The organism is Methanosarcina sp. KYL-1 (assembly GCF_024372725.1).
Classification (GTDB): domain Archaea; phylum Halobacteriota; class Methanosarcinia; order Methanosarcinales; family Methanosarcinaceae; genus Methanosarcina.
Map to the genome: position 1 here is coordinate 1 of NZ_VOUA01000021.1, position 57,671 is coordinate 57,671.

The 57,671-nt window shown below is 47.7% G+C and carries 50 protein-coding genes and 1 pseudogene (1 of these 51 running past the window's edge); 36 read left to right on the plus strand and 15 right to left on the minus strand.

The window, feature by feature from the left end:
* The first annotated feature begins 20 nt into the window (after positions 1-20).
* The 5 genes from FTO70_RS13055 (at position 21) to FTO70_RS13075 (ending at position 5,249) form a co-directional block, all read left to right on the plus strand.
* The gene (locus tag FTO70_RS13055; protein WP_255336246.1) at positions 21-140 is read left to right on the plus strand and encodes a transposase; all 120 of its coding nucleotides are present in this window, start codon (positions 21-23) and stop codon (positions 138-140) included.
* Positions 141-406: 266 nt separating this feature from the next.
* On the plus strand, positions 407-1,927 hold the full coding sequence (locus tag FTO70_RS13060; RefSeq protein WP_255336195.1) for an AMP phosphorylase: 1,521 nt from the start codon (positions 407-409) through the stop codon (positions 1,925-1,927).
* 100 nt (positions 1,928-2,027) lie between these two features.
* Positions 2,028-2,561 (plus strand): tRNA (cytidine(56)-2'-O)-methyltransferase, encoded by a 534-nt coding sequence (locus tag FTO70_RS13065; protein WP_255336196.1) that lies wholly within the window; start codon positions 2,028-2,030, stop codon positions 2,559-2,561.
* A gap of 775 nt (positions 2,562-3,336) precedes the next feature.
* Positions 3,337-4,716 carry an acetate--CoA ligase family protein gene (locus FTO70_RS13070; protein WP_255336197.1) on the plus strand — a complete coding sequence of 460 codons (1,380 nt, stop codon included), beginning with the start codon at positions 3,337-3,339 and terminating at the stop codon, positions 4,714-4,716.
* Positions 4,717-4,826: 110 nt separating this feature from the next.
* Positions 4,827-5,249, plus strand: coding sequence for a hypothetical protein (locus tag FTO70_RS13075; protein WP_255336198.1), 423 nt, complete (start codon positions 4,827-4,829; stop codon positions 5,247-5,249).
* A 138-nt stretch (positions 5,250-5,387) separates the two neighbouring features.
* On the opposite strand, the gene FTO70_RS13080 is transcribed toward FTO70_RS13075, so the two are convergent.
* Positions 5,388-5,648: a DUF2769 domain-containing protein gene (locus FTO70_RS13080; RefSeq protein ID WP_255336199.1), complete on the minus strand. Its 261-nt coding sequence runs from the start codon at positions 5,646-5,648 to the stop codon at positions 5,388-5,390.
* A gap of 273 nt (positions 5,649-5,921) precedes the next feature.
* Between FTO70_RS13080 and FTO70_RS13085 the strand changes: the two genes are divergently transcribed.
* The 4 genes from FTO70_RS13085 to FTO70_RS13100 all read left to right on the plus strand — a co-directional run bounded on the left by FTO70_RS13085 (position 5,922) and on the right by FTO70_RS13100 (position 9,873).
* On the plus strand, positions 5,922-6,431 hold the full coding sequence (locus tag FTO70_RS13085) for a shikimate kinase (protein ID WP_255336200.1): 510 nt from the start codon (positions 5,922-5,924) through the stop codon (positions 6,429-6,431).
* Positions 6,432-6,707: 276 nt separating this feature from the next.
* Complete coding sequence (locus tag FTO70_RS13090) at positions 6,708-6,986, plus strand: ACT domain-containing protein (protein ID WP_255336201.1); 279 nt, start codon at positions 6,708-6,710, stop codon at positions 6,984-6,986.
* A 23-nt stretch (positions 6,987-7,009) separates the two neighbouring features.
* On the plus strand, positions 7,010-8,371 hold the full coding sequence (locus FTO70_RS13095) for a PFL family protein (RefSeq protein WP_255336202.1): 1,362 nt from the start codon (positions 7,010-7,012) through the stop codon (positions 8,369-8,371).
* Positions 8,372-8,727: 356 nt separating this feature from the next.
* Positions 8,728-9,873 (plus strand): hypothetical protein, encoded by a 1,146-nt coding sequence (locus FTO70_RS13100; protein WP_255336203.1) that lies wholly within the window; start codon positions 8,728-8,730, stop codon positions 9,871-9,873.
* A 140-nt stretch (positions 9,874-10,013) separates the two neighbouring features.
* Here FTO70_RS13100 and FTO70_RS13105 read toward each other — a convergent pair whose 3' ends face one another.
* Complete coding sequence (locus FTO70_RS13105) at positions 10,014-10,937, minus strand: hypothetical protein (RefSeq protein ID WP_255336204.1); 924 nt, start codon at positions 10,935-10,937, stop codon at positions 10,014-10,016.
* 1,337 nt (positions 10,938-12,274) lie between these two features.
* Between FTO70_RS13105 and FTO70_RS13110 the strand changes: the two genes are divergently transcribed.
* The 5 genes from FTO70_RS13110 (at position 12,275) to FTO70_RS13130 (ending at position 15,873) form a co-directional block, all read left to right on the plus strand.
* Positions 12,275-12,820 carry a TlpA disulfide reductase family protein gene (locus FTO70_RS13110; protein ID WP_255336205.1) on the plus strand — a complete coding sequence of 182 codons (546 nt, stop codon included), beginning with the start codon at positions 12,275-12,277 and terminating at the stop codon, positions 12,818-12,820.
* A 263-nt stretch (positions 12,821-13,083) separates the two neighbouring features.
* Positions 13,084-13,671, plus strand: coding sequence for a hypothetical protein (locus tag FTO70_RS13115; RefSeq protein WP_255336206.1), 588 nt, complete (start codon positions 13,084-13,086; stop codon positions 13,669-13,671).
* 116 nt (positions 13,672-13,787) lie between these two features.
* Positions 13,788-14,321, plus strand: a complete 534-nt coding sequence (locus tag FTO70_RS13120) for a DUF3179 domain-containing (seleno)protein (RefSeq protein WP_255336207.1) — start codon at positions 13,788-13,790, stop codon at positions 14,319-14,321.
* 90 nt (positions 14,322-14,411) lie between these two features.
* Positions 14,412-14,975 carry a hypothetical protein gene (locus FTO70_RS13125; protein WP_255336208.1) on the plus strand — a complete coding sequence of 188 codons (564 nt, stop codon included), beginning with the start codon at positions 14,412-14,414 and terminating at the stop codon, positions 14,973-14,975.
* 163 nt (positions 14,976-15,138) lie between these two features.
* Complete coding sequence (locus FTO70_RS13130) at positions 15,139-15,873, plus strand: phosphoribosyltransferase (protein WP_255336209.1); 735 nt, start codon at positions 15,139-15,141, stop codon at positions 15,871-15,873.
* Positions 15,874-16,450: 577 nt separating this feature from the next.
* On the opposite strand, the gene FTO70_RS13135 is transcribed toward FTO70_RS13130, so the two are convergent.
* The gene (locus FTO70_RS13135) at positions 16,451-17,221 is read right to left on the minus strand and encodes a metallophosphoesterase (RefSeq protein WP_255336247.1); all 771 of its coding nucleotides are present in this window, start codon (positions 17,219-17,221) and stop codon (positions 16,451-16,453) included.
* 923 nt (positions 17,222-18,144) lie between these two features.
* Positions 18,145-18,771, minus strand: a complete 627-nt coding sequence (locus FTO70_RS13140) for a LysE family translocator (protein ID WP_255336210.1) — start codon at positions 18,769-18,771, stop codon at positions 18,145-18,147.
* Positions 18,772-19,162: 391 nt separating this feature from the next.
* Between FTO70_RS13140 and aspS the strand changes: the two genes are divergently transcribed.
* The 5 genes and pseudogenes from aspS (at position 19,163) to FTO70_RS13160 (ending at position 25,405) form a co-directional block, all read left to right on the plus strand.
* Positions 19,163-20,497 (plus strand): aspartate--tRNA(Asn) ligase, encoded by a 1,335-nt coding sequence (gene aspS, locus FTO70_RS13145; RefSeq protein WP_255336211.1) that lies wholly within the window; start codon positions 19,163-19,165, stop codon positions 20,495-20,497.
* 207 nt (positions 20,498-20,704) lie between these two features.
* Entirely contained in the window at positions 20,705-21,409 is a 705-nt protein-coding gene (gene rpiA / locus FTO70_RS13150; protein WP_255336212.1) for a ribose 5-phosphate isomerase A, read from the plus strand.
* Between the two features lie 639 nt (positions 21,410-22,048).
* On the plus strand, positions 22,049-23,692 hold the full coding sequence (thsA, locus tag FTO70_RS13155; RefSeq protein ID WP_255336213.1) for a thermosome subunit alpha: 1,644 nt from the start codon (positions 22,049-22,051) through the stop codon (positions 23,690-23,692).
* 729 nt (positions 23,693-24,421) lie between these two features.
* A pseudogene (locus FTO70_RS18065) lies at positions 24,422-24,484 on the plus strand (zinc-ribbon domain-containing protein); the annotation flags it as partial.
* Between the two features lie 129 nt (positions 24,485-24,613).
* Entirely contained in the window at positions 24,614-25,405 is a 792-nt protein-coding gene (locus FTO70_RS13160; RefSeq protein WP_255336214.1) for a hypothetical protein, read from the plus strand.
* 130 nt (positions 25,406-25,535) lie between these two features.
* On the opposite strand, the gene FTO70_RS13165 is transcribed toward FTO70_RS13160, so the two are convergent.
* Both FTO70_RS13165 and FTO70_RS13170 read right to left on the minus strand, forming a co-directional pair.
* On the minus strand, positions 25,536-26,336 hold the full coding sequence (locus FTO70_RS13165; RefSeq protein WP_369694371.1) for a DUF2119 domain-containing protein: 801 nt from the start codon (positions 26,334-26,336) through the stop codon (positions 25,536-25,538).
* The gene (locus FTO70_RS13170) at positions 26,275-26,976 is read right to left on the minus strand and encodes an SAM-dependent methyltransferase (RefSeq protein WP_255336215.1); all 702 of its coding nucleotides are present in this window, start codon (positions 26,974-26,976) and stop codon (positions 26,275-26,277) included. The genes FTO70_RS13165 and FTO70_RS13170 overlap by 62 nt, the downstream gene beginning before the upstream one ends.
* A gap of 528 nt (positions 26,977-27,504) precedes the next feature.
* Between FTO70_RS13170 and FTO70_RS13175 the strand changes: the two genes are divergently transcribed.
* From FTO70_RS13175 to FTO70_RS13195, 5 genes are all read left to right on the plus strand, one after another.
* Positions 27,505-28,461 (plus strand): bile acid:sodium symporter family protein, encoded by a 957-nt coding sequence (locus tag FTO70_RS13175; protein WP_255336216.1) that lies wholly within the window; start codon positions 27,505-27,507, stop codon positions 28,459-28,461.
* Positions 28,462-29,528: 1,067 nt separating this feature from the next.
* The gene (gene uvrA / locus FTO70_RS13180) at positions 29,529-32,537 is read left to right on the plus strand and encodes an excinuclease ABC subunit UvrA (protein ID WP_255336217.1); all 3,009 of its coding nucleotides are present in this window, start codon (positions 29,529-29,531) and stop codon (positions 32,535-32,537) included.
* Between the two features lie 134 nt (positions 32,538-32,671).
* Positions 32,672-34,222 carry an excinuclease ABC subunit UvrC gene (gene uvrC, locus FTO70_RS13185; protein ID WP_255336218.1) on the plus strand — a complete coding sequence of 517 codons (1,551 nt, stop codon included), beginning with the start codon at positions 32,672-32,674 and terminating at the stop codon, positions 34,220-34,222.
* Positions 34,223-34,489: 267 nt separating this feature from the next.
* Positions 34,490-36,409, plus strand: coding sequence for an excinuclease ABC subunit UvrB (gene uvrB, locus FTO70_RS13190; protein WP_255336249.1), 1,920 nt, complete (start codon positions 34,490-34,492; stop codon positions 36,407-36,409).
* Positions 36,410-36,834: 425 nt separating this feature from the next.
* Positions 36,835-37,479 (plus strand): PEF-CTERM sorting domain-containing protein, encoded by a 645-nt coding sequence (locus FTO70_RS13195; protein ID WP_255336219.1) that lies wholly within the window; start codon positions 36,835-36,837, stop codon positions 37,477-37,479.
* A gap of 135 nt (positions 37,480-37,614) precedes the next feature.
* On the opposite strand, the gene FTO70_RS13200 is transcribed toward FTO70_RS13195, so the two are convergent.
* Positions 37,615-38,193: a flavin reductase family protein gene (locus tag FTO70_RS13200; protein WP_255336220.1), complete on the minus strand. Its 579-nt coding sequence runs from the start codon at positions 38,191-38,193 to the stop codon at positions 37,615-37,617.
* Positions 38,194-38,237: 44 nt separating this feature from the next.
* Here FTO70_RS13200 and FTO70_RS13205 point away from each other — a divergent pair, with 44 nt between their 5' ends.
* Entirely contained in the window at positions 38,238-38,402 is a 165-nt protein-coding gene (locus FTO70_RS13205) for a UvrB/UvrC motif-containing protein (RefSeq protein ID WP_255336221.1), read from the plus strand.
* Positions 38,403-38,824: 422 nt separating this feature from the next.
* Positions 38,825-39,397 carry a PEF-CTERM sorting domain-containing protein gene (locus tag FTO70_RS13210; RefSeq protein WP_255336222.1) on the plus strand — a complete coding sequence of 191 codons (573 nt, stop codon included), beginning with the start codon at positions 38,825-38,827 and terminating at the stop codon, positions 39,395-39,397.
* A 339-nt stretch (positions 39,398-39,736) separates the two neighbouring features.
* On the opposite strand, the gene FTO70_RS13215 is transcribed toward FTO70_RS13210, so the two are convergent.
* Positions 39,737-40,057 carry a hypothetical protein gene (locus FTO70_RS13215; RefSeq protein ID WP_369694372.1) on the minus strand — a complete coding sequence of 107 codons (321 nt, stop codon included), beginning with the start codon at positions 40,055-40,057 and terminating at the stop codon, positions 39,737-39,739.
* A gap of 693 nt (positions 40,058-40,750) precedes the next feature.
* On the opposite strand from FTO70_RS13215, the gene FTO70_RS13220 reads away from it, so the two are divergent.
* Entirely contained in the window at positions 40,751-41,413 is a 663-nt protein-coding gene (locus FTO70_RS13220) for a PEF-CTERM sorting domain-containing protein (RefSeq protein ID WP_255336223.1), read from the plus strand.
* Positions 41,414-41,508: 95 nt separating this feature from the next.
* Here the strand turns inward: FTO70_RS13220 and FTO70_RS13225 are convergent, their stop codons facing one another.
* The 3 genes from FTO70_RS13225 to FTO70_RS13235 all read right to left on the minus strand — a co-directional run bounded on the left by FTO70_RS13225 (position 41,509) and on the right by FTO70_RS13235 (position 42,827).
* Complete coding sequence (locus tag FTO70_RS13225) at positions 41,509-41,667, minus strand: hypothetical protein (RefSeq protein WP_255336224.1); 159 nt, start codon at positions 41,665-41,667, stop codon at positions 41,509-41,511.
* 391 nt (positions 41,668-42,058) lie between these two features.
* Positions 42,059-42,301 carry a DUF5683 domain-containing protein gene (locus tag FTO70_RS13230; RefSeq protein WP_255336225.1) on the minus strand — a complete coding sequence of 81 codons (243 nt, stop codon included), beginning with the start codon at positions 42,299-42,301 and terminating at the stop codon, positions 42,059-42,061.
* 154 nt (positions 42,302-42,455) lie between these two features.
* Complete coding sequence (locus FTO70_RS13235; protein ID WP_255336226.1) at positions 42,456-42,827, minus strand: hypothetical protein; 372 nt, start codon at positions 42,825-42,827, stop codon at positions 42,456-42,458.
* A 248-nt stretch (positions 42,828-43,075) separates the two neighbouring features.
* Between FTO70_RS13235 and FTO70_RS13240 the strand changes: the two genes are divergently transcribed.
* On the plus strand, positions 43,076-43,285 hold the full coding sequence (locus tag FTO70_RS13240) for a YegP family protein (RefSeq protein ID WP_255336227.1): 210 nt from the start codon (positions 43,076-43,078) through the stop codon (positions 43,283-43,285).
* A gap of 171 nt (positions 43,286-43,456) precedes the next feature.
* Here FTO70_RS13240 and FTO70_RS13245 read toward each other — a convergent pair whose 3' ends face one another.
* Together FTO70_RS13245 and FTO70_RS13250 are read right to left on the minus strand one after the other, a co-directional pair.
* On the minus strand, positions 43,457-43,882 hold the full coding sequence (locus FTO70_RS13245; RefSeq protein ID WP_255336228.1) for an inorganic diphosphatase: 426 nt from the start codon (positions 43,880-43,882) through the stop codon (positions 43,457-43,459).
* 130 nt (positions 43,883-44,012) lie between these two features.
* The gene (locus FTO70_RS13250) at positions 44,013-45,590 is read right to left on the minus strand and encodes a Na+/H+ antiporter NhaC family protein (RefSeq protein WP_255336229.1); all 1,578 of its coding nucleotides are present in this window, start codon (positions 45,588-45,590) and stop codon (positions 44,013-44,015) included.
* A gap of 490 nt (positions 45,591-46,080) precedes the next feature.
* Here FTO70_RS13250 and FTO70_RS13255 point away from each other — a divergent pair, with 490 nt between their 5' ends.
* Positions 46,081-46,992 carry a class I SAM-dependent methyltransferase family protein gene (locus tag FTO70_RS13255; protein ID WP_255336230.1) on the plus strand — a complete coding sequence of 304 codons (912 nt, stop codon included), beginning with the start codon at positions 46,081-46,083 and terminating at the stop codon, positions 46,990-46,992.
* A gap of 130 nt (positions 46,993-47,122) precedes the next feature.
* Here the strand turns inward: FTO70_RS13255 and FTO70_RS13260 are convergent, their stop codons facing one another.
* Entirely contained in the window at positions 47,123-48,553 is a 1,431-nt protein-coding gene (locus FTO70_RS13260) for a dihydrolipoyl dehydrogenase (protein WP_255336231.1), read from the minus strand.
* A 509-nt stretch (positions 48,554-49,062) separates the two neighbouring features.
* On the opposite strand from FTO70_RS13260, the gene FTO70_RS13265 reads away from it, so the two are divergent.
* The 3 genes from FTO70_RS13265 (at position 49,063) to FTO70_RS13275 (ending at position 53,254) form a co-directional block, all read left to right on the plus strand.
* Positions 49,063-50,424, plus strand: coding sequence for a TIGR00297 family protein (locus FTO70_RS13265; protein ID WP_255336232.1), 1,362 nt, complete (start codon positions 49,063-49,065; stop codon positions 50,422-50,424).
* A gap of 436 nt (positions 50,425-50,860) precedes the next feature.
* Positions 50,861-51,397 (plus strand): DJ-1/PfpI family protein, encoded by a 537-nt coding sequence (locus FTO70_RS13270; protein ID WP_255336233.1) that lies wholly within the window; start codon positions 50,861-50,863, stop codon positions 51,395-51,397.
* Positions 51,398-51,529: 132 nt separating this feature from the next.
* The gene (locus tag FTO70_RS13275; protein ID WP_255336234.1) at positions 51,530-53,254 is read left to right on the plus strand and encodes a nitroreductase family protein; all 1,725 of its coding nucleotides are present in this window, start codon (positions 51,530-51,532) and stop codon (positions 53,252-53,254) included.
* Between the two features lie 62 nt (positions 53,255-53,316).
* Here FTO70_RS13275 and FTO70_RS13280 read toward each other — a convergent pair whose 3' ends face one another.
* Positions 53,317-54,384 (minus strand): DUF21 domain-containing protein, encoded by a 1,068-nt coding sequence (locus FTO70_RS13280; protein ID WP_255336235.1) that lies wholly within the window; start codon positions 54,382-54,384, stop codon positions 53,317-53,319.
* Between the two features lie 358 nt (positions 54,385-54,742).
* On the opposite strand from FTO70_RS13280, the gene FTO70_RS13285 reads away from it, so the two are divergent.
* The 4 genes from FTO70_RS13285 to FTO70_RS13300 all read left to right on the plus strand — a co-directional run.
* Positions 54,743-55,048: a glutaredoxin family protein gene (locus FTO70_RS13285; RefSeq protein WP_255336236.1), complete on the plus strand. Its 306-nt coding sequence runs from the start codon at positions 54,743-54,745 to the stop codon at positions 55,046-55,048.
* A gap of 11 nt (positions 55,049-55,059) precedes the next feature.
* Positions 55,060-55,614 carry a ferredoxin-thioredoxin reductase catalytic domain-containing protein gene (locus FTO70_RS13290; RefSeq protein WP_255336237.1) on the plus strand — a complete coding sequence of 185 codons (555 nt, stop codon included), beginning with the start codon at positions 55,060-55,062 and terminating at the stop codon, positions 55,612-55,614.
* 161 nt (positions 55,615-55,775) lie between these two features.
* Positions 55,776-56,285: a nitroreductase family protein gene (locus FTO70_RS13295; RefSeq protein WP_255336238.1), complete on the plus strand. Its 510-nt coding sequence runs from the start codon at positions 55,776-55,778 to the stop codon at positions 56,283-56,285.
* Between the two features lie 409 nt (positions 56,286-56,694).
* Positions 56,695-57,671, plus strand: the 5' portion of a protein-coding gene (locus FTO70_RS13300) for a FapA family protein (RefSeq protein WP_255336239.1). The gene runs 121 nt beyond the window's last position; 977 of the gene's 1,098 nt are visible here — the first part of the coding sequence; its start codon is at positions 56,695-56,697; its stop codon lies off the right edge, out of view.

The window sequence follows — 57,671 nt, forward strand, 5'->3', positions numbered from 1 at the left end:
AAAAAGAACTATCAGAGAGAATACACAGTTGTCCTTACTGTGGACTGGTTCTCGATAGAGATCATAACGCTGCTATGAATATTCTGAGATTGGGATTACAATCTCTCCAGAATTCTGGTAGATGCCCATCACTTCAGTGACGGGAGTAGTCACCTTGTTAAAACTTGATTTATCGGGGATTTCTTGCTGAGGTTTTATGAAGTTGAAGCCCCATAATTATCATCGGGAAAGAAAGTTGTAAAATGTTGATTCGGAAAAGTATAGGTCGATAAAAAAATCTAGCCTATAATTGATTGATTGATTGATTGATGCGTCGATAATTACTGGTCGATAATCAAGTGACGCAGAAAAATTAAGTGATATATATAAAAATCCATGCTGAACATGGACTGAAAAGTGGTTACTCATGCAGCTGAAACTGGAGCATTTCGATATAAAAATCGGGCAGCACAAAGTGATGTTCAACATTGCCGATGCAAAGGAACTGGGGGTAAACCCGGGAGACAGGGTCCGCATAAGGGGTCATGAAAGCCTTTCTGCGATTGTGGACACGACAGTAGATCTGGTGCCTCCCGGGACTCTCGGGGTTTTTACCGAGGTATATGAGCACTTTAAACACTGGGAAAAACCGGTTGAGGTCTTCCCGGCACTCCGCTCGAAATCTTCCTTCGTGATCAAGAAGATGATGGACAAGCAGAGCCTGACAAGGGAAGAGATCAAAATGGTCGTCTCCGATGTTGTGGACGAAAACCTCAGCGACATCGAGCTTTCGGCTTTCATGACGGCTTCTTATATCCACGGCATGAGTGACGACGAAATCGAATGGCTGACCAGGGCCATGATCGATACCGGGGAAAGGATCGAATTCGACACCCATCCCATTATGGACAAGCACTCCATAGGGGGCGTGCCCGGAAACAAGATCTCTCTCCTGGTAGTCCCCATCATTGCGGCCAACGGGCTCCTCATCCCCAAGACCAGCTCCAGGGCAATTACAGGGGCCGGAGGGACTGCGGACCTCATGGAAGTGCTCTGCCCCGTAGAGTTCACCTCCCAGGAAGTCAAAGAAATTACCGAGAATGTCGGAGGCGCACTTGTCTGGGGCGGGGCTACAAATATCGCCCCTGCGGACGACAAACTCATCAGGGTCGAGTACCCCCTCTCCATTGACCCCTACTGCCAGATGCTTGCTTCCATCATGGCCAAGAAAGGGGCAATAGGGGCTGACAACGTGGTTATCGACATCCCCACGGGTGCCGGGACAAAGGTCCCCAATGTCCAGGAAGGGCAGAAACTGGCCAGGGACCTGATCAACCTGGGACACAGGCTCGGGATGAACGTTGAATGTGCAATCACCTACGGCTCTTCCCCCATAGGCCGGAAGGTCGGGCCGTCGCTGGAGGTCAGGGAGGCTTTGAAGGTGCTCGAAAGCTTTGAAGGCCCGAACAGCCTGATCGAAAAGAGTGCAGCCCTTGCCGGCATCCTGCTCGAGATGGGAGGAGCAGCCCCGAGGGACCACGGGAAAGAGCTTGCCTTAGAAACCCTGAGGAGCGGAAAGGCTCTGGAAAAAATGAAGCAGATCATTGAAGCCCAGGGCGGGGACCCGAATGTGACCTCTGCTGACATCCCGGTGGGGGAGTACACCGCTGACATCTGTGCTTCTGCAGACGGTTATGTCATCGAGTTTGACAACAAATGGATCGTTGAGATAGCCAGGCTTGCCGGGGCCCCGAACGACAAGGGGGCAGGGGTTGCTCTCCACAAGAAGATGGGTGAGTCCGTAAAGAAAGGGGACCCGATCCTCACCATCTATGCGGAAAAGGAGTTCAAGCTCGACACTGCCCTTACAACGGCCCAGCGGACTAACCCAATCCTGGTTGAAGGCATGCTGCTCAGGAGAATTCCCGGAACCTTCGGGTTCCAGTAACTCTCTTTTTCCTTTTCCTTTTCCTTTTTTGAGCACAGCTTTAAGTTGAGCCCTCCTGAAGTGAAACCCTTTAATATTTTGTCCGGGTTTTAGCACAAGCATGAAGAGGATAGTACTGCTGCGCCTGGGGCACCGCCCTGAGCGGGACAAACGGATCACCACCCACGTGGGCTTAACAGCCCGGATGCTCGGAGCCGAAGGCATGCTTTTGGCCTCGGATGACCCCGGGATCGTCAAGAGCCTTGAGGACGTTGTCAAGCGCTGGGGCGGGGATTTTTACGTAATAAATAACGTGAACTTCAAGCAGGAGGTCCGGAAATGGAAAGATGAAGGAGGAAAAGTCTGCCACCTTTCCATGTACGGGGTAAACCTGCCCGAGGTCACCGAAGAACTCAAAAAATGTGAGAAACTGATGATAGTCGTCGGGGCGGAGAAAGTCCCTCCAGAAATCTACCAGCTTGCCGACTGGAACGTGGCCGTGGGTAGCCAGCCTCATTCCGAAGTTGCGGCCGTGGCCCTGACCATGGACCGGATTGCCGAGGGAGAGCCCCTCGAAAAAGAATTCCCCAACGCCGAACTGACAATAGTTCCAATGGAAAGAGGCAAAAAAGTAATCGAAAACGCCGATGAATGAAATAACTTTTTTCTTCTACTTTTTTCTTCTATTTTTTCACAGCTTCTTTTTTCTTCTATTTCTTTTTATTTCCCGGTTCTTTTCCTTTTCCTGCTTCCTTTCCTTTTTTCTCTTCCTTTTTCTTTCCGGCTTATTTTTTCACTCCTCTTAAGTTCCCTATTTCAGTTATGGTAGCCCTCTTTTTTGTAAGATTATCGTTTATTTGGGTTTCATTAGTTGTTACAAATATAAAGAAAAGTGTTAAATATAAGTTTGACGTAGATTGAAGTGTCTACAGCCCAGGCAGTTTCCTCCTGCCAACGGCGGAATCCGTTTTTCCCGTCCTCATTTCTACCTTCCGGGGGTGAGCAGTCGGGAGTGCACACTGGTTCCGGAATAGGGAATTAGGTTCTGTACAGGGGTGTAAAGGACATTTAAACCGTCTTTCTTCCGGGTCTATGCCTTCCCGGGCATCCTGTACAGCTCCTCGTATTCTTTTTTCCTTTTAGGTTCATCAATCCATCATTCGTTTATTTTCGATGCTTTTTTGCTGAATGCCCTCCAGCTTTACCCTTTTCCTTTATGGATTATCAACCGGCCCATTTTTCTATTACTTCTTCTTTTAAGGATTTTCCATTTTTCTCTTCTTACGCCTGAAAGGGATCGTTTTTCTGCCGGTGCAAAAAGAAATACTTATTAGAGTTGGGGAAAATTCCTGATTCGAAAAATTCCCTTCCCGGCATCCTCCCGTCCATAAACGGCAAAATAAAAAAACAAAAACCTCAGGAGAGAACGGATGAATTCAACTGATATCAGTTTCTTTTTTAACCCCAGGTCCATTGCCCTTGTGGGCGCTTCCCCGAAACCCAGCAGCCTTTCTTATACAATCCTTGAAAGCCTTGAGAAAATCGGGTTTGAAGGCAAAATATACCCCATAAACCCGCGGTATGAGGAAATAGGAGGGCTCAAATGCTACGCCTCCCTTGCTGACATCAACGATACAATTGACATTGCCGTTCTTTCGGTCCCTGCACCCGGCGTGATCGAGGTCATGAAGGAGGAATTCGAAAATGTAAGAGGGGCCGTTGTTGTGAGTTCCGGGTTCAAGGAAATAAAAGGAGAAGGGGAAAAGCTTGAAGCCGAACTGAAAAGGCTTGCTGAGGCGAAAGGTATCAGGGTAATAGGCCCTAACTGCCTGGGGATCTATGATACTGTCTCAAAGGTAGACACTTTCTTTATCAGCCGGGAACGGGCGAGGAGGCCGGGAAGAGGCGGGCTTTCCATCCTGACCCAGAGCGGCTCGTTTGCTTCCATGATCGTGGACGAGATTGCCTCGGAAGGGATCGGGGTTGCGCGGATCGTGAGCTACGGGAACAAGGTGGACGTGGACGAGGCCGACTGCCTGGAATTCCTTGCCGAAGACGAAGCCACGAAGTATGTGGTACTTTATGTAGAGTCCGTAGAAGATGGAAAACGTTTCCTCGAAGTTGCTTCCCGCTGTGCGCAGAAAAAGCCCGTTGTTGCAGTCAAAGTCGGGAAAAAGGATACCGGGGTAAGGGCAACGGCTTCCCATACAGGGGCTGCTGCAAGCAGGTATGAAGCTTATGAAGCCGCCTTCAGGAAAGCAGGGATCATAGAGGTAGACGGCTACGAAGAGCTCAAAGACGCCTGCAGGGTGCTGAATTCTTATACCCCGGGCAGGGGGGACAGGATTCTCGTTATTACTAACGGGGGCGGGATAGGAATCGGGATTGTCGATGCCTGTGAGAGCAGGGGTTTGTCCGTCCCGCAGCTTTCTGAAGAGCAAAAAGCCCAACTTAGCTCAAAACTTCCCTCATTTGCGTCCGTGGGAAACCCAATTGACATAACCGGGAACGGCTGGGATGAACACTATGCAGTTGCCCTTCGAGAGGGTTTCGGGGAAGAGTATGATATCGCCATTGTGGCTGTGCTCTGGGGGCCACCCCTGCTGAATGAGGGGATCATTGATAAGCTTAAGGCTGTAGCCGATGAATGCGGCAAGCCTGTTCTTATCTGCTCACCGGGCGGGAACTTCACCCGGAAGATGTCCGAAGAGTTCGAAAAAAAAGGCCTCCCTGTCTTTGCCACGCCGGAAAGCGCGGCAAGGGCTGCTGCGATCCTGTCAGGCGGGAAAAAGCAAAATGCAAGGGAATGAGGGACTACGCCAGGCAGGTAAGGGCTTAACAAAGCAACGCTTCAAAAAATTCAGGCAACCAAAATCCGTAGGGATGCATAAATTAAAATAATAGTTGAAAGTATGGACTTATGACCCCTATGGACTTAACAGCGCAGGATACTTATCTGATTGCAGGATGTGCATTTCTTCTTCCTGTCCTGCTCCTGCTTTTTCACTTCTACAAGATCAGGCTGCTTTCCCATTCCCTGAAACTCTGCAACTGGATTTGCGGGATGGCGATAAGCTCAGACAGCCCGTGGGTCAAGATGATGGTGCTTCATCTCGTGTTTTTAGTGCGCCTTCTCATGTACCTTGCAATCGTTTCCCTGGAACAGGTGGATAAGCTGACCACCAGGGGCCTTCTAAAGTATTACGTCTCAGGCACCAGGGTCGTATTTTCGGAGTGCATGTCCGCATTTATCGATTCTTCCGAAGAGATCGAAAAGTGCATAGGTGAACTTAACCCGCTAACCCCTCACACAAAGAAAAAAGAGCGCCATATCCGGAAGTAAAGCTTCCGGCAAACAACTTGAATATATTCCAAAGCTTCGATCTCAAATCCTTATTCTATTTTAGGGAAGCACTGGCAGGAAAGCTGGCAGAGGCAATGTCGTCTGGATTGAAAAGCGGTTTTTTAAAATCTGAATTCTTTACAGGTCCCATCTCTCTTTCTGAGGTCCCACGATACAGTAGTACTCCTGGTTGAACCCGAACTTCTCCGAAGCCGGGCACTGCCCGCATATGCACCCCAGGTCTTTTCGGATGCACCGGTTTTTTCCTACTCCAGGGAAACAGAAGCCGATTTCTTTTGCACACTCGTCCCAGGTCGGGCAGGTTTTGCAGATGCAGAGTCCCTGAATCAGTTTCCGGGTTTCCTCGATTTCTTCCGGGCTCATGTCTTTGTACTTCAAATCTTACTCCCCTATGGCTTTTGAGTTGCCTTAAGGATGCTGTTGAAACTAGCTGCTGCTAATTATGCTATTTTCACGTATCTTTTTTATGCAGCCTTTCATCCTGCAAAAACTGATCTTTTCCATTAAAAAGGTACAGTTGAAGGGCTTATATATTAAAAGTTTATATATTTATGTAGCAAGATTAAAAAGATTGCAGGAACATCTGATAATAGGGAGATTCTCAGGGCAGGGGTTTACTGGTGCCTGCCGGAAGTTCCGGGAATGAGTCATATGAACATAACACTGATCGGCATGGCAGGAGCGGGGAAGAGTACCATCGGCAAGGCGCTTGCAAAGAGGCTGGGCTATTCTTTTATTGACGTTGATTCCCTTATCAAGAAAAAGACCGGGATGTCCCTGCAGACCCTGATAGATACGCAGGGGGATTCTGCTCTTATCAGGCTTGAAGAAGAAGTTGTCCTTGAACTGGGGAAAGCGGATGGGTGCATCATTTCTCCGGGGGGCAGCGTGGTCTATTCCGAAAAGAGCATGGAGCACCTGAAAAAGGTGTCTAGAATTGTCTTCCTGGATGCTCCTTTCAGGAGTATCGTGAGAAGGATTCCAAACGCGAAAAAGCGGGGAATAGTGGGGTTCCGGGACAGGAGCCTGAAAGAACTCTTTGACGAGCGGCTCGTGCTGTACAGGAAATATGCCGACTTAACCATAAAGCTCGAAGGCCGGGACAATATCCGGAGCGTCGTGGACCGGATCATCCAGGCCTGCCCTGAAAAAGCTGCCTGATGCTTGCAGTGGTCCAGGCCGTATATGTACATCTTTTCCTTTTTGATCTTCTCTCATTTTGGTCTTCTTTCATTTTGGTCTTCTTTCATTTTGGTCTTCTTTCCTTTTTGATCTTCTTTCCTTTTTGATCTCCCGGACCCTGATCAGTTCACTTTTACCAGTTTACTTTATTATCAATCAGGTATTTTTTCTGACCAGAAGTCTCAGTTTACTTCCAGTTTATATTCTTTAAGTTCCCGGCCTTGAAGAAGCAGGCCGGGCAGAAGGAGACATATCATGACATCCACTCGTTTCATTATCACGGTTATAGGCAGCGACCGGGTAGGGATCGTTGCCAGGGTCACCACGGTGATGGCAAGTTTCAGTGTTAACATTGTCGATATCAGCCAGACCATCATGCAGGGCATTTTCACCATGATCATGCTGGCGGAGGCTCCGGAGGAAAACTTCGACCTTGCGGCTTTCCAGAAAGCCATGGACGCAGAAGGAAAGAGCCTTGGAGTTGAGGTCAAGGTGCAGCATGAAGACGTATTCCGCTTCATGCACAGGATCTGAACTCCTTGAAAAGGTGGGTTTACATGCTAATCAACCCTAACGAGATCCTGGAAACCATCCAGATGGTAAGGATGGAGCACCTGGACATCCGGACAGTGACCATGGGCATCAGCCTCAGGGACTGCAGCCACCCGGATATCGAGGTATTCAACGAAAACATATACGAAAAGATCACGGGTCGGGCAAAGGATCTGGTCCGGACAACGGAGGAAATCCAGAGCCTTTACGGGATTCCCATTATCAACAAGCGAATTTCCGTAACCCCCATAGCCATCGCAGCCGAAAGCTGTACGGCGCCGGATTTCGTCTCGGTTGCAAAGACCATGGACGAGGCTGCAAAAGAAGCCGGAGTTGACTTCATAGGCGGCTTCAGTGCCCTTGTGCACAAGGGAGTCACTCCCGGGGACCTTAAATTGATCAACTCCATCCCAGAAGCCCTCTCCTGCACGGAAAAGGTCTGTTCCTCCATAAACGTGGCCACCACCAAAGCCGGCATCAATATGGATGCAGTCGGTCTGATGGGAAACGTGATAAAAAGGGCAGCCGAGATGACAGCCGACAGAGACGGGATCGGCTGCGCCAAATTGGTGGTTTTTGCCAACGCTCCCGAGGACAACCCCTTCATGGCAGGGGCTTTCCACGGCATAGGGGAACCCGAATGCGTGATCAACGTGGGGGTAAGCGGACCCGGAGTGGTAAATGCCGCCTTAAGGGAGCTTGAAAACCCGAACCTCACCGAGATTTCGGAGACCATCAAGAAGACCGCCTTCAAGATCACCCGCATGGGCGAGATGGTGGGCAGGGAAGTCTCCCGGCGGCTCGGGGTTGAGTTCGGGATCCTTGACCTTTCCCTGGCTCCCACCCCGGCTATCGGGGACAGCGTGGCTGCCATCCTGGAAGCCATGGGGCTTGAACGCTGCGGGACCCACGGGACTACGGCCGCCCTCGCCCTCCTGAACGATGCCGTCAAAAAAGGAGGGGCAATGGCTTCTTCCTCAGTGGGCGGCCTGAGCGGGGCCTTCATCCCGGTCAGCGAGGATGCAGGCATGATCGAAGCTGTCGAAGCCGGAGCCCTTTCCCTGGAAAAGCTCGAAGCCATGACCTGCGTCTGCTCGGTGGGCCTGGACATGATCGCAGTGCCTGGGGATACCCCTGCCTCAACCCTTTCCGCAATAATCGCGGATGAAATGGCAATCGGGGTAATCAACAAAAAGACAACTGCAGTCCGCATCATCCCTGCCCCCGGAAAAAAGGTCGGGGACTCCGTTGAGTTTGGCGGGTTGCTCGGCCTGGCTCCCGTCATGCCTGTGAGCAAATTCAGTTCCGAAGTTTTCGTAAAGAGGGGTGGGAGAATCCCGGCTCCGATCCAGTCGCTGACGAACTGATATTCTGTTTTTGGAAAATAGGAAGGGGGAATCTATCCTTTCCCCTTTTGACCATAAAACTTACAATTCGCTTTTCTTTTTTTCCTGCCTGTTTTTCCATCCCTGCTTCTTTCTTCTGGATTTTCCATCTCCGGATTTTCCATTCTGGATTTTTTATGCGGGCATTGAGCTTCAGGTTCGCAAGTTCCGGTATCTCCGTAAACAAACCAATATGTATTTTATCTGGTGGATTTTTAATCTTTAAACAGATTCAAATAATTATCACTCTTCAGTAAAATTTTTATTGCTTTAGGGATACTCAACTTATTCAATTTAATATTGGAGTGAGCAAATTGAACCTGAAGCTTTTGAAAATTATGACTTTACTGCTTCTGCTTTTTATACTCTGCTTTGCGGATGTATCTGCGGCAGAAACTGGTGAAGAACCTTCCGGAAATTTGGCGTATCCGGATTTCACGGAAAGCGGGCATTATGACACCGATTTCAATGCCAGCTTTATGTCGGAGTGGTGGTACCAGAACGGGGACATGAGGCTTGTTTCCGAGGACGGGGAAAAAAGAAACCTTGCCTTTTTTATTGTAGTTACACACCAGGAGTCTCCTGAATTGTTCAGGGACCCTGATTCGGGGCTGCAATTATCTAATATGGCTACCTTCTACGGGCTTTATCCTTATGGGGAGGCTACTGCTCATAATTTTACCCAGGTTTTTATACCCAGGTCTGATATTGAAAATTATATCGGATTTCATGTGCCTTACCTTGACTACACTTTCCCGGAAGGTTTACGGAGACTTTACGGCTCGAGTTTCGAGGGTTACGGGCTTGACTACACCTACGATAATCTTCAACTGGACCTGGTTTTCAAGCCGCGCGTTGAAAAAACTATTGATAGTGCCATAGAGCCCGTTAATTTCACGACTTATGAAAGCGCTTATGGAAAACTTGAAGGAACTGTCGTGCTGGATGGCAAGGAATATGTGGTTACACAGGCTGACGGGTACTTTGACCACATGATTCCTTATACTACTACTCTGCCTGTATGGGAAATGGAAATGCACGGGTGGAGCTGGGCGGAACTTACTACAGATAGTTACCAGACAGTACTATATGTCGTAAGGGGGCTTGAAGATGGGTACGATACTTGCACGTATAAGCATCTGACCTTGATAGACAAGCATACAGGTGAAGTTGTTGCAGAATACTCAGGGGACGATGTGGAAATCGTTGAAACCGATTGGGTAAATCTGACAGTAAAAGGAGTCTCCGTAAAAAGACCGGCTACCCTCGAAGTCTCAGCTCCGGGACTGCATATCGATATGGAAGCTCAAAGTGTGGTCCAGTTTGATGCCGCTTCGTATCCTGAAGATCGTGTGGGTTTTATTGATTTCATGGCATTCCAGCCCCTTACTGCTTCTATAGAATACGACGGGAATATCGAACACGGAAGCGCATTTTACGAATACATGATTACTGATTGGGGAGCGTTTGTCTCCTCCGCATAATCAGTGGAAGATCTCTGCGGATGGCGGGATAAGAAGGACTGCAAGTTTAAGGACTGTAAGTTTTTCATTTCCCGGCAATTCCTTAATTTTTAATTTTTTACTTCTTATTTTTCACGTCTGATTTTTTACTTCTATATTTTTTATCTTTTCTTCCGAGTTGCAGTGTCCATCCAGAGTTCTTTCATCGTTCCCCTGATTTCTTCTATCTTTTTTATGTTTTCTTCATCGTTTATTATGTCAACTTCGTCGAAGGATTCGAGGGCAAGCTTGGCAGCTATTGAAGCATCATTAAGGTACCGGTTTCCGGCATCCGTCATGATGGTCTGGAGGGCTGAAGTGGCCTGGAAAACTGCGTTTTCCATCTTTTCGTCCTCAGCACTTTTTCCGATTTCTTCCAGGGATTCGGCAATGCTTCCGACTGCGCTTTGCAGGTTCTCCATCATGGCTGTCAGGGCCATTTCTTCCAGCATGAGCTCGACGCCCACAGCAGCTTCTTCAAGGTTCTGCTGGGCTGCAAGTTTTCCCGTATCCCCCAGGCAGGAGATGCAGGTTGCAGCGTTTTCAGAAAAGTCAGGAATTCTCTGCCTGGCAACCGATTTTCCTATTTCTCCCAGCCCAATTGCAACCGCGACGATCTCTTTTTCCTTTTTCCGGAGTGCGGCCGTGTTTCCGCTTCCTCCAAGCACGGAAGCCGCAAGTTTGGCAACCATTTCCAGCTGATTCTCTGCGGCTGTTTTCCCTATTGTCCCGAAAGAGAGCAGGACCCTTACGGTCGTGCCTTCAGTGTCCCGTTCCATAGAGCACTGCAGTATCTTTTCAAGGGACCGGATCGCACTGACTGCCGCGTTTTCCATCCCCTGCATTACAGCGGCCTTCCCTATATCCTTGATGGAAATTACTGTTCTTTCCGCATCCGACACCTTCATACTGTTCAGGTAGTCCATGCTCAGCTCTGCCAGGGAATCAAGGGCCTCTCTAACTCCTTCTTCAAAATTCTCTTCAATGGAAGCCAGCCCAAACCGGGTTATTTTTTCTTCTATCTTGTCTTCTTCTTTTGAAAGCATAGCCTGAAACCCCTTTTCCGGCTCTGATGCCTTTATTGTCTGTTGCCTCTAGTACTCTTCTGTACCTGTCTGTGCTTAATTATCCGTGCTTAACTATCTGTGCTTATTGCTTTTGCCTTTATCCCTATTAATCCGCTATTTGGCCGCCCGAGAAATGGTATATGTAGTAAAGGACCAGAAAAACAAGGATTGCCAGAACAGCTTTAAAATCTATTCTTTTCAAAAAATCCATTCTAATCGTTTCCCCCATTCCATTATTTACCCGGTTTCACTTCTGATTTACAGTCCCCAGTATTCAGTTCCCCCGGATTCCTTTAATTTATGGTGCCCTTTGCTCAAATAATTTGGGTAAGAGACTTTCAGTTCGAGGTGCAAGTAGTTATATTTACGAAGGCAATGGATAAAAAAAGGAAAAAAAGGATAAAATGCAGGATAAGTTAGGGACGGTGGACAGGTCAGGAATCCCTTAAAGGTATGGCGGCAAATAGCAGCTATGGGGAAGTGCGATACACCGGTATCTAAAGTATCGACATCACACTGTATTTACGCAGTATGTTATCGTGGCTGTTATACACGGTATATTACCACGTCCAGTTATCATGCACCATATCCAATAATCAGGCTCATCAGGTGGCAGGACGGGCAGAGCTGAATTTCGTAAATTTCTTTCCGGGTCGGGCCTGGGGAGTCCCTGCAGCCTTTATATTGATATTACCAGCTATCCGGCTACAGCTAAGAGTGTTTCCTTAGTTGTCCCTGACATACGTTTTTCCTTTTTAGGGGAAGTTTTTCGGCATAATCTCAGGCTATTGCGCCACCGGAGAAGTGGTATATATAATATAGAACTGCAAACACGAGTACTGCAAGGACTGCTTTGAAATCCATGACTTTTGTCCTCCTTTTTTTTCGGCTCTTTTCCGGCTTTTCTCAGGCTATTGCGCCGCCGGAGAAGTAGTATATGTAGCATAGCGTACAAAATACGAGTACTGCAAGGACTGCTTTGAAATCCATGACTTTTGTCCTCCTTTTATAACTATCAAGAAAAATCCGTTTTGTTACGTAATCTAGTAGCGAGGAGCAGGTATATAAAAATGCCGTTTTTTTCCGCTTCAGATGAGCGTTTTTTGTTCTTTTAAAGGCCTCGCTTCTTTCCTTCTGTCCTTATTCGGGCTTCAGGCTTCAGGAATGCCGGGAATGCAGTATAGGGGTTCTGCTGAACCTTATATGACTCCTTACTTTATTTTCTAAAAGTAATCTTATATATTTTCCAGCGAAATTATTATGGGGGATTAATTATAGGCAGGAATTTCTCGAATGTCCGCGTTATTTCCTTAATCTTGATCTTCCTATTTCTCCTGGGTTCGGGGTATGCGGAACAGGATGCGGGGGGCGGTGAAGAAGGTTCCGATGTTCCTGATGGATCCGAAAGCCCGGAGGATACGGTTTCTCCTGCCGACTGGATGGATTACGAACTGGCGGATGCCCGGACAGGGGAGACTTTCATGGTAAGCGATTTTCGGGGAAAACCTGTTCTTCTGGAAACCTTTGCTGTCTGGTGCCCTACCTGCCTGAAGCAGCAGGAAGCAAAAAAGATGTTTGAGGATAAGGGGGACGAGGTAGTTCATATTTCCCTTGATGTTGACCCGAACGAGAACGCGGAAATCGTAAGAAATCACATGGAAAGCAACGGTTTCGAGTGGTATTCTTCCGTGGCTCCTCCGGAAATGACCCGGGAACTAATAAACGAGTTCGGGATAACTGTCATCAACGCCCCATCAGCATCTGTTGTCCTGGTATGCGAAGACCAGTCTGCCCGCCTGCTAGAAATGAACGGGGTAAAGCCAGTATCCCTTCTGGAAGAGGAGATCGAAAAGGGCTGTTAAGGACCTGGAAGGAAGCAGCATCTGATAGGAATCATCTGGTAAAATCGTCTGGTAGAATCATCTGGTAGAATCGTCTGGTAGAATCATCTGGTAGAATCATCTGGTAGAATCGTCTGGTAGAATCATCTGGTAGAAAGCATAGCTGTATTACCTTGTGGACAGTACATGACGGCTTCTCAATGGAGTTTTCAGGTCGGAAGTCCAGCTGAAGCATAAAGAAGGCTTCTGGCGTGTCAAGAGGGGGGACCTGAATAATAAATTACTTGCTTGAGATTTCCCGGGCTTTCCTGCTCGGGCTGCTGATACCTCTTACTGCGGTCTGCGTTATTCCTCTTTACCCGGGGTTTTTAGCCTATCTCTCGAACCAGTCGGGAAAAATTCCGGGAGGTCAGGGAGGTCAGGGAGATGAACACAGCAGAAAAATGCTTGTTTTATTATGGCTGGTAATCACGGCCGGGGTCATTACCTTCATCCTTATCCCTGGATTCCTGTTTACAACGATTTTGCAGGTTTCCCTTACAAAGGTCATTGGCGTTATGTCTCCTATTGCATTCGGAATCTTTCTCCTTATCAGCCTCATCCTTATTTTTGATGTTGATATGGCAAAGTACCTTCCGAGAGGCCGGGCTCCCAGGGCAGGGAAACCTTATGTTACTGCTTCCCTTTACGGCTTCTTTTTCGGGGCGGTTGTAATCCCCTTCCAGCTTTTCTCGGCCTTCTCCGCACAGCCTGGTCGGGAGGTCATCGCGTTTCTTGTCAGGCATAGAATAACAATCAACCTGACAGCAGGAATTGTCATGTTTGTGGTTTCCGTCTACTATCTGGTGTTTGTTTTCAGGATATTCGGGTGAGGTGTTTTTCCAGGCAAAGAGCTAACATGTGCAGGTAACACAGGTACTTCAGATAGGTAATTTTGGATAAGAAGGTACGATGAGTAAGATGATTTGCATGCACTGGGGGGTTATGAATGCTTATGCAAAGGGACAGGCGGGTCGGGATGATCTTGATGCTGGTGCTTATACTTGCAGGCATCCTGAGCAGCTGCTGTATCGAAGCGGATGGCGAGGAGGAAGTGATCGGCACGACTCCGGATGGGCTGGAAATCAGGGTCAGCCCGGGAGGGGAACAGTTCATAGTCGAGCCTGAGAAGCTGGTTTCCGGGGGGACCCCAATAGACGGGATCCTGTCCATAGACAACCAGAAATACGTTAGGGTGGAGGAGGCTGATGCATGGGTCAGGGAAGACAGCAGGGTACACCCGAAAACCGTGGTCTTCGGTATCGAGGTCGAAGGAGCCTTCAAGGCTTACCGTGAAAGTGACCTGATTGAAGAGGGGGTTATCGAGGACAGCGTAAATGGCTTTCCCATAAGGGTCGAAAGGGACGAGGCGGGAATAGTAACCGTGACGAACCTGGGTACCGGGGAGGAAATCGTCAAGGAAAGAGACTTCTGGTTTGCCTGGTATGCTTTCCACCCGGATACCGAGCTGTATGAAGGCTAAATGAAGGTCAATGAAAAGTTGAATGAAGATTGAATGAAAGTTGAATGAAAGTTAAAATTGCGAAATTAAGGTTATTGGAGGTATGTTTTGATGAAAAGGAACATTCAGGGTTTGTATGTACTTTTATGCGTTATTTGCCTGGTATTTGCAGCGGGCTGTGCTGAAAATGGAGAGGAAGGGCCGGTTCCCGAAGAAGAAATACCTGCAGTCACAGAGGCACCTGAAGTTGTAGAGACACCTGAAATTGTAGAGACACCTGAAATTGTAGAGACACCTGAAATTGTAGAGACACCTGAAATTGTAGAGACACCTGCAGTCACAGAGGCTGGAAAAGCCAGTGTTGAGGTCCTTGACCATCCCACAGGTGTTGAGAGCGGGGAAACCTTTACCGTCCGCTGGAAAGTGGCAGGCGGAACCCCGGGGGACATCAGCACGACTTCAATCATAAGCGGGTCCGGAAGCGGGGATGAAAGCCTTGAGTCCTATCCGGTAAAAAGCTCTCCCCAGGGAGGCACCAGCCCCAAAGAATTCGAAACCCAGATGAGGGCTCCTCTTTCCGGAACTGTCTATTTCAGGGCTTATGCTATTGTGGATGGAAATGAAGTCTTTTCCCGGGAATACAGGATTTCGGTAACCGGCTCCTCAGGGTACTGAGGTAAATTAAGGAAGTAGAGCTCAGCTATCAAAGCACATTTCAGAGCTCATCTCAGAACACATTTCAGAGCACGTTTCAGAGCCCATTCCATATTCCATTTCAAAGCACATTTCAAAGCACATTCGGAAAAGAAAACCCGATAAACGCAGGCATTATACCACCATGCCAGAAAAGAAAAGGCATTTCAAGAAGTCCCGGTGCTCTCCGGCAGGGCAGGATTCATTCAGGTGCGAGCTGATCAGTTTCAGGAAAGTCTGCAGGCTTTCCAGGCTCCTCAGCCGGAAAATCAAAGACTCTGGCTACCGGCCTGACCTGATCGTCGCCATCGGCAGGGGCGGCTATGTACCTGCGAGAATGGTCGCTGATTTTCTCCTTTTCAACGACCTGACCTCCATGAAGATCGAGCACTACATGAGGGCTGCGGATATGCAGGAAGAAGCCCGGATCAAATTTCCCATCTCCGTAGATATAAGCCGGAAAAAAGTGCTCATCGTAGACGATGTGACCGACACCGGGGAGACCTTGTGCCTTGCTGTGGACTATGTGCAGAGCTTGGATCCCGCAGAAGTCAGGACTGCAGTCCTCCAGCACAAGAGGTGTTCCGCCTTCACCCCGGATTTTTATGCCCAGAAGATCGTCAAATGGCGCTGGATCATCTATCCCTGGGCCCGCTACGAAGACCTTGCAGGGTTTACGGAAAAAATCATTGGAAACCGGACCCTGGACCTCTCCGGGATCACGGCTGAGTTTAAAGACAGGTACAAGCTTGAGGTAGGGGAAAAAGAGCTCCTTGAATTTCTGGAAGATCTTGGGGAAAGGGGAGAGGTCGAGCGAGTTGAGGGGGAGAAACCAGGGTGGCGGGTCAGGAAGAGGCAAGTGGCAAAATTAAATTATTAGATATGATTTTTCCTGTAAAGTGTTTCTCACAAATAATCCCATGCCTCATCTTCCTCCGTTTTTCATGTTTATTTAAAAAGACGTCAAAATATCCTGAAATGGGGTTGGGCATCTGATTTTGGGGGTGTGTTGGGAGATGGGTGGGGGGTAAAAGGTTGGGGATTTTTGGATCTGAAAAGAGTATTTCTCAGATGCCCTTAACCTATAATAGAACTGCAAATTATATAAGAATGGGGAAATAATGATTGTTTAGCTCATTTTATGGAAGTACTGTAAATATATGCTTAAATTAAGCAGTACTTCTATTTTTTTAATTTCCTCATTTTTCAAGTTCTCCTGCTCTGGTTTCCGCTTCTGATTTTGTTTCTTTTTTCCTTTTCAGGAGTGATTTCCTTTTCAGGAGTGATTTCCTTTTCAGGAGTGATTTCCTTTTCAGGAGTGATTTCATTCTCAGGAATGATCTCCTTTTCAGGAGCGGGTCTGATAATGATCTTAAAAAATAAAAAAAGGAGGAAAATGAGGGGAAATAGGAGGAAAATACGAAGACAAAGGAAAATCAGGGTTTCTGATTTGTCCTTCACATCACGGTTTCCGTGACAAGTTCCAGTTCTCCCTGCGGGAAAACCCTGGATACGCTGACCTTCCAGTTTCCATTTGCAGCCGTTCCGTCTTCTCCTTTTCCGTCTCCCTTTCTGCCGTTTTCGGCCTGGATCAGGTTGTAGCACTGGGTGGTCTTACCCCTGGTTTTGGAGGAGCAGAAGGTGCCTGCGTTTACCACAAGCATGTTGTTGAGATGCCAGACATGGGGGATGTGGCAGTGCCCGCAGAGGACGAGGTTGACATTGCAGCTGTTCAGGAGGTTGAGGACGTCTCCTGCGTCTACCAGGACAGTGTTCTCCCTGCCTGCAAGGGGGATCGGGACAAGGTGGTGGTGCAGGGCAAAGACCTTGAAGTTCTCCCCGGAAAAGGCCTCTTTGATCCAGCCGTAGTTTTCTCTGCCCACATGCCCTTCGTCCAGGTCCGGCTGGGATGAGTCAGCTCCGACCACGGTAACGTTTCCGAGGTTCCGGGTCGAGAACCTGTTTTCGAAGAGGTCCTCAAAGTGGAGGTACCCGGCGTTTTTGGAGTCGTGGTTTCCGGGCACAAGTACCTTGTTTTCACATGAGATCCTGTCAATAAACTGCTTTACCCCCATATATTCGGCCGAAAACCCATTTTCCGTCAGGTCCCCCGTGACCACTACCATGTCCGGCCTGAGCCTGTTTATGCTCTCAACCATGGCATCTGCTATTTCCGGTACAAAATAAGCTTCTGAAAAGTGAATGTCTGAAAGATGTACAATCTGTATAATTTTTTATTCCTCTTTTACCTGAAATTTATAATATTAGTTGTATTCAGGACATTGGACTTTTGTCCCAATATATATAGTTATGCTTGAAAATTTAGATATTTCATATATCTAATTATAAATCGTTAAAAAAGGCATCCATATTCCTGGATTTATCCCGGCCGTTTAAGTAAGTACCAAATGTAAATTCGTGATGAATAGCCCGCACGTTCGACCCAATTCCCTTAAAATGGTGTTCCACTTTTCTTTTTTATTTAAATATTTCCGGATGCGCGGGGGGGTTGAGTTCTTTATGATTTTGATTCCGTTTTGGTTTGAGTTCTTTATATTTTTTATTCTGTTTAGGGCTCGGTGAAGTTTGGGAGACTAAATTACGGGATGCAGGTCTATCATACTTTTCTTAACTCCGAAAACCGTATTTCAATCAAGACGTTAGAGGAGTACCCCCGCCAGCTTGCCTAGCGGCGCCTCTCCATAAGGAAATAAAAAATAGATCTGAAAAGAATATTTTTCATGTTGTATTTGTTTATGTTTTGTCTTGACCCCTGTCATTTTTTGTTTGCTTTTATTTTTTACCTTCTCTTCTTTTTACATCTCGTTTTTACCCTTAAAGGCTGGAATTAAGCCCTGGAAAAATATTCGTATCCGTTATTTAGTCATATTAATATACTTTTTAGTCAAGATTTTGTATCATAAAGTCCTTCTAATATGCTTTTTATTCATAAAAATATACTTTTTAGTCACGATAATGCACTTTTCAGTCCTGATACTATACTTTTTAGGCATAAAAATATACTTCATGGAAAAGGCCGGTCAGCAAGCTGACCGGTGAGAGCACCGGTACCTGAAAAAGAGATTGAAAAAAGGTTTTGTTATTCAATAAAATGAATGATCATCAATATATTGAACGACCATGAGTTCACTTATTTATGTGAGATCGCCAGCTGGACCCCGATTGCGGTAAAGATCCCGGCTTTTCCCCAATTTATGTACTTCCCGATTCCGGGCCTTTCCAGGATTTTGTTGCCAATGGTCCCGGCAAAGACGGAAATTACTGTGAAGATCAGCCAGGCCTGCACCATGAAAATTATTCCAAGCACTATCATTTGCATGGGCACACTGCCTGCTTCCAGGTTTACGAACTGGGGCAGGAAAGCCAGAAAGAAGAGGGCTACTTTCGGGTTAAGCAGGTTCATGAAAATCCCCCTTTTATACAGGGCTCCAACATCGGTCTCCCGAACCGGGCCGGAAGATAATATCTGGTCGCTTTCTCCGAGGGCCTTCCAGGCGAGGTAGAGCAAATATGCAGCTCCCGCGTATTTCAACACTGCAAAAGCCAGGGCAGATTGGTATACGATTGCTGAGACCCCAAGGGCCGCTGCGGTGGTATGGGCCAGCACCCCGGTGCACAGGCCGGAGGCAGTAGCAACTCCTGCCATCTTGCCCTGGGAAATGCTCTGGGTGAGCACAAATAAAATATCAGGCCCTGGCAAGAGTGTAAGTGCTGCAGATGCTGCAACAAAATATAATAACTGTGATGGCTCAATCAATTTTTCTCACTTTTCATTTTTGTTACATTTATTATTTAAAGTGAGATTGAAGTTCTCATAATAGTATTTTTCCATGAGTTTTTTAGTCCGCTTGAGGTAGCGCAGCGACCGAAACGGACCGCGCACTGCAGAGCCGCAACCCTGCTCGTGAATCTTTTCGTCCTCTTTAGCGAACAAAGTGAGCGAAAAGGACCCCGGCTGCAGAAGCGGAACTCTGCTCGTGAATCTTTTCGTCCTCTTGAGCGAACGAAGTGAGCGAAAAGGACCCCGTGCTGCAGAAGCGGAACTCTGCTGGGACAAATACTTTAATAATGGGTTAATGACTATTCACCTACGTTTTCAGCATCATTCTTACACTTGTATTTATTTACCCCCCAATTAAGGTGAATTTATGTCTTTAGCAAATCTCAGAACACATTACACGACCGAAGTTAAGCCCGAAAAGGTTGAAGACGGTCAAAAAATCACCCTCGCCGGCTGGGTCCATGAGGTCAGGGACCTCGGAGGGATCTGTTTCGTTGTGCTCAGGGACCGGGAAGGCAGGGCCCAGGTCACGCTTGTAAAAAAGAAAATTGACAAAGAGCTCTTCGATGCTGCAAGAAGGCTCGTCCGCGAGTCTGTGATTTCCGTAACCGGCTCTGTCAAGTTCGAAGAAAAAGCCCCCAACGGCTACGAACTGCTCCCGGAAGAGATCAATGTCCTGAACGTGGCAAGCTCCCCGCTGCCCATGGACACCACCGGAAAGGTGGAGGCCGAACTGGACACCAGGCTTGACTCCCGGTTCATCGACCTGAGAAGGGCCGAGACAACAGCCGTTTTCAAGATCAGGCACCAGGCCCTCCAGTCCATCAGGGAATACTTCGTGGAACACGGCTTTATCGAGACCGCAACCCCCAAGGTCGTAGCCACTGCAACGGAAGGAGGGACCGCACTTTTCCCGATTACCTACTTTGACAGGGAAGCCTTCCTGAACCAGAGCCCTCAGCTCTTTAAGCAGATCCTCATGAGCGGCGGCTTTGACAGGGTCTTTGAAATCGGGCCCATCTTCAGGGCAGAGGAACATGACACCCGCAGGCACTTAAACGAAGCCACGTCCATCGATGTAGAGGTCAGCTTTGCCGACCACTTTGACGTAATGGAAATCCTGGAAAACCTGGTAGCCTACGTCTATGCTAAGGTCATTGAGAAATGCAGCGATTCTCTTGAAGCCCTCGGGGTCGAACTGAAGGTCCCGAAGACTCCTTTCCTGAAGCTCACCTATAACGAGGTCATTGAGATCATAAACGCCCGCTCTGAAGAGAAAATGCAGTGGGGAGATGACCTTGGCACCCTTGGCGAGCACACTGTGGGTGATTACGTCTACGAGACCACAGGCGAGTCTCATTACTTCCTCATTGACTGGCCCACGGAAATCAAGCCCTTCTATGCCATGCCCTACGAGGACAGGCCCGAGTTTTCCAAGTCCTTCGACATGATGCACCGCACCATGGAACTCTCCTCCGGAGCCCAGCGGATCCACATACCGGACCTTCTCAAGAGCCGGATTGAGTCTCAGGGCTTAAACCCTGACGGCTTTGAGTTCTACCTGAAGGCCTTCGAGTACGGGATGCCCCCGCATGCCGGCTGGGGTATGGGCTGCGAGCGCTTCATCATGACCATGCTCGGGACCGACAACATAAGGGACACCGTGCTCTTCCCGAGGGACAGGAGAAGACTTTCTCCCTGATTTTTCCCTCACTTTTTTTAATTTTTGAACGGTTTTGAATGGTTTTAAATGGTTTTGAACGGTTTCGAATGGTTTTGAACGGTTTTGAACGGTTTCGAATGGTTTCGAATGGTTTCGAATGATTTTTTTCAATTTTCCTGAAAATTTTTGCCAATTCTTTCTTTAAGTTTGGAGCCAGAATACTGGAAACAGAATGCGGAGCAAAACATGACAGATAGAAACGCATCAACGGATTCTCCTGAAAAACGGGCAGCAGGTATTGCTGCAGCTAAGCTTGTGAGCCCAGGGATGGTGGTCGGACTCGGGACAGGTTCGACAGTTGCATACACGATAAAGGAACTGGGCAGAAGGGTCCGGGAAGAAGGGCTCGAAATCCTCGGGGTCGTGACCTCTTACCAGTCCGAGGCGCTTGCGATTGAAGCCGGAATCCAGCTGACCACCCTTGCCCAGCACCCGGAACCTGACCTTGCAATTGACGGGGCAGACCAGATCGACGCAGGGCTCTACGCCATCAAGGGAGGGGGAGCCGCTCACACCCGGGAAAAAATCGTCTCGGTTTCTGCAAAGCGCTTTTTGGTGGTAGCCGACGAGTCAAAAATCGGAAAGCAGCTTGATAGGACCGTGCCTGTGGAGGTCCTGCCCTTTGCAAAGGAGCTTGCAGTAAAAAAACTCTGGGAACTCGGGGGAAAGCCCGAACTCCGGCTTGCCTCAAGGAAAGACGGCCCCGTAATCACAGACAACGGGAACTTCGTGCTTGATGTGGGTTTTGGTGTTATAGGGGACCCTGAAGCCCTTGCCCTCAAACTGTCCTCAATTCCTGGTGTGGTTGAACACGGAATTTTTTCCAATGTGGATGAGGTCTACATAGGGAAAAAAGACGGGTCTGTTGAGGTCATAACGAAACAGGCATGAAAAAGCTGTCCTTAAAAAGCGGTCTTTAAAAGGCGATCATAAATAAGAGACACCGGAGATTCAGCCTGAAAGGTCAACTTGGAAAGTTTATCTCAAATGTCAACTTGAAAAGTTTATCTCAAAGGTCAACTTGAAAAGTTTATCTCAAAGGTCAACTTGAAAAGTTTATCTCAAATGTCAACTTGAAAAGGGGCCTGAAAAGGTGAGTTTGGGGCAGGAAAGTCCTGCGGCAGCCAGGAAAAAGAGAGTGGGGCGGATTACTGTCCTTTTTCCTTTTTCTCTCCAAAATAGAGTGCGGAAACGGAAGCCCTTTCCTTAATAACCGGTATGTATTTATAGAAGTATTATCAGTAATTTCCTGATCAAATACTGCTTTCCAGGTGTGCAAAATCTCTGAGGCAGAACTCACCGGATAAGGGCTGTATTGTCTGTGGGCACTGTCTATGGGTACTGTCCGTGGACACTGTCTGTGGGTGCTGGTCAGTTTGTCCGGGTGTCTCAAACTGGCGCACATTATATTATCTTAGGCCTTTGGGCCCGATGCTGAAGGCAAAAAGCTCTCAATTAGAAACAACCTTAAATTATCAGGTATCAAATCCTCACTACATATCTAATATTTTTCAGGAGGTATAGGTTCAAATGGCAAAAGGCGGCCAGCCAATTATCATAGTAGATCCGAGAAAAGAGCAGACAAAGGGAAGAGATGCACTGGGCATGAACATTGCTGCTGCAAAAGCTGTGGCCAGCATTGTTAAGAGCACGCTCGGGCCGAGGGGAATGGACAAGATGCTCGTGAACCCCTTAGGGGACGTTACCATCACGAACGATGGGGCTACAATCCTTCACGATATGTCCATTGAACACCCTACCGCCAAGATGGTGGTGGAGGTCGCCCAGTCCCTGGAAAGCTCCGCAGGCGACGGAACTACCAGCTCAGTCGTGTTCACAGGAGCCCTGCTGGAAAAGGCAGAGGACCTTATTGAAAAGGGAGTCCACCCCACAACCGTTGTCAAAGGTTACAGGTTCGCAGCCGAAAAGGCCGTCGAGATCCTTGAAGACCTTGCGGTCCCCGTGGGTGTTGAGGACCGGGAGCTGCTGGTAAAGGTTGCCGAAACCTCTGTCACGGGAAAGGCTTCCGAAAAGTACAGGCGCCTGGTTGCGGAACTCTCCGTGAATGCTGTCCTTGCAGTCCGTGAGAGAGGAAAGGTGGACCTTAAGCACGTCATCATCTCAAAAGATATCGGGGGCAGGATTGATGACACCGAGTTCGTGGAAGGCATTGTTATCGACAAGGTATCTCTGGAAAGAAACTTCCCTTCCAGAATTGAAAACCCGAGGATAGCTATCATCGATGCCCCCATGGAGACAGGCAAGACTGCAACTAAAGCAAAATTGCAGATCAACACCGTCAGCGAAATTGAGAAGTTCGTGAAGGAAGAAGAAGCAGCCCTTTTTGAGATTGCGGACTATGTGATCAGGGCAGGGGCAAATGCCGTATTCTGCTCCAAGGGCATGGACGACAAGATTGCCGACTACCTCCAGAGCCGGGGAATTTACGCCACCCGCAGGGTGAAGGCCGAAGACCTCCAGCGCATTGTCGAAGCCACTGGCGGCAGGCCTGTCAGGAACATCAAGGAACTCACGCAAAAAGAACTCGGAAATGCCGGGCTCCTTGAACAGGACCGCGACGGCGACCAGGGCAAGACCTACCTCCGGGACTGCAAGGGGGCAAAATCCGTATCCATTGTCATCCGCGGCGGGACCGAGCATGTGGTGGACAACGTGGAACGTGCCCTTGACGATGCTCTCAAGGTCGTGAAATGTGTGGTGGAAGACGGCAAGATTGTTGCCGGCGGCGGGGCCACTGAGATCGAAGTTGCACTCGGCCTCCGCTCTTTTGCTTCAAGCATAGGCGGGCGAGAACAGATGGCTATAGGGGCTTTTGCCGAAGCCATTGAAGAAGTCCCGAGGACCATTGCCAGGAATGCAGGCCTGGACACCATTGACTCCATCCTGAACCTCCGGGCAAAGCATGCCGAGGACAAAAACGCAGGGCTCAATATACTCACCGGCGCTGCTGAGGACATGTTCGGGAAAGGCGTAGTTGACCCCCTCAGGGTAAAGGTCAACACCATCAAGGCAGGTTCCGAAGCTGCGGTAATGGTGCTCCGCGTGGACGACGTCCTCCGGGCCCAGCGCAGGGATATCCAGGATGTCAAGCCCGAGCACATGGCAAGTACCTACGATGGCATGTCAGCTCCCCTGCTCAACACGCGCAGGTAAGGGCCTGAGCCGTTTGTATTCAAAATAATATATCCTCTATAAAAACGGCTAATACACAGACAATGGAAGGACAAAACTGCAGGTCCCATTCTGCAGTTTCCTTTCTTTACGGGTCAATAGCCCGGATAATCTATAACCCGGATAATCTATAACCCGGATAATCTATAACCCGGATAATCTATAACCCGGATAATCTATAACCCTGATAATCTATAACCCGGATAATCTATAACCCTGATAATCTATAACCCGGATAATCTATAACCCTGATATGTCAATAAACTATTATTTTATATGCGGATGGGACCTTTTCCTTTCTCTTTAAGGCATATTTTGCTCGTTTTTTAAGTCCTCCTTGAGAGTAAATGCTCTTTATTGTTTCCTATGCTCCTGCTTTTACTCAACTTTAGCTGCTCATTTTACGATTGGACTATTATTTCATGATTGCATTATGGGTTTTATGATTGGACTACAAATTTAGTACGGAACGTATAATTAAACCGGATTAATTATATGTAATTCAAAAAAAATTCTACATAATATCTGGATACTTAAAGGTATTTTTTACCCGATTTTAGGATATGGAAATGGGATTCATTGATATTGAAAGTTAGAAAAAGACCGGATGTTTAAGACCGGATGTTTAATACTCATCAGCTTCTTTCATCTGTGAATTTTGACATATGTTATATATAAAAAATATGGACCTTATTTAAATGGTGGCGCTAGATGTACTGCAGTAAGTGCGGATCAAAAATGGACTTGGATGATTATTTCTGCTCCAGCTGTGGGTCTGAAAGAAAATCCGAAACTGAACCGGGCAATTTTGAATCGAAGGGCTTTGCCTCTACTAAAGTCAGGTCCGCGGAAAACGAAAATTATCATTCAAAGAAAAATAATAAGTCAGTCTCTCAATTCCTTTTGAAGAGCATATGGGTCATAGCTTTAATCTGCCTGGGTGGATGCGTATTAACTGAGTACTCAACTCTTGCCCTGGACTCGGATGGATACTCTGTATTAAATGGTCCCTATGCGCAGGGCTTGATTCAAACGGAGCAGAATGTCCGGACCTGTGAACAGGTCGCAGGTGAGTATTACGAGAGTCATACCTATGAAAATGATGACGTTTATGACTGCGATAATATGGCCCAGGATGTCTGGAACATGTTGAAGAAAAAAGGCATCAACGCAAGAATAGCCATCGGAAATCTTGATTTTGATAATTCCGGTAAAATAGGGGCCGATAATTCCTTGCACAAGAACCGGGAATCCGGGAGTCCCGGGGAAATAGAAGCTAATTTTGATGTGTGTGAAAGGTCAAACCTGTTAAATTCCGGGACAATTGACAGTTTCAATCATGCCTGGGTCCTGGCTGAAGTTTCTCCCGGGTCCTGGTTAGCTCTTGAATGTACAGGTGGATACGTAGTCTACAGCGAAGATAATGAAAATTACTACCAGGGGCTGACGTTTAGCAACCCCAGGAACTACAGGAGTTTTCTGGAACTCTATGAGGACCGGAAAGCCCGGGCTCAGGAATATGAGGCCCAGAGGCTGTACTATAACGAACTTGTGGAAAAATACAATGATGCCAGTTATTCCGAGCAGCTGGTTATGAAAAGCGGGATTGAGGTCGCTAAAAATGCCCTCCTGGAAAAAGAGAAGGCTTTCCTGAAAACAGATGCCGAATTGAATGCTTTAATTAAGTATGGATGATTTGATTCGATTTAAGTCTGGATTGATTTAAGTCTGGATTGATTTAAGTCTGGATTGATTTAAGTCTGGATTGATTTAAGTCTGGATTGATTTAAGTCTGGATTATTTGACTCAATTGCCGGCTGGGGGCTTATATCTCTCCGTAAAAGCGCCTGTAGTCCTCAACGGCCTTTTTTGCCTGCCCGGGAAATTCTTTTTTCAGGTGTTCGATGAACTCGTCCCTGGTCTCCATTTCTTTGAGGACTTCAAGCATCCTGGCAGCAAACTCTCTTGATTCTGCCCTGCCCTTCTCGATTTCAAAGGAGAGGCAGAGGGCTTCTTTAGGGAAATATTTCCTCCTGATATGGGGGGACACCGAGCCGAGCAGCACGCCGGCTTCAAGAACGCTGTAGGCGGGGACTCCTGCCCTGTTGATCCTGTCCTTACCTGCGAGTTTTTCGAAATTCTCCGCGGCGTAAGAGTGGAGTTCTATGTAGATCTCGGGCTTCAGTTCTTCTACAGCCCTGAGAACCTCTTTTCCCAACCCCGGATAGTACCGGGGGTCAAGGGTTGAGATGTACTCTCCCCTGCTTACAAGAGGGATAAGCACAAGGGTGCCTGTTTTAGGAGGGCGGATTTTTTCCAGGATCCCTGTGGTGTCCTTCCACTCTTCCCCATGCAGGCCCGCAGCAAAAAGGCGCACAGGCCTCCCGCTGCCGTATACCTTAATTCCGGCCTCAGTACCGGTTTCTGAGTTAGAATCAGTCCAGGGGAGGATTTTGCTTCTTCCTGAAAATTCGTCTTTGTCGGGAAGGGTTTTGTCTCTTCCTGAAAATTCGTCTTTGTCGGGAAGGAAATCTCCTTTCCCGGAAAGGAAGCCTCCTGTTCCATCAGTTTTCATCGGGTTCCGGACCTGCTGGCTCTTTTTCCTCACTCCCGGTTTTTCTTGCAAGCACATAGATCTCCTGTTTTTCCGAGTTTATGACCTGCTGGATCTCAAGCCCGATGCTCTCGATTTTGCTGAGGATGGGCTTCGGGTTTTTCTTTTTGGGTGTTTTTATGACCTGAAGCAGTTTTCCGTTCTCTTTCAGGAGGGGAAGCACCCTTTCAAGGGCTTTTATGGAATCTGCGGGTTCAAGGGTCATATCGGAGAGGATAACGTCTACGGGCTCTTCCGAAAGCTCATTCAGGGGCACGGTGAAGACATCCCCGAACATCACCTCGACATTTTCTCTTTCATACGCTATTTTTCCGAGCTCGCTCCTGAAGTCCCGGCTGAACTCGACTCCCTTTATATGGCCTGCGATCTCCGAAGCAAAGAGTATAAACCCTCCGGCACTGGACCCCAGGTCAAGGACCCTGTCCCCGGGATGAAGAATCCCGCTTTCTTCCTGGATTTTCTGGAGTTTGAAGTAGCCCTGGGGCATGTCCAGTCCTTCGGCAACGTCTATTTCGTCTTCAGTAGACACGTCCCTGGAGACTTTCGTTACCACCGTGCCGTTAACTTTTATGCTGCCGGCAAGGATGGCTGACTTTGCGCGTCCCCGGGACTTGAAATGGCCCATCTCTACAAGATATGCGTCCAGTCTCATGGGGCAATGTATCGGCAGAGCCTGTATATATAGGTAGCAAGTGGTATCTCTGCCGGGTGGCTGCAGGGGATCGAAAAAACCGGAGGTGTTGCAGGTGGCGGGTGTGTTGAGGCAGTGGAGGTAGGAGTAAAGTTATTTTTGAAATTTCAGTTCAATTACAGAATTTATATAGTAATATTCCAGATTTCGAAATTAATTAAAACTCTTTTATTAATTGGGAAGAAATAGATATATTTTTAAATAACCATTCCATTTTATCCCCTAATTCAGGCATTCATCAAATCCGTCTTTTTAGGCCCTTTCATGGCATTTAAAGGAAGCAAGTAGCTTTGGTGTACATTGTCAGGAAGGTAGATTAACCTGAACAGGAATGCGCCACGTTGCTAATCAATTCTTATGTCTGTAATGTAACAGGGTAAAAATAATTTAAATTAAAATTTGAATAAAAATGTAAAGTAACAATTATATAATTAAAGTTTAAGGCACGGATCTCTTTATGCAAATCCGATTAAAGGGGTGTATCTCAAAATGCTCAAAAAGTTCACGTCATTATTTCCTCTCTGGGCGTTGCTGTTATCGGCAGTAGCATACATGCGCCCTGAATATTTTGCCCCCCACAAAAGCCTTATAGTGCCCTTTTTGAGCCTGATCATGCTGGGGATGGGGATAACTCTCTCAGTGGACAACTTCCTTGCAGTATTGAAGAGACCGTCTGTGGTCCTGCTGGGCACTTTCATGCAGTATACCCTCATGCCCCTGGCTGCCTGGCTGGTCTGCCTGGCACTAAACCTGCCTGAAGACCTGATGGCGGGTGTGATTCTGCTGGGCTGTTGCCCCGGAGGTACGGCTTCCAATGTCATCTGCTACCTTGCGAAAGGAGACGTTGCCCTCTCCATTGTGCTAACATCAGTCTCCACTCTGATCGCTTTCCTTGCGACTCCCTTCCTGACATGGCTCTTTATAGGGCAGACCGTGGATGTGGACGTATTCGGCATGCTTGTAAGCGTCGTGAAAATCGTGATAGTGCCCGTAGTCTTCGGGCTTACCCTCAACTATTTCTTTGAGGAGCGGATCAGCAAGGTAAGGGATGTATTTCCGGCAATCTCAGCCCTTGCCATTGTTATCATAATCGCGGTGATTATAGGTACAAACAGCGCTAACCTTGAGCAGATGGGGCCGCTCGTCCTGCTTGCCGTGGTCCTGCATAACGGGTTGGGCCTTGCAGGCGGCTACGGGGTTGCAAAAGCCTTCAAACTCAGTGAGAAGGAGGCAAGGACCCTGGCAATTGAGGTCGGGATGCAGAATTCCGGCCTGAGTGTTGCCCTCGCGATAAAACACTTCACTGCTGCGGCAGCTCTTCCGGGTGCGATCTTCAGCATCTGGCACAACCTGTCCGGAGCTTTCCTTGCGGGACACTGGTCAAAAGACAGTGTATCTGATCTCGATAAAAGTGAGAGACCCCAAATAAGCGGGCATACGCAGTAAAGAATTGGGGTGAAACCGAACCCGGTTTCACAAAAAAGAGAGAACAAAGGTTGGGAATCAAGGGAAAAATCCAGGAGAAGCCACAAAACTTTATCCCTGGTTTTTTCCCCCTTCTACTTTTCCATTTTACTTCTTCATTCTACTTTCCCATTTTACTTTTTCATTCTACTTTCCCATTTTACTTTTTCATTCTACTTTTCAATTCCACCTTTCAATTCCATTTTACTTTTTCATTCTACTTTTCAATTCCACCTTTCAATTCCACCTTTCAATTCCATTTTACTTTTTCATTCTACTTTTCAATTCCACCTTTCAATTCACCTTTCAATTCCAGATAATTGGTCGTCCACCGTTAAGCGACAGGTTCAGGTAGGATCGGCCCGAACTCGCTTTCAAAATCGTTCTTTTTGAATATTTATTTGAGGATTAAAGGAGCGTTCCGGGTTTCGGGTGAAGCTAAACTGTTAAAAAGTGAAAGTATTCGGTTGAACCATTCAAAAGCAGAGATTAGAAGAGTCCGGTAATTCATTATGGAGCGGTCAGTTCTGTCAGAAAGTAAATGAGAAGCTGTGATTAATACTTTCAGTCCGCTATATAACTTTATTAATAAAAAGTCTACGTTTTGCTATATGATTTGAAAGAACAAAACATTTGATTATTTTGCTATATAATTTAAAAGGATCAAACATTTGATTACCGGAAAAGAACCAGTTCAGTTAATGAGTCAGGGTATAAGTACAAATAGTCAGGATAGTCAATTCAACGAACAAGAGATGTCACTGAAAAGAGATCAGGAATATCAGTACTACTTATTTATAAGTACTTATTTATAATAATACAGGAAATTATCTTCCTGAGTATGTGAACTGAAATTACCTGATAAGTAGATAGAACTTCTTTAAAAATGAATTTGCCTGGCAATTGATCAGTTTGCTTCGATTCATTTTACCAATTCATTGAATTCATTAAATTCATTAGATTCATTAATTATTTCTGTTACCTTCAAGTTTTTAAGGCATGTATTAAATGATCCAGTTGAAAAAAGAGAAAAACCCGAGAGAAGGAAAATGAAAAATATCATCATCAAAGGAGCGCGGGAACACAACCTGAAAGACATTACCGTGGAGCTCCCGCGGGACAGGTTCATTGTTATTACAGGTGTATCGGGCTCAGGGAAGTCCACCCTGGCCTTTGATACGATCTATGCCGAGGGGCAGCGGCGCTATGTTGAGTCCCTTTCAGCTTATGCGCGGCAGTTCCTGGGACTAATGAACAAGCCGGACGTGGACAGCATCGAGGGGCTGTCTCCGGCAATTTCCATTGAACAGAAGACCACATCCAAAAACCCCCGGAGTACGGTGGGCACGGTTACCGAAATCTACGACTACCTTAGGCTGCTCTTTGCGCGGGTCGGGACTCCCTACTGCCCGGTCCACAACATCAAAATTGAGTCACAGTCTCCGGAAAGGATTGCAGACAGCATCACGCGGGAATGCAGGGGGATGGTAACCGTCCTTGCCCCTATCGTCCGCCAGAAGAAGGGGACATACCAGCAGCTTTTCAGGGACCTGAACAGTGAAGGTTTTACGCGGGTCCGGGTCAACGGGGAGGTCCACAGGACTGACGACGAAATTGCCCTTGACCGCTACAAGAAACATGACATCGAAGTTGTCATCGACCGCCTGGACCCGGCCGAAGACCGCTCAAGGCTCGTGGAAGCCTGCGAAAACGCCCTCCAGAAAGCTGAGGGGCTCCTCATTGCCGTGGATGAGGAAGGCAAAGACCACCTCTACTCTTCAAACATGGCCTGCCCTGTCTGCGGCATGGCTTTTGAGGAACTCCAGCCCAGGATGTTTTCCTTCAACAGCCCCTTCGGGGCCTGCGAGGCCTGCAACGGGCTCGGGATCAAGATGGAATTCGACCCGGGGCTCATCATACCCGACAGGAGCTTATGCCTTGCCGACGGGGCAGTGGCGCTCTACAGGAATTACCTGGACGGCTACCGGAGCCAGTACCTGGGGGCCGTGGCAAAACATTTCGGGTTTGACATCTTCACTCCCATGGATAAACTGACGGACGAGCAGTACACCGCCCTCATGTACGGGTCAAACGAGCGCATCCAGTTTTCCATGAGCATGAAAAACGGGGACGCCCACTGGTCTCACAAAGGCACCTGGGAAGGGCTCCTCCCCCAGGCCGAGCGGCTTTATCACCAGACCAAGTCCGAATACCGCCGAAAGGAACTCGAAAAATTCATGCAGGTCCGCCCCTGCCCGAAATGTGAAGGCAGGCGCCTGAAAGAAAAGGTGCTGGCCGTAAAGCTCGGGGATAAGTCCATTGTGGACGCAACCGACCTTTCCATTGCCGACTGTATTGAGTTCTTCGAAGCCCTGAAACTCTCCGAAAAAGAACAGGAGATCGCAAAGCAGGTCTTAAAGGAAATCCGTTCCCGCCTGGGTTTCCTGGAACATGTGGGCCTGGGCTACCTGACCCTTTCCCGGAGTGCCGGGACCCTTTCGGGAGGAGAAGCCCAGCGCATCCGGCTGGCCACGCAGATCGGCTCAAACCTCATGGGTGTGCTCTACGTGCTTGACGAGCCCTCGATCGGGCTGCACCAGCGGGACAACGAACGGCTCATCAAAACCCTCCAGACCCTGAGAGACCTTGGAAACACCCTTATCGTGGTGGAGCACGACGAAGACACCATAAGGGCTGCAGACCATGTGCTTGACATCGGTCCTGGGGCAGGCATCCACGGGGGTTATGTGGTGGCCGAAGGGACCCCACAGGAAATCGAAATGAACCCCGAGTCCCTGACCGGCCAGTACCTCTCAGGGTCCAGGCAGATCAAGCCCCCTGCATTAAGGAGGCAGAGTGATGCTTTCATCCGGCTCAAGGGCTGTCGGGCAAACAACCTGAAAAACGTGGACGTCAGCATCCCCATAGGGGTTTTCACCGTTATTACGGGAGTTTCGGGCTCGGGAAAGTCCACTCTGATCTATGATACCCTTTACAAAGCCCTGATGAAGAAGATCAACAAATCCAGTGTAACTCCCGGGGACTACGACGAGCTTATCTTTGATTCCGAAATCGACAAGGTTATCGTTATCGACCAGAGCCCCATCGGCAGGACCCCCCGCTCGAACCCTGCCACTTACACCAAGGTCTTTGATGCCATCAGGCAGGCTTTTGCCGAAACGAAGGAAGCCAAAATCCGGGGTTACAAAGGCGGACGCTTCTCCTTCAACGTGAAGGGAGGGCGCTGTGAAGCCTGCCAGGGCGACGGCCTGATTAAAATCGAGATGAACTTCCTGCCCGACGTGTACATCGAGTGCGAGGAGTGTAAGGGCACCCGCTACAACCGGGAGACCCTGGAAGTCAAGTACAGGGGCAAGTCCATTTCCGAAGCCCTGGACATGACCGTGGAAGAGGCAAGGGAACACTTCCAGAACATCCCGGCAATCAAGAACAAGCTGGATACCCTGTCAAGGGTGGGGTTGGGCTACATCAAGCTCGGGCAGAGTTCCACGACCCTCTCAGGAGGGGAAGCCCAGAGGATCAAACTGACCCGGGAGCTCTCAAAGAAGGGCACGGGAAAGACCATCTACCTCCTGGATGAGCCCACAACCGGGCTGCACTTCCACGACGTGAAGAAACTGATCTCGGTTTTGAACGACCTTGTGGCAAAAGGGAATACCGTGGTCGTAATCGAGCACAACCTGGACGTTATCAAGTCTGCAGACCATATAATCGACCTGGGCCCCGAAGGAGGAAATGCAGGAGGAGAGATAGTTGCCGCCGGGACCCCCGAAGAGATCGCAAGGGTCCCGGAAAGCCATACCGGCCGCTTCCTTGCCCCCAGGGTTTCCGGGGAAGGGGTCTCTTACCTCAGCATTTCAGGGGCCAGGCCGGTTGAGGCGGTTTTTGAAGAAGGGGAAACCTTCGGGGACGATTCGGAGGAATTCGAAGAGGGTTCGGACGAAGAGTTTGCAGAGAACCCGGATGAAGAATTTGATGAGGACGCCGATGAATTCGGGGACGGAGACGGGGAAGCCTTTGAAGAGGAGGCTCTCTGATAAATCAGGTTGCTAAGAACGTAAAAGAGTTCGATAGTAAGATAGGTTCCCAATCTAAAATATAGATTTCCAATCTAAAAGATAGATTTCCAATCTAAAATATAGGTTTTCCATACAAGTGAGGTTTTCAAAACATGATTGACCTGGAATCCCTCCCGCACCTTCCGGGCTGCTACCTTTTCAGGGATGAGGAAGGGATCGTGCTTTATGTGGGCAAGGCAAAAGACCTGAAAAAAAGGGTAAGCAGCTATTTCCAGAAACGGAACCATGACCCGAAAACCGCAAGCCTGGTCCAGGCTGCCAGGGGGCTTGACTTCATTGTCACGAATACCGAGGTGGAGGCCCTCCTGCTTGAAAATACCCTGATCAAGAAGCACTGGCCGAGGTACAACATCTCCCTTAAGGACTCCAAACGCTATGCCTGCATCCACATAACCGAAGAGAAGTTTCCCCGGATCCGGCTTGCCAGAAAGAAGACCGAAGGTGGAAACTTTTTCGGGCCCTTCGTTTCCGCCAGGGAGAGGGATTACATCTATGAAGTGGTCCGGAAGACCTTCCAGCTCCGGACCTGTAAAAATATGCCGAAGCGTGCCTGCCTCCGCTATCACATTACGGCGTGCAGCGGGCCCTGCATAGGAAATATTTCCGAAGAGGAATACGGGGAGAAGGTTAAAAGGGCCGTTTCGGTCCTGAAGGGGAACATAAGGGAACTCATTGAGTCCCTGGAAAAGGACATGCGGGAACTGGCTGCAAAACAGCAGTTCGAGCAGGCTATGGAACTCCGGGACGAAATTGCAGCTCTCGAAAACCTGCAGGAAAAGCAGAACGTCGAACGGCAGAAGAAGCACGACGAGGACATCCTGAACTACATAGTAAGGGACGACACTGTCTACCTCATGCTTTTCAAGGTCTACAAGGGCACCCTGGAAGACAAGCAGGACTACGTCTTTGCCTTCGGGGAGGCCTTCCTGGAAGAGTTTCTCGTGCAGTACTACTCCGAAAACGAGCCCCCTGAGGAACTGATCCTGCCCGAGCCCCTGGATGCTTCCCTGGAAGAATTCCTGGCCCACGTTAAGGGCAAGAAGGTAAAGGTCACGGTCCCGAAACAGGGGGAGAAAAAAGAACTCCTTGACCTTGCCGGCAAAAACGTGGAAATCGGGTTTTTCGGGGACCGGAAAAAGCTCGAAGCCCTCCAGCAAAAGCTATCCCTCCCGAAGCTTCCGAACGTTATCGAGTGTTTCGACATCTCCCACCTCTCGGGCACCTCCACGGTGGGCTCCATGGTGCAGTTCCGGGGGGGCAGGCCTGACAAGCACAACTACCGCCGTTTCAAGATCCAGAGTGTGGAAGGGATCGACGACTTTGCCTCAATCGCCGAGGTCGTGCACAGGCGTTATTCCCGCCTGCTTGAGGACGGACATGAACTACCTGATCTTATCATTATCGACGGGGGGAAGGGGCAGCTTTCCGCAGCCTTCCATGAACTCCGGAAGCTGAATCTCAGGGTCCCTATCATTTCCATTGCCAAGCGGGAAGAGGAAATCTACGTGCCCGGACTCAAAGCCCCCCTACCCATCAAAAAAGATGAAAAGGCCTCGCTCTTCGTCCAGGAAATTCGGGATGAGGCCCACAGGTTTGCAATCACATACAACCGCCTGCTCCGGCAGAAGTCGCTGCTAACATAAATTTTCAAAATTATAACAGGTCCAGTTGCCATGAAATCCTCAAGCCAGCCGTCTGAGACATTACCCAAAGTAGCTTCCGAAAAAGCTACTGAGACATCATCTGTGCCAGAGTCTGAAGCAGCTTCCGAAACAGCTACCGAGACAGCTACTGAGACAGCTACTGAGACAGCTTCCGAAACACCATCCGATCCATCATCCGAAACAGCTTCCGGTAAAGTACCCGAAACCTTTTCCGGTGCCAGGTACCGGGAAAGCTCACAGTTCAACCTGATTTCCGAATTCGAGCCCAGGGGCTCCCAGCCGCAGGCAATCGAGAAACTTGTGGAAGGGTTAAAGAAAGGGGAACAGTTCCAGACCCTGCTCGGGGTTACCGGTTCAGGGAAGACCTATACTGTTGCAAACGTCATAAACCAGGTCAGGAAACCGACTCTGGTTATAGCCCACAACAAGACCCTGGCGGCCCAGCTCTACAACGAGTTCAGGGATTTCTTCCCGGAAAACCGGGTGGAGTACTTTGTATCTTACTACGATTACTACCAGCCGGAGTCTTACATCCCTGCCAGGGACCAGTACATCGAAAAAGACGCCCAGATCAACCCCAAGATCGAGCAGATGCGCCTTGCAGCCACAGCTTCCCTGATGTCCCGGGAAGACGTGATCGTGGTAGCTTCCGTGTCCTGCATCTACGGCCTGGGCAACCCGGAAAACTTCCAGAAGATGGGGTTTGAGCTGAAGGTGGGAGACCGGGTCGCAAGAAAAGAGATCCTTGAGAAACTGGTAGATATCCTCTTCGAGCGCAATGACCTGGAACTCATGCCCGGGCGCTTCAGGGTAAAAGGGGATACCATTGACATTATCCCCGGGTATTTTGACAGCATCATAAGGGTCGAGCTTTTCGGGGATGAGGTGGACCGGATCTCGGAAGTGGACAAGCAGACCGGGCAGAGGAAAGAGGACATGGACTACTTCTTCGTCTACCCTGCCAGGCATTACGTTATCCCGGAAGAGGAACAGAAAAGCGCCATCCGTTTCATTCTCGAAGAGCTTGAAGAACATCTCCCCACCCTCGGGCTCCTGGAGTCCCACAGGCTGAAGCAGCGCACGCTCTACGACATGGAAATGATCGGGGAGACCGGGAGCTGCAAGGGCATTGAGAACTACTCCCGGCACTTCGACCACCGGAAACCCGGGGAGAAACCCTTCTGCCTCCTGGATTATTTTCCGGCCGATTTCCTCCTGGTAATCGATGAGAGCCACCAGACCCTCCCCCAGCTCCACGGGATGTACAACGGGGACAGGTCCAGGAAAAAGAGCCTTGTAGACTACGGTTTCAGGCTTCCGAGTGCCTATGACAACCGGCCCCTGAGGTTTGAGGAGTTTGAGGGGTATATGAAAAATACGATTTTCGTTTCGGCAACCCCCGGGGACTACGAACGGGAGCACTCCGCGCAGGTCGTGGAACAGATCATCCGTCCCACGGGTCTCGTGGACCCCGAAGTCGAGGTGCGTCCGCTGGAAGGCCAGGTCAAAGACGTTATGCTGGAGATCCGGAAAATAGTCGACCGGGGCGACCGTGCCCTCGTGACTACCCTGACCAAGAAGCTTGCCGAAGAACTGACCGAGTACCTTGCCAGAAACGAAATCAAAGCCCGCTACCTGCACTCGGACATCAAGACCATCGAGAGGACCGAAATCATCCGGGAACTCCGCCTGGGCAAGTTCGACGTCCTTGTCGGGATCAACCTGCTCAGGGAAGGCCTGGACATCCCCGAAGTAGGCTTCATCGGCATCCTGGATGCAGACAAGGAAGGTTTCCTCCGGGACTCAAAGAGCCTGATCCAGATCATAGGCCGCGCAGCCAGAAACGCCAGTTCGAAAGTGGTCCTCTATGCCGACAACATGACCGACTCCATAAAGAGAGCCGTAAACGAGACCGAACGCCGCCGCACCATGCAGATCGCCTACAACAAGGAGCACGGCATTGTCCCGAAGACCATCAGAAAACCCATCAAGGAAAAAGTCGTGGACATCACCGACACCAAACACATCCCGAAGACCGACATCCCCAACGTCATCATCGAGCTCGAAGCCGAGATGAAAGAAGCTGCCGACAGGCTGGACTTCGAAGAAGCGATCCGGGTCCGGGAACTTATAAAGAAGCTGGAAAAAGAGATAAAAGTAGCATGAAGGTAAAAAAGCCTAAATAAATGAAATTTTTCTTCAGTTTCTCATTTTTTTATAGCGGTTTTCTTTCTAGTGTCCTGCCTTATAATATTCTTATTTATTAGACTTTTCATTTTAAAAATTTACTTTGTGAGATTTTCCTAGAATATGTTCTTCATGAAGTCCAGACTTTTCTAAGTTTGATCAAAATTTCAGGTCAAAAAATATTTTTTTTCTACTTTTATTTTTTTTGGAATTATATCTATCTCCTTATATCAATAAAATCGTAATTATTTCTATATGTTTATTTTTATTTAGATGCCATTTGACGCTGATTGTTCTTATATTTGTGTCATATACTGTTTAAATTATATTTAACTAAATAAGTTTATCTAATTATGAATCGATATAAAAACATTCAATTAGTTTTTCTAAAGGAGGTTTGGTGAGTGAAGTTAAAATACTTTGTTGGAATTTTTGCACTCTTGCTACTTATGGTTGGCACAGCAAGTGCAGAAGAAACTGTTAATCTGGATTATTCTAACACTATAGGAGCTCCCAATGCGGTAGATGTTTTTGCAGAATATGATGGTACTCAAATAACTTTCTGGGTGGAACCGAATACTGCTTATGGTGCAACTTCAGCAAGAATCGATAAAATAGGACTTAATATTCCTATTGATTGCGTGCAACAGATAGATATAACTGACAAACATGGTGAGACTGTTACTGTATATAATGTTCTCGATAATCTTCCAGAATATTGGACAATAAGTGGTACCAACCAAAACGTGGACGATGTTGGGAGTTATGAATCTTATTTTGCGTCTTCGGGATCAACTGCAATTAGTGTAGTAGTTACTTTGAATTCAGATTGCGACAGTGAATCTCTTATTGATACTAATGATGACGGTTTCGAAGTAGCGGCTCATGTTGCTTGGGAAGGGATTCTTGTATCAGGAGAAAGTAGTGCTTTTTTCGCGGGTCCGTATGATATCCCTAACGGAGAGATCCCGGAATTCCCTTCAATAGCCCTACCTGTTGCGTCAATAATGGGGATAATGCTTATCTCGGGGAGAAGAAGAAAGGAATGAGTGAGTAGTTTTAATTTCTAACGTAGTGCCCTTTTCATCAGAGTAAGGGCTTTACCCTTTTTTCATTTCCTTTCAGGAATTCTTTTCTTTTCCGCTATTTTTTTGGTTTTGGTTGTTTGTGAGAAGAGTCAGGCTTTAGGATTTCTGGCTTACCGTATTTTTCCCTCCCAGAAACATCTCTGCATAACTTGCCGATTTTCCGGTATCTGCAGGATATGTGAAGGTCAGCCCTTTCAGGCCCAGAATACAAGTTAGGGGCTTTGCCTTTTCGAAGTCCATTTTTCCTTCTTCATCGAAGAAACGCTCATCCACTTCCAAGTTTACGACTTTTCCTATAATTAGGGAGAACTTTTCCCTGAGTATTTCCTCCACGAGGGTACATTCTGCCCAGGCAAGGCAGCCTTCAATTCCTGGAGCTTTGATTTCTCTGGAGGGGCGGGGTTTTAATCCTGCCACTTTGAATTCCTCCACTTCCGGCGGATAGTTCCTGGAGCACACCACGACAGCTTCCATCATGTCGACAGGTGAGATATTGATTACGAACTCCCCGGTTTCCCGAATGTTTTCCGGGGTATTGCGCTTGAGCTCGGAAGCAAGCACGACGTCTTCCAGGGTGCGGAGGATAGGGGTTATGTGGACCAGGGTGCTGCATTTCGGATTCCTTCCTTTGAGACCGTGGAAAACTCCATGCAGATCGCCTACAACGAAGATCACGGCATAGTCCGAAGACTATTAAAAAACCCATCAAGTAAAAAGTCATGGACATCGCCGACACCAAACACATCGCCAAGACCGACATCCCCAACGTCATCATCGAGCTTGAAGTCGAGATGAAAGAAGCTGCCGACAGGCTGGACTTCGAAGAAGCGATCCGGGTCCGGGAACTTATAAAGAAGCTGGAAAAAGAGATAAAAGTGGCATGAAAAGTTTCCCGGGACTTTTCTCTTTACTTCTTTTTCGGTATTGTTTCATAAAGCAAACATCACCCTTATGGTCACCATAGAAGCCATCAAAAACTGAGTAGCAGGTTTAGCATAGGTTCATATGTACTGTAAGGATTTCCAGGGTTAAAGGTCAGGTATGATTCATTAATTATTTTTTTAGATATTATTCGTGACGTTTTATATACTTAATCCACAAAGTGTTTTAAGTATTTAAAATTGTAAATATTTTTATTTGCTTCTAATGTTATTGATTCTTTTTTTTCTTTATTAATAACTATAAAAATTATGTTACAATAAATAACTTTATCTTCTTACAGTTTAATATTAAAATTGTTCGCTGAATTTATTTCAGGGGGTTTGATAAAATAAAGGCAATATATGTTATAGGAATTCTGGCGCTTATGCTGGCTACGGTTAGCTCTGCGAGTGCAGAGACTTTTTATTTGACTGAAACAAGCGAAGATGTTAGTGGTATACGTATTGAAGTGGTGTTTAATGGGACGCATATAAGCGTTAGGGATGTCAGCCCAGCTCTCGTTGGTGTACCAAATGTAGATATAAAAGCTATTAGACTTTATCTTGACGATACCAATGTAACTAGTGTGACCGATGATAGCGGTAGTGGTAGTATTAATGTATGGACACATGCACCAAGCTACAAGTCAAATTTTGCTGGGTTTGGAGAGTTCAATACCCTTTGTAATAAAGCTACTGACAGTATAAAATCACGTGGACCTATTGTAATTGCACTGAGCCCTTCATTTAATCAACCTCATCTTCCAGAGAATAGTTTAAAAAATAGTATTGTTGTCCATCTTGGATTTGGTACTGAACTAATAGACGTTGGAGGAGCAGATCAAGATAGTAGTTGGGTTACAGGCAGTGCACAAATCCCGGAATTCTCCTCAATAGCTCTCCCAGTTGCTACAATAATGGGAATAATGTTTTTTATGGGGAGGAGAAGAAAGGAGTGAGTGCTTAATTTTTAATTTTTTGGATCGGGTTATTTTTACAGAATGAAGGGAATGTTTTCCTTTTTCTCAAAAGCTCCTTTTCAGGACTTATTTTCTTTTCCTGCTGTCTCTTTTTCTTCTACTTCTTCTGCTTCGGTTATTTGTGGTTTCAGCTTTTCCCGAGAGATACTTCCATTTACCTCGGAAACCTTCTTTTCAGTCCAAGTGTTGTGGGATACCCCCGCCAGCTTGCCTGGCGGCGCCTTCCCAAGAGAACTATAAAGATATATAAAATATATTTTCCATGTTGTATTTTCTTTATGCTTCTTTTACCGGAAATTTTAGGAAGAGATTCCTGCTTCAGGGTTTCTGGCTTACTGCGTCTTTCTCTCCCAGAAACATTTCGGAATAGCTCGCTGATTTTCCTGCGTCGGCGGGATATGTGAAGGTCAAGCCTTTCGGCCCCAGGGTGCAAGTTAGGGATCTTGCCTTTTCAAAGTCCATTTCGCCCTCCTCATCAAAGAAGCGTTCGTCTGCTTCCATGTTTACGACTTTTCCTATGATGGGGAAGAACTTTTCCTTCAGGACCTCTTCCACAAGGGTACATTCGGCCCAGGCAAGGCAGCTTTCAATGCCGGATGCTTTGATTTGCGAGGAGGGGCGGGGCTTTAGACCGGCCATTTCGAATTCGTCAACTCTTCGGAAGAATATATTGAATCCTGACGAATATATTGAATCCTGACGAATATATTGAATCCGGAAGAACAGACTTACTTTGGAAATCAGGGAACTTGCTGCCAGTTTCAGGGTCGTGGTCCTGGTTCATGGAATAAATAATACCCAAAAAAGATGCTTCCATAAGGTTTTGATTCATGCACTCCGGTTTGAGGATTTTTAATAAGATTCATATATGTGAACCTTTGCAGCATGTTTTCTCTCTTTTTTGTTCCGGATGGGCAGAAGGTAGGGCACAACCGCTGGCAGGAGGGGGAACGTTTAAATAAAGCTATTCATCTTTCGTTAAAGCTAATTTGCTCTGCAGTCGGTCTCGGTTCTTTTATCTTTTTTATATGTTCTTTGTATATTTTTTCCATATTTTATAAAGATCTCTCTTCCTTACGTTTATTGCGGATTATACCTCCATTTATTTATCATATTACCTGAATTCCGCATCCATGAGAGCCTCCTCTGAAATTCATCCCGTTTTCTCCCTTCTCCTCTCCTGAGGAAAGGAATCCACGTACAAAATATGCAAAAACATGTTCAAAAGGCTTTAAATCTCACATTATATATGCGTTTTTAATACTACATATATATATTAAAATAATTAGCTATTTATCTAATAATATCATAAAAAAATATAAACTCTTTATTATGGAGGGTTGCACTCTGGGAAATAAATCAGTATTCTTTATTGGAATTCTTGCACTCATGATTTTCACGGTAAGTGCTGCGAGTGCAGTTACTGAAATTTCTGTGAGGGATTTTAATACAAGTGAACCTTTTCCCCCAAATACTGCAATTGTGGCAAAATTTGATGGGAATAATGTGACCGTTCAAGCGATTCCGATTGATAGGACAGTCGGGTTACCGACAAATTTCGATATCAAGAAAATTTATATCTATATCCCCCTGGATTTATCTGTAAAGGCAGAAAACTCGGATGAAATAAGTGAGGAATGGAAAACCACCAATAAGGATATGCCAAAACTTGGAAATTTCTTTGGTGGATTTACGACAGACGTTTCTACTGGATGGGAAGGGGATGAAAGTATAAAATCTGGTGGACCCATTGTAATCACTCACGCTGTGAATGTAGAGTCCCCCCTTAGGTCCAGCCCCGAAGACTATTCAATTGTTGTCCATATCGGTTGGGGGGATGATTTTAGCGCCTGGGTTGGAGGTGGCCCCAATGACATTGTACATCATGGTGGAGGAAATGGTGGAGAAATCCCGGAATTCCCCTCAATAGCCCTGCCTGTTGCGGCAATAATGGGTATAATGTTCTTTATGGGTAGGAGAGGAAAAACTGAGTGATTAATTTTTGATATTCTGATTTTTTTTGATTTTTTTACAGTTGCTCATTGTGCCTTTTTTCTGAAAAGGGCATTTTCTCCTTTTCCTTAATTATTTCAGGGATTTTCCCTGTTCTCTGTTTCTTCTATTTCCTCTATCTCTTCTACTTCTTCTATTTCCCCTATCTCTTCTGTTCCAGATGTTTCCCGGATATTATCATTTTCACCAGCTTTCAGCCTTTTTTTTGCTGCATTCCGCCTGTATGCAAAAAGCACTACGAGGATGGCCAATAAAGCCAGCAAAAAAATGAGTATCATGTTCAGCATTGGTTCATATGCGCTGTAAGGAATCTCAGGTTCAACTGTCGTCCTCAATCACCCACTAATAAAATGGATCTGGTTTTATTTGTGGCTTTCCATTAAAAAAATAAAGGTGATGGCTAAATAGAAGACATTGATTAAAAAAGAAGGCGTTGATTAAAAGAGGGAATTGATTGAAAAAGAAGGGGCTGATTAAAAAAGAAGATGTTGATTAAAAAGAATGTGCTGATTAAAAAGAGTTGGCTGATTAAAAAAAGACGTTGATTAAAAAAGAAAATCTTGATTAAAAATAACTTTTCTGGTTAAATAAATACTGGTTAAAAAAAAGACATGGGTAGATACACCCTTAATATCCAGCCTGCCTTTCATTTATTCTTTTAGCGGTATTGTATGCATCGTAGAGGTTGTAAATCCAGAACAGCGGATAGAGGATATAGCCTATCAGGACCAGGGTCAAAGCGCCGAAAATCGAGGCAAGGACGATAAAGATAATTCCTTTCATGATCTGCCCGTTGTAGATCTGTCCGAGGCCCGGGATAAAGAAGGAGAGGACTGCGGCAATGCCGGGATTTTTCATAGGTTGAGGCATTTTATACACCTTTGGAGTTTTTCAGGTTTTCAATAAAGCATATTTTTTAATTAAGGGATATTTCTGAACATGAATATAATTTATGAATAACATATATTCTGTTTTTATCCTTAACATCTCTTCGGATACAGTTTTTTGGTCTCAGATGCAGGAATCAGATGTAGTATGCTACATAAAAGCGGTACCTGACTTTGAGTTCTTCAAGTTCCTTTGGGTCGAGTTCAAAACCGGGCTGTCCGGCTTTGTAAACCTTCTCTCCGAAGTCCTTGAAGGTGAGTTCACATTTTATATTTTCAGGGACCTGGGCCTGGAAGCTCTCGCATTTTCCGCAAGTTTTCCGGATCAGGGCTGCTGTATCTTCGGGGCTGAAGGACGTTTTCTTTTCCGGCTTGTAGTTAACCTCGACTGTCAGCTCTTCTTTGCTCAGTAAGTCTGCCCAGAAGCCGGAAAGTTCAGCCTCTTCTATCCTGTAGTCCTTAAGTTCAAAACTTCTCGTGATAGTGTTCTTGATCTTACCCTCTTCCATAGGCTTAAACTTTGAAATTGGATGTATATAAATTATCTCAGTGAACAAAGGGAATATGTGCAGAATTCATCTTTATATTTTTTATCAGATAATGATTTAAACAAATCAGAGCGAATATGTTACTGGGATAGGGAAGCACCTTTTGGGGTAAGGCCCGGAATCCTTAAATTCTGATCAGTTCGGACCTGCCAGCCCGGCATTTCTTTTTCAGAAGTGGTTGACAGGCCTTAAGTCTATGGGGGTAAAGGATGCCTAAATTCGAAGTGTACCATGATATAAGTGGAGAGTACCGCTTCCGGTTGAGGGCCAGAAACGGCCAGATTATCGCAGTGAGCCAGGGCTACAAGAGCAGAGAGGGGTGCCTGAAAGGTATTGAGTCTGTTAAGACAAATGCCCCGATTGCGCGCATCGAGGAAATAAAGGAAGAACAGGAAGCTGAAGTTAAAGAAAGAAGCTGAATTCGAAGAAGGAAGCTGAATTCGAAGAAGGAAGCTGAAGTTAAAGAAGGAAATTGAGCCAGAATAAATCTGAGTCCCGGTGTGACTATGTGAGTTCCTGGCAGTTTATCTGATGAAAGGCAGGCTGCAGGCTGGAGCAGGTCTCTGGAGGAGCTGTTATTCCGGAGGACCTTATTTTTGATTTTTAACACCCTTCTTTTTTTCGATAACTATTCCTTCAAACCTGCATTTTGCAATCTTTCTTTTCCTTAAGGCATACAAAAAGACCTTGAAAAGGGCGTAAAGCCTGAAATAAAAGGCGAGCAGGACAGTAGAACGAAAGCCGCTGATGTATACGATTTTCTTGTCATCCCGGACGGAGTCGTCCAGGAATTTCACTACCCCCTCAAATTTTTCTCTTTCAAGGGTGCTTCCCTGAGGCAGGCGGGGACCCAGAACAAGCACATCTTCTTCCATTCCGTCAGGGCTTTTCGTGCCTTCCACAAAGCCGTAGTTGAAAATCGTGGGAAGCGGGGAACAGAAGGCTATCCTGTACCCATTTTCAGTCCTGATGTACTTGAAAAAGCTGTATTTCGGGGTTTCAATAACAATTTTCATGTGATGGACCTTGGTTACTTTCCGGATCATCCTAATAATGAGAAAATAATAATGAGAAAAGCAAAATATGAAAAACCGGAAGCAGAAGGTTCTGCTCCGGGGAATATTTTAAGGTTTACGGTTTTTGGGTTCAGGAAACGATGTTTCCGTTTTCATCAACCTGTTTGCCCACGAACTTCACGAAGACGATGATGGCTACAGTCCCGGCAGCCAGGGAGATCCAGGGGGAAATCCCGAGCCCGGCAGGGATGAAACCGAAGACCACGGCAAAGGCTCCTGCTGCGGCTGCATAGGGGAGCTGGGTATTTACGTGGTCCACGTGGTCGGAACCCGAGGCCATTGAGGAGAGGATTGTGGTGTCCGAGATCGGAGAGCAGTGGTCGCCCAGAACGGCTCCGGTCAGGACAGCCCCGATGGTGGTGACCATGAGGGGGGTTACAACGTCGGTTGCCCCGGAAATAGCGGCTGCTATCGGGACTACGATGGGCATGACAATGGAGTTCGTGCCCCAGGAGGTCCCGGTAGCAAAGGCAATGAACATCGCAATGAGGAAGGTCAGGGTCGGGAGGACCGAACTTGAAAGGGAGCCCTGGGTCACGTAGATGAGCCACTCGGCCAGCTGCATTTCGGAAATCACCGATTTCAGGGCAAAGGCCAGGGCGAGGATGATAACTGCAATGATCATGGACTTGAGCCCGTCAACCCAGGCAGTGACTCCCTGGTCCAGGGAGAACCTTTTCTTGGCGAGCCCTATGCCCAGTGCAACTATGGAACTGAGGAAAGCAGCCCAGGTCAGGGCAACGGAGGCATCTGCGTTTCCGAAAGCGTCCCTTATGCTACTCCCGGGTTCGTATCCGTTGTACCAGAGCCCTACTGTCGTAACGAGGATGAAGGTAATAATTGGAATTGCGGCGTCCCAGACAGTACCTCTGACTCCCTTTGCCGGGAGGAGGTTTTCGTCTTCCACAAAGAGCGGAGTTGAACCTTCGGCGAAGACCTCCCCGGTTTTCCTGGCCCGGATTTCGGCATCAAGCATCTTGCCAAAGTCCTTCTTCTGCATAATAAGGGTGAACATGAGGACAAGGGTGAAGATCGAATAGAAGCGGAAGGGAAGAGTCTGGAAGAAAACAATAATTGAGTTTGCCTCGATGTTCAGAGACCCGAGGGCTCCGGCGATCAGCCCGATTTCCATTGCGATCCAGGTCGAGACCGGGGCCATGGAGGAGACGGCTGCGGCAGTGGTGTCCACGATATAGGAAAGTTTTTCTCTCGATATCTTCTGTTCGTCCGTAATGGGCCTCATGGTGTTGCCCACTACCATGGAATTGGCGTAATCATCAAAGAAGATTGCAATTCCCATCAGGGCGGCTGCAAGCTGGGTGGTCCTGACGTCCTTTGCTTTACTGGCCAGGGCTTCGGCAATGGCTTTTGTCCCTCCCAGTTTGGACATAACCCCGATCATCCCTCCGATTGCAAGGCAGAAGACAAGGAGGCCCGCGTTCCAGGAATCGGCAATGGCACTTCCCACAATATAAGTCGAAAATGTCTCAAGAAGCCCGACAAGAGGGTTATAACCGTTGATGATTGTTGCACCAATCCAGATGCCTAAAACAAGGGCTACGATGACCTGCCGCTTCCAGATCGAAAGCACAATGGCTACGATCGCCGGCAGCAAGGCAAGAGCCCCGTAAGTTGTCTGTGCGTCCATGGTGAAGTTTCCTTTTTTACCTTTTTTTCATAGTGTATAACAAAAATAATTTATTATGATCTATTTTATTTTAATTAATAAAAGTGAATATTCTACTGCTGATTTTATACTTTAGATTTATGATTTGTTTTTTAGATTATAATCATAAATAAACCCTTTTTTCCTTAAATAATCGCTATAAAGGCTTATTTTGTTCACCAATCTCCACGTAAATACTTTCATGGACATTTATCTACATTATTTAAATTTATACCAATCTGAGGCCTATCTTATTGAAGAATTTTTTCTCATATTAGATTAATTTTAAAATAAAGTAAATGAAGTTGAAGTAAATGAAGTTGAAGTAAATGAAGTTGAAGTAAATGAAGTTGAAGTAAATGAAGTTGAAGTAAATGAAGTTGAAGTAAATGAAGTTGAAATAAATGAAGTTGAAGTATTAGTGCGATCAGGAGTGAAAAGTTTTATAATTTCCCGGGAAGAGGTACGAGGGATGAGCTTTCGAGACAGAGTGAGCCTGCGGGATGAGATGCGGGGGATAATAGAAGAGCCCCTGCTGGGCCTGGTGCCAAAGCGTTTTGATTTCATAGGGGACGTTGCAGTAATTTCGATCCCTCAGGAACTTGATGTTTATAAGGAAACTATTGCCAAAAAGCTTGTTTCGATGCGAGGCAACACAAGGGCCGTGTTAAACAAGGTGAGCAAGCTTGAAGGGGAGCACAGGGTTGCCGATTTTGAGCTTCTGCTGGGAGAATCTGCAGAGACCCTCCACAGGGAAAACGGGTATACCTACAGGCTGGATGTGAGAACAGTATTCTTTAATCCCCGCCTCTACTGGGAAAGAGGAAGGATAGGTGCAAAAGTATTTCCCGGGGAATCTGTCCTGATCCCCTTTTGCGGGGTGGGCCCTTTCGTGCTCCCGGCTGCAGGAAAAGGGGCGAGAGTGCTTGCAATCGAAAAAAACCCCGAAGCCTGCTCCTGCCTGAAGGAAAACGTCCGGCTGAACAGGCTTGGGGGGCAGGTTACAGTGATGCAGGGGGATGCAGGGGAAATTTTTAAGTTTCTTACCCCTGCCGGAGATGGAAGGCTTGATTATTTTGAAGTCCCTGAAGCTGGTTTTTTTGAAGTCCCTGAGACTGACTTTTTTGAAGTCCCTGAAGCTGGCTTTGACAGGGCAATCGTGCCCACGCCTTACGGCATGGACCGCTTCCTCGTGGAGATCCTGCGGCTTATAAGGAAAGGTGGATATGTTCATTTCTATACTTTCAAAACGGAATCACAGATCCCGGGGTTAATCGAAACGTATGAAAAAATGGGTCTTGAGGTGGAGTTTTACAGGCGCTGCGGGAATGTCGCTCCCGGGGTCAGCAGGTGGGTTTTTGACCTTATTAAGAACAAAGATTAAAGGTTAAAGATTGAGGATTAAGATTAAAGGTGGGTTTTTGACCTTATTAAGAACAAAGATTAAAGGTTAAAGATTGAGGATTAAGATTAAAGATTGATTACTAAAATTAAAGGAAGGCCTATTCAATATTTCAGCCTTCCAGCCCAAGGTGTTTCAGGATGTGGTGGTAGTGTTTCGGGGACATCCGGGTATAAAATGCCCTGCTTATGACCTCGCTCAGGGCGGGGTGGATGTCCATTCCGTGAATGATGGGGTTAGGGCTTCTTGATTCCGTGTACATTAGCGGGATTATCTGGTGAAGCAGGACCGAAGCTTGAGGCCCTATGATGTGGGCGCCCAGGATTTTTTCCCCGTAGCCGTCCAGGATCACCTTTACGAAATAGTCCCTGGCTTCCATAGCCGTCCCTTTTGCAGTATCTTCGAAAAGATGGAAGCCTATCTGTACCCCATCTCTCCCGTAAGTATCGATTGCTTCCTGCTCGCCCATGCCCACGCTTGCGACTTCCGGGTAGGAAAAGACCGCATGGGGGACGGCGTGATAGTCTGCCTTTACTTTTGCTTTCAGGATAGCGTTTTGGAACACGACTCCCGACTCGTAGTTTCCCACATGCTTGAGGAGGTATTTCCCGTTAGCGTCTCCGAAGGCCCATACATTCGGACAGGAAGTTTCCAGATACTCGTTTACGGAAATCCAGCCATGTTTGTCAGTCTTTATCCCTGCTTTTTCCGGGTGGAGGATGTCAGTATTCGGAGCCCTTCCTGTTGCGACCAGGATCTCGTCGGCAGTGACTTTTATTTCCTCTCCCGAAGCCCTGTCCTTTGCAATGACGGTTTTCTGCCCGGAAGTTTCCTTTACCACTTCTACAGCTTCGTGGTTTGTTAGAATCTTCATGTACCCGGACATTTTTATCCTGGCAAGTTCGGAAACCTCAGGCTCTTCCTGCGGAAGGAAATTCGGGTTTCTTCCTATAATCGTGACCTCGGCTCCCATTGCCGAGAAAAAGTGCCCGTACTCGGCTCCGATGTAGCTCCCTCCGAGGATTAAGAGGCTCTTTGGGCATTCGGTGAGCTCTAGCACCGAATCGCTTGTCAGGTACCCGGCTTCCTCAAGCCCTTTAACAGGTGGGATTGCAGGCTTTGAGCCCGTGCAGAGGAAGATCATCTCGGAATATATTGTCTCTTCTCCCACCTTGAGGGTGTAAGGGGCAACGAATTCCGCAGTTTTGGGGTAGTAGTCGATGTCAGGGCTTTCGGTCAGCCCTTCCTTAATCATCTCGATGTCTTCTCTGATCTTTTTTCTCATCCTCTCCATGATCATCCGGAAATCCACGCTTTTTATCTCAAGCTCGATTCCGAAAAGTGGAGCCCTTTCCAGTTCTCTGATAAGTTCGGCAGGGTAGAGCAGGAGCTTTGAAGGGATGCACCCTCTGGTCAGGCAGATCCCCCCCGGTTCGTCTTTGTCAACAACTGCGATTTTTATTTCCTGCTTTTCGTCGATGATAGCATTGACGTAGTTCATTCCGGAACCTGTGCCTATCACAATCAGGTCGTAGTTTTTCATTCTTTCCCCCTAGTATGAATAAAAAGTCAGGGAATATAATAACGTTTCCACCTTTATGCAGGATATTAACAATGTTCTTTTTTGTGTTCAGGACGTTGACCATATTTTCGGCCATACTCATGGTTGCAGGCTTTTTTGTGTATTTCATTATTGAAATGTTGTCAAAGGAGATGTGAAAAGGTTCCGATGAAAAGTGGGGCTGTGGAAGTGATTTCTACGGGAACCGGGCAGGCAGGAGAAATTTTAATATGGGTTCTGACGCAGAAAGGGCTGCGAAAAAGGAAAGGTAAATCAAAAAGAAGCAATAAAGGGAAGAAAAGCGGTTAAAAGGCTTTTTCTGGGCCTTTAAATACTTTAACGCGCTTATGGGCCTTTTTTATACTTGTTTTATATATTAATGAAAATCTTTATAAATTATTAGCTGAAAGAAAAACAACTATCTATTTATAAATGAAATCCAATTCTATGTAACTTTCCCGGAAGGATAACAAAAACAAAGATGTCCGACGATGAATAGAGCTGCCCCTTCTTTCGAAAACGGGAATTCCTGGCGCGGGATCCCGGTGATACATGCCACATATCTCCTGCTCATCCTGCTCGCTCCTTTCGCAGGGGTGCACATCCTTCTTCTTCTCTCTTTTGCAGTTTTTCTCGGGCTCAGGTTTTCCAAAAATGGACTCTCCGGGGCCGGGAATTCCCTTAACCTTGCCTTTTCCCTGTTCTTAATGCTCCTTGTTTCTGCAGTTTCCGAAAATTTCTCCTACACCTATCCGTTTTACATAGCCCTCGGAGCTTTTGCAATTTCGGTCGTAAGCAGCCACATCTCTTTCTTTTCGGGGCTGGAAGGCTTTTCCTTCTCCGATTCCCGGTGGGATAGGAGCAAGCAGAAGGGCTTTTCCCTGCTCTGGAGTTCGGCTTTCCTGGGAATGCGGATCCTTGCGGCGTTTCTTGCTGCAGGCTGGGTTGTCCACTGGCAGCAGTTACAGGTCCCTTACAACCTGGTCTTTTTCATAGCCGTGATAGGGGCTGTTACTGGTTCTCTCTTTGAATCCATTCCTTCTAAGTTCGACAGCAACATATCCGTGCCCCTGGGGGCAGGGATGACCATGTGGATTTTTGAAGAGTTAAGGTACTGGGTACCCCCTGAGCAAATGTTGATTGCACTTGCTTTTTCCCTTTTCCTGGGCTGCCTGGCCTACAGGGCAAAGATAGCCGACGTTTCGGCCCTCCTGAGTGCGGCCCTCCTGGGAGTCCTGATTATCGTCTTCAGCGGCTTGTCATGGTTTGTGCTCCTCCTTGCCTTTTTCATCCTCGGAGGCGGGTTTACCAGGTACAGGTATGCGTATAAGGAGTCCATAGGGTTAGCCCAGGGCAAAGGCGGGATCAGGAGTTATGAAAACGTCTTTTCGAACAGTACGGCGGCCCTTGCCCTTGCCGTAGCCTACGGGGTCTTTCCTGAACACAGCCTGCTTATCGTTTATGCTTACCTGGGTACCGTTGCAACGGCCACAGGGGATACCCTGGCAAGTGAAATAGGGACCACTGCAAAGGGAAGGCCCAGGATGATCACAACCCTGAAGCTGGCAGAACCCGGGGCAGACGGGGCAGTGTCGGGTCTCGGTGAGTTCTCTGCAATTTTAGGTTCTGCAGCTATAGGGCTGCTGGCGTACCTGCTCGGGGTTTCGGATGACCTCCTGCTTACGGTCCTGGTAACGACTGTAGGTGGCTTCCTGGGGACAAACGTGGACAGTTTGCTCGGGGCTACCTTCCAGAAAAAAGGCCTGCTTTCGAACAGCGGGGTAAATTTCCTGGCGACCTTTGCAGGGGCCGCGATCTCGGGCGGGATGTATCTCCTGATCTCCGGGCTTTGAAGCTTTTATTTTTTGGTCCCGGCACCTGAAGGCTGACCATGTTTTACTGATTGAAGGCTGACCTCTTTTTTCTGACTGAAGGCCGACTCCCCGCTTTACTCATTTACATTTATGGAATCTTTTTTTCTGCTGAGATCCTTTTCTTATGAAAAGGGGTATTTTTATACCTTCAGAAATCAATATTATTATGCGGGGTTGAGTTGCTGGAGCAAACGTTACTGAAGTGGGTATTAATGGATGTTTGACATAATGGATGTTTGACAGCAGATTGCATCTCCCTGGTTTCACTTTAACCCGGTTTATAAGGTCTTTTCTGCATCTCAGGATGCCAGAAGCGTAAAAATGCGCCTTTCGATGAAATTGTCTGCTTCAAAGGCCCTATCCGAAGGCCCGTGTCCGAACTCTCCGCATTTTACTATTACAGGAAGGTGACCCGATGACAGAACCTGAGTATAGAGGCAAAAAAATCCTGCTGGTAATTGCCCAGGAACAGTTCAGGGATGAGGAATGCTTTGTCCCGAAACAGCTTTTCGAAACCGCAGGGGCGGAAGTTACGGTTGCTGCCGAGTTCACGGAAACCGCAAAAGGTATGCTCGGTGGGACAATTATGCCCGATATCAGGCTTTCCGAAGCCCGGATGGACGACTATGACGCCATCGTAATTTCGGGTGGGTCGGGCTCCAAAAAATACCTATGGGATAACAGGCACCTGCAGGAACTCGTAAAAGCTGCGTATGCAGGGAACAAGGTGGTCTCTGCAATTTGCATCTCTCCAGTCGTCCTGGCAAGGGCAGGCGTTCTTAAAGGAAAGAAAAGTACGGTCTTCGAAAGCCCGGACACCCTGCGGGAACTGAAGGAGCATGGGGCAGTAAGGGAGGATAAGGATGTCGTCGTATCAGGGAATGTGGTTACGGGACGTGACCCGAAAAGTGCCGAAGCTTTCGGGAAAGCCGTGCTCAAAGCCCTGAAATAAATACATATTGAGATAAATGCCTGACATGTTGAGGATAAATGCCTGACATGTTGAGGATAAATGCCTGACACATTGAAGATACATATCTGCGTATGATGACCTGTTTAAAAAACTGGCGAAAAACCGGCTGACATGTCCGAGGAACTGGTATCAATCCTGGCCTATCACAAGGCAAGCAAGCATAACTTCAATGCCTATGCTCCGGGCCCTCGCAGGCTGGACATGGCGATTAAGCCCAATCTTTTTCTAAGTTACCGTGGGGCGCGGCTTTTACAACTGGAAACCGAGAGTGAGAAAGAGCTTAAAGCCAAAAGTTTTCCGGCTTACGAGCAGGCTTTTTCCCCGGGCCAGCTCCGGCCCGCGGTCCCTGACCGGCAGAGCATATCCAGGCTTTTTTTTGACAGCTTTGCGATTTCGGTCTGGAGAAAAACGGGAAACGCAAAATGGCCCCTCCGCATCAATCCTTCCAGCGGAAACCTGCACCCAACCGAAGTTTACCTGCTTTCCGGCCCCGTAGAGGGGCTTTTGAAAAAGCCTTCTGTCTGCCATTATGCTCCTTTGCCCCATGCGCTTGAACTCAGGGCGGAAGTCCCCCCAAAGGCCTGGAAACAGCTGAGTTCCGGCTTTCCGGAAGGCACTTTTTTTGTGGGGCTGAGCTCCATCCACTGGAGGGTCGCCTGGAAATACGGGGTCAGGGCTTTTCGGTATTCCAACCATGATATAGGGCATGCGATTGCAGCCCTGAGTTTTGCAGCTGCAGGTCTGGGGTGGGAAGCGAGCCTTCTTGAGGGCATGAGTTCGAAAGGTATTGCCGCACTTCTCGGCATTTCCGGCTCGGAAGGGCCTGAAAAGGAAGAGCCTGCCTGCCTGCTTGCAGTTTATCCGGCCGGGAAAACTTGTTCGAAAAATAAGGTATGTTCGGATGCGGTTCTTGCTTTCGAAGAAATTTCCTGGGAAGGTTCTCCGAATCGGCTGAGCCCGAGGCACGTGGAATGGGTTGACATTGAAAAGGCTGTTTTTGCAACCCGAAAAGGAGAGACCGATTATCCCAGGGAGAAAAAGTACATGGGACCCGGGCCGGAAGGGCAGCCGGAGTTGCCCGAAAAAGAGCGCGGAAAAGGTAGGGGTCCAGCTCTTGAGAGGACGGTTCTTGAGAGGGCAGTTCTTGAGGGTGTTTCCCTGCGCAGTATGGTCCACACCCGGAGGAGTGCCCTGGAAATGAACAACAGCGCATATATGGAGGAAGAAACCTTCTACGGCATTTTGAGAAGATCGCTTCCGGAGCCGCATCCTCCCTTCAACGCCCTGGTTCCGGGCCCCTTTGTCCACCTGCTCCTTTTTGTAAACCGGGTAAAGGGGCTTCGTTCAGGCCTCTACATTTTCCTCCGTAAATCCGGGGAAAAAGAGAAGCTCCGGACGGCTATGAGAAACGACTTCCTGTGGGAGCGGCCGGAGATCTGTCCTCCGGGGCTTGAGCTCTACTTGCTTGTGGAAGAATCCCTGTACTACTTTGCCGCCCAGCTTTCCTGCGCCCAGCGGAAGGCTGCAGATGCCTGTTTTACCGCGTGTATGCTCTCGGAATTCGAAGAGCCCCTGGGGGCTTTCGGTGCCTGGATCTACCCTTACCTTTTCTGGGAATGCGGAGTTCTCGGGCAGCTGCTTTACCTGGAGGCTGAGGCCCGGGGGTTCAGGGGTTGCGGGATAGGGTGTTTTTTTGACGACCCCCTGCACGATACCCTTGGGCTTGCGGGACTTGAATACCAGGACCTCTACCACTTCGCTGTGGGCGTCCCGCTTCCGGAAAGGGGATTTTTGTCCCTGCCCGCGTATCCTGAAAGGGGCAGAAAAGAAGCTTGATTAACTGAAGTTTAGTTAAATGAAGCTGAATTAACTGAAAGCTTAATAAACTTTCAAAAAACTCAGCGTTTGAGGGTTTTCATGCTTGCGGGGATGCAGAGGTTTTCTGCTTCCGTTCCGCACTCCACGACGATTCCCCTGAGCAGGCGGCCCAGGATATCCGATCCCGTCACAATCCTCTTTTCTTTTCCCCAGTACAGGATCAGGTCCTGGTCGATCACGTCGTCTTCGGGGTGCTGGGGGTAGACCTTGAACTGCCTGATCACTCTTTCAAGCCTGGTCTTCGGGGACTTTACCACGACCGGGAAGTGGCAGTACGATAGGGGGATGAAGGGGCCTTTTTTGTAGACCGCGTCCCTGAGGAAGCCGTCGGCATCGAGCACCATAACGGGTTCGTCTGTGGGGCCTGTAATTATCACCCATTTTTTCCCGGAAGCTTCGATCTTCTGCAGGAAGGGGTCGGAAGGTTCCCTTGCAAACGGGGGGAAGACCGGGCGGTTGTTCTCCACAGGGAGGGAGATGATGCTTCTCGGGTCTATGATCGAACCTTCGTCGGAGATCGAGACGTCGTCAATTGAAAGGAAGTTCAGGGCTCCTATCCCTTCAAACTTCCCGATATCGGACTTGGCAGAAGCAATATGTTTCTCCAGCATGATCCTCATGGCCTGTTCCCGGAAGAGCTCAAGCTTTTCCCGGCCAAGCCACCAGTCCAGGATGATAGCCGTGGGCTTTGCTACAGGATAGAGCAAGAGCTGGTAGAAGCGGACCAGGGGAGTCAGCCTGGCCCCGATTGCCAGGGCGTTTCGGGAAAAATAAGCCTGGGGGGCGATTTCTCCGAAACAGGTGATCCCGACGGTCGAGAAGAGGAAAGCCGAGGTCCCTGCCATCACGGAGTCAGTGAGCAGGGCAATGAGGACATTTACACCTACGTTTCCCCAGAGCATTGTCGTGAGCAGGAAGTTAGAGTCTTTCCGGATCTGCAGGATTTTAATAGCTTCCTTATTGTCCGCTTCAGCTTCTATCTCAAGCCTCAGCCGGCCAAGGCCGAAAAGCCCTATTGTCAGCCCTGAAAAAACAGCAGACTGCGTCAGGCAGAGTGCGATCAGTATCCAGATAATGAAGTTCTGCATTGTAAGCCTATGACCTCTTTTATGAGTTTAATGGAACTGCCTTTATTTTGGGTTTAATGGAACTGCCTTTATTTTGAATTTAATGGAGTTGCCTTTAATTTGAGTTTAATGGAGTCTTTAATTTGAGTTTAATGGAGTCTTTAATTTGAGTTTAATGGAGTCTTTAATTTGAGTTTAATGGAGTCTTTAATTTGTATATCTCTTTTCCGTAAATATAACTTGACTTGTGTTCCCTTGCATTTCCCGGCATTTCTTATTAATATTTTTTGCTTTTACAGGAGGAAAGAGCCCGGATTTGAGGGAAAATACTCATACAGGGACTTCCATAAAGTAAATCCAGGTCAGGAGGTCTAATGCAATGGATCTTTTTCATCTGAAGGCAGAGAAAGGAAACCATGTTAAGGGGATCGACAGAGGCAAGATTTTGATGTACGGGCTAAGCACCTGCGTGTGGTGCAAAAGGACAAAGAAACTGCTCACCGAACTGGGAGTGGAATTCGATTACGTCTATGTGGACCGGCTTGAAGGGGAAGAAGAAGAAAAAGCTGTAGAGGAAGTAAGGCGGTTTAACCCGTCAATTTCTTTCCCGACGACCATTATCAACGGGGAAAAGGCTATTGTGGGTTTCAAGGAAAAACAGATCCGAGAAGCCCTTGGTTTTTAAGGGGGATTGAAATGGAAGAAGAAAATTTTGGGGAAGGGGCTATTGAAGAAACAGAAATCCCTGCAGAATACGTGGACCGGCTCTATAAACGGCTGAACAGGGAAGCCGAAAATGCGGGCTACCACCTGAACCCTGATGTCGACTTCACAAAGGAACTGGTCTTCGGGCTGCTTGTCAATGAAAAGCGCTATGGGTACTGGGCCTGCCCCTGCAGGCTGGCTTCCGGGAACAAGGAAGAAGACCTGGACATCATCTGTCCCTGCAACTACCGGGACCCCGACCTTAACGAACACGGGGCCTGCTACTGTGCCCTCTACGTCTCAAGAACCGTCCTGAGCGGGGATAAAGAGCTCCAGTCAATTCCCGAAAGGCGCCCCTCCGCAGAAGAGAGAAAAGCTGCCAGGGCCGCAAGAGCCGAAATGGAGGAAGCGATGGGATTTTCAGGAAAGCTGTCAAAGCCGGTCTGGAGATGCCCGGTCTGCGGATACCTCTGTGCCATGGACGAACCCCCAGGGGTCTGTCCTATCTGCAAGGCAAAAAAGGAAAGGTTTGAGCGCTTTATGTGACTTTTTTCCTTTTTTGTTTTTTGTTTTTTTCTTGTTTTTCTCTTGTTTTTCTAACGTGAAAGTACGGTGTGTAATCCAGGGGTATTACTTTTAAATTTCTTTTTCTCCTTAACAGTACTTTTATCCATTATAAAAATGAATTAGTCAATGGGGGGACATTTATGGAAACAATGGACGCAATTCTTACTAGAAGAAGCATTAGAAAATATTTATCAAAGCCCGTTACCCGGGATGTAATCGACGAGGTCCTGAAAGCAGGGATGAATGCGCCTTCGGCAGGGGACGAGCAGCCCTGGCATTTTGTTATACTGGACAGGCACGGCCTGCTCGAGAAGATTGCAAAGATGCATCCCTATGCGAAGATGCTGAAGGAAGCCCCTGCTGCCGTCCTGGTCTGCGGGGACGAAAGCATGCAGAAGTTCCGGGACTTCTGGGTTCAGGACTGCTCTGCGGCAAGTGAAAATATGCTGCTTGCCTGCCATGCCCTGGGGCTGGGTGCAGTCTGGCTCGGGATTTACCCCGCTGAAAAAATGATCCTGGAAGTAAGGAACCTCCTGAGCATCCCTGAGCATGTAATCCCGTTTTCAATCATTGCAATGGGCTATCCGGCAGAGGAAAAGGAAGGCAGGTTCAGGTACGACGTTTCAAGAATCCACGACAATGCCTGGTGAACCGGGGTTGGGGTTCCGGAGCCTTTCAGGAAACCCTGCGGAAATGACTTGCGGAAATGATTCAAATTTTCCCAGGGCTGGCTTTTTTCCAGTTTTCCTTTTCCAGTTTTCTTTTTCCAGTTTTCCTTTTCCAGTTTTCCTTTTCCAGTTTTCCTTTTCCAGTTTTCTTTTTCCAGTTTTCCTTTTTACAGGTTTTCTCTCTTTAAGCTGTAATTTCCTTAACTGATTTCTCTTTTCGGGTTCTCCGATCAGTCTACTTATAAGATAAGGGCTGAATAAGGATATGAATAGGATAAGGTAGGGATTTGATAGGGACTTAAAAGTCACCTGTTAAAATAATAGCCTGTTAGAATAATAGCCTGTTAAAATCATCAATGGAATTAATTCAGGTTGTAAATGAGGGTAGTTTATGGATAAAGAAGAGTGGTCTATGGAAAAGAAGCTGGTTTGCAGTCTGGCTCTGCTTATAATGTTTTTTGCTGTACTTCCTTTTTCGGCAGCTGCAGCGGATGAAGAAACTTTTCTGAAATATACGAGTTCAGGGAACGCCTTCGGGGGCGGGGATTACCTGCTAATTGACGAGGATATCGAAGGGGACCTTGTGCTCGGAGGGTCGCAGCTTACGGTAAACGGAAATATAGGAGATGACTTTATAGGCGCCGGGGGCTCGGTCATCGTCAACGGCGACGTTTCGGGCAACATTATTGCAGCCGGGGGCTCGGTCAGGGTAAACGGTAATGTTGGGGGAGATCTGGTGGCGGCCGGAGGCGAGATTTTTCTCTCCGAGGACAGTACCGTTGAAGGTGACGCTCTCATAGCCGGCGGAGATGTGACCCTTAACGGGGTTGTCAACGGGGACGGTTCGGTCTCGGCAGGAACGCTGAACACCGGAAATGACTTCGAGCTCAAAGGGGACCTGGAACTTGAAGCCGGAAACGTTCCAGCTGGACTGGAAGAGCAGGTTGGGGGAAACCTCAGTGTAATAGAAAGGCCTGCAGGGGAAGGCCGGTATGAGGGTGCTTACGAAGGTTTCGGCTTTTTCGGCTTCCTGGTCGGGCTTCTGGCTTCCCTGGCTCTCGGCCTGATCCTGATCTACCTCTTCCCGGGCTTTGTTGCCGGGCTTTCGGAAACCGTCCGGGCTTCGGCACTGAAAGCGGGCCTTGCGGGGCTGGCAGTGCTGTTCTTCCTCCCGATCCTCTCCGTAATCCTGCTTGTCACGGTTTTCGGGTGGAGCCTCTCAGTCCTGCTCTTCCTGCTTCTTGCGCTCTCGCTCCTGATATCCACGGTGCCGGTAAAGCTGCTTGCCGGGGAGGTAATCTATACGAAGTTATTCAAAAAAGAAGCCGGAAAGATGCTTTATTACTTTACCGGGGTGCTTGTATTTGC

What these genes read in the sequence shown, in the direction of transcription:
- FTO70_RS13065 (WP_255336196.1), top strand. Translation starts at nt 2,028, where the DNA reads ATGAAGAGGATAGTACTGCTGCGCCTGGGGCACCGCCCTGAGCGGGAC.
- FTO70_RS13100 (WP_255336203.1), top strand. Translation starts at nt 8,728, where the DNA reads ATGACTTTACTGCTTCTGCTTTTTATACTCTGCTTTGCGGATGTATCT.
- FTO70_RS13240 (WP_255336227.1), top strand. Translation starts at nt 43,076, where the DNA reads ATGCCTAAATTCGAAGTGTACCATGATATAAGTGGAGAGTACCGCTTC.
- rpiA (WP_255336212.1), top strand. Translation starts at nt 20,705, where the DNA reads ATGACAGATAGAAACGCATCAACGGATTCTCCTGAAAAACGGGCAGCA.
- FTO70_RS13220 (WP_255336223.1), top strand. Translation starts at nt 40,751, where the DNA reads ATGGAGGGTTGCACTCTGGGAAATAAATCAGTATTCTTTATTGGAATT.
- FTO70_RS13270 (WP_255336233.1), top strand. Translation starts at nt 50,861, where the DNA reads ATGACAGAACCTGAGTATAGAGGCAAAAAAATCCTGCTGGTAATTGCC.
- FTO70_RS13280 (WP_255336235.1), bottom strand. Translation starts at nt 54,384, where the DNA reads ATGCAGAACTTCATTATCTGGATACTGATCGCACTCTGCCTGACGCAG.
- FTO70_RS13095 (WP_255336202.1), top strand. Translation starts at nt 7,010, where the DNA reads ATGCTAATCAACCCTAACGAGATCCTGGAAACCATCCAGATGGTAAGG.
- aspS (WP_255336211.1), top strand. Translation starts at nt 19,163, where the DNA reads ATGTCTTTAGCAAATCTCAGAACACATTACACGACCGAAGTTAAGCCC.
- FTO70_RS13285 (WP_255336236.1), top strand. Translation starts at nt 54,743, where the DNA reads ATGGATCTTTTTCATCTGAAGGCAGAGAAAGGAAACCATGTTAAGGGG.
- FTO70_RS13175 (WP_255336216.1), top strand. Translation starts at nt 27,505, where the DNA reads ATGCTCAAAAAGTTCACGTCATTATTTCCTCTCTGGGCGTTGCTGTTA.
- FTO70_RS13105 (WP_255336204.1), bottom strand. Translation starts at nt 10,937, where the DNA reads ATGCTTTCAAAAGAAGAAGACAAGATAGAAGAAAAAATAACCCGGTTT.
- FTO70_RS13090 (WP_255336201.1), top strand. Translation starts at nt 6,708, where the DNA reads ATGACATCCACTCGTTTCATTATCACGGTTATAGGCAGCGACCGGGTA.
- FTO70_RS13215 (WP_369694372.1), bottom strand. Translation starts at nt 40,057, where the DNA reads ATGGCCGGTCTAAAGCCCCGCCCCTCCTCGCAAATCAAAGCATCCGGC.
- FTO70_RS13260 (WP_255336231.1), bottom strand. Translation starts at nt 48,553, where the DNA reads ATGAAAAACTACGACCTGATTGTGATAGGCACAGGTTCCGGAATGAAC.
- FTO70_RS13075 (WP_255336198.1), top strand. Translation starts at nt 4,827, where the DNA reads ATGACCCCTATGGACTTAACAGCGCAGGATACTTATCTGATTGCAGGA.
- thsA (WP_255336213.1), top strand. Translation starts at nt 22,049, where the DNA reads ATGGCAAAAGGCGGCCAGCCAATTATCATAGTAGATCCGAGAAAAGAG.
- FTO70_RS13130 (WP_255336209.1), top strand. Translation starts at nt 15,139, where the DNA reads ATGCCAGAAAAGAAAAGGCATTTCAAGAAGTCCCGGTGCTCTCCGGCA.
- FTO70_RS13070 (WP_255336197.1), top strand. Translation starts at nt 3,337, where the DNA reads ATGAATTCAACTGATATCAGTTTCTTTTTTAACCCCAGGTCCATTGCC.
- FTO70_RS13255 (WP_255336230.1), top strand. Translation starts at nt 46,081, where the DNA reads ATGAGCTTTCGAGACAGAGTGAGCCTGCGGGATGAGATGCGGGGGATA.
- FTO70_RS13125 (WP_255336208.1), top strand. Translation starts at nt 14,412, where the DNA reads ATGAAAAGGAACATTCAGGGTTTGTATGTACTTTTATGCGTTATTTGC.
- FTO70_RS13060 (WP_255336195.1), top strand. Translation starts at nt 407, where the DNA reads ATGCAGCTGAAACTGGAGCATTTCGATATAAAAATCGGGCAGCACAAA.
- FTO70_RS13245 (WP_255336228.1), bottom strand. Translation starts at nt 43,882, where the DNA reads ATGAAAATTGTTATTGAAACCCCGAAATACAGCTTTTTCAAGTACATC.
- FTO70_RS13275 (WP_255336234.1), top strand. Translation starts at nt 51,530, where the DNA reads ATGTCCGAGGAACTGGTATCAATCCTGGCCTATCACAAGGCAAGCAAG.
- FTO70_RS13085 (WP_255336200.1), top strand. Translation starts at nt 5,922, where the DNA reads ATGAACATAACACTGATCGGCATGGCAGGAGCGGGGAAGAGTACCATC.
- FTO70_RS13290 (WP_255336237.1), top strand. Translation starts at nt 55,060, where the DNA reads ATGGAAGAAGAAAATTTTGGGGAAGGGGCTATTGAAGAAACAGAAATC.
- FTO70_RS13205 (WP_255336221.1), top strand. Translation starts at nt 38,238, where the DNA reads ATGGACATCGCCGACACCAAACACATCGCCAAGACCGACATCCCCAAC.
- FTO70_RS13265 (WP_255336232.1), top strand. Translation starts at nt 49,063, where the DNA reads ATGAATAGAGCTGCCCCTTCTTTCGAAAACGGGAATTCCTGGCGCGGG.
- FTO70_RS13120 (WP_255336207.1), top strand. Translation starts at nt 13,788, where the DNA reads ATGCTTATGCAAAGGGACAGGCGGGTCGGGATGATCTTGATGCTGGTG.
- FTO70_RS13230 (WP_255336225.1), bottom strand. Translation starts at nt 42,301, where the DNA reads ATGCCTCAACCTATGAAAAATCCCGGCATTGCCGCAGTCCTCTCCTTC.
- FTO70_RS13250 (WP_255336229.1), bottom strand. Translation starts at nt 45,590, where the DNA reads ATGGACGCACAGACAACTTACGGGGCTCTTGCCTTGCTGCCGGCGATC.
- FTO70_RS13210 (WP_255336222.1), top strand. Translation starts at nt 38,825, where the DNA reads ATGCTGGCTACGGTTAGCTCTGCGAGTGCAGAGACTTTTTATTTGACT.
- uvrC (WP_255336218.1), top strand. Translation starts at nt 32,672, where the DNA reads ATGATTGACCTGGAATCCCTCCCGCACCTTCCGGGCTGCTACCTTTTC.
- FTO70_RS13295 (WP_255336238.1), top strand. Translation starts at nt 55,776, where the DNA reads ATGGAAACAATGGACGCAATTCTTACTAGAAGAAGCATTAGAAAATAT.
- uvrA (WP_255336217.1), top strand. Translation starts at nt 29,529, where the DNA reads ATGAAAAATATCATCATCAAAGGAGCGCGGGAACACAACCTGAAAGAC.
- FTO70_RS13235 (WP_255336226.1), bottom strand. Translation starts at nt 42,827, where the DNA reads ATGGAAGAGGGTAAGATCAAGAACACTATCACGAGAAGTTTTGAACTT.
- FTO70_RS13170 (WP_255336215.1), bottom strand. Translation starts at nt 26,976, where the DNA reads ATGAGACTGGACGCATATCTTGTAGAGATGGGCCATTTCAAGTCCCGG.